This window comes from Megasphaera sp. UBA4233 (assembly GCF_002395615.1).
In the GTDB taxonomy this organism is placed as follows: Bacteria; Bacillota; Negativicutes; order Veillonellales; family Megasphaeraceae; genus Megasphaera; species Megasphaera hexanoica.
This window is the reverse complement of record NZ_DGXL01000019.1, coordinates 115,629-173,299: the sequence shown is the minus strand read 5'-3', so window position 1 is coordinate 173,299 and position 57,671 is coordinate 115,629. Positions and strand designations below refer to the sequence as shown.

Below are 57,671 nucleotides of genomic sequence, written 5' to 3'. Positions count from 1 at the left end.
GGTGGAATTGGTACCGCTGGCCGTGGTCCGTTCGCCGAAGGACAGGGCATTATCCCCGCTGGCCACATTGTCGGCCTGCTCGGCGGTGGTATCGGTCTGCTGACCGCCAAAGGCCAGGGCATAGCGGCCAGTGGCTTTGCCATACTGGCCGATGACCGTGGCGCCCTTGCCTTCCGCTTTGGCGCCATAGCCGATGGCTACGGCGTTTTCGCCACTGGCTCCAGCGCTGACTCCGGCTGCCATGGAATTCTTGGCTATAGCGCCTCCATTAGTGTAGTTGGTATCTGTTTCCGTATCGGGAGACCAGACGCTGTAGTCATGCATATTGACCTTCTGGGTAGCGGCTTTCAGCTGGGCCACGTTGACAGCATCCGTATCGAGAGTACCAGCAGCCAGATTGTTCAGCTGACGGGTAATGGCGGAGGCTGTGATGTTGTCATCGTCATCCCGTTCTTCCGCCCGACCGAAGGAAACGGCTTCGTCGGTAGAGTACCAGGCCGCTGATTTGTCTTCAGAAGCCATTCCTGTCAGCGGGTCATAGCCTTCGACGTTCTTGTCAGCACCGGATTTGGAATTTTTCCCCAATACGATGGAATTGGCCCGCCAGGCATTGGTCTCTTCCCCGATGGCAATGGCGTTTTCTCCCCAGGCCCCGCTTTTCTGGCCCAGAGCAATGGCGTGAGCATTGGTCCCGGCGCCAGATCCCAGGGCAATGCTGTAATCCCCCCAGGCTCCGCCTCCGCCCAAAGAGACTGCATTTTGTCCCGTAGCGTTGGAACTTGCTCCCACCGCAGCAGATTGATAGCCGGAAGACTGGGCCCCATAGCCTACAGCCGTGCCCGTATTGGAGGCTTTGGTCCCTTCCCCTACGCCGGTACTTGCATATGATACATTGGAATTGTGGCCCAAAGCCACGCCATATTGTCCATTCACGGTAGCATTGGAACCGATGGCTGCCGCATCGCTGGCACTGATGTGGGCGCCGCCGATGGCAGTGGAATTAGAAATATTGTCCCAGTAAGAATCACCGGCCGTAGAATTATTCCCAATAACCGTTAAATTCGTCCCATTGGCATTGGCCCCGCCAATGGCCGTAGTATTACTTCCCTGGGCAGAAGTCCCATAGCCCAGGGCCGTGGAATGGTCTCCTGAAGCCGTCGAGTTGTTGCCTACCGCCGTGGTATAGGCATAGGTAGCATTGGCCCCCTGGCCTACTGCAGTAGAATACACGTTACCAGCGTGGCCACCCACAGCCGTACTCTGGGAACCAGTAGCTGCGGAACCATTGCCTACGGCCGTTGCCTGAGAATTTGTGGCAACACCGCCTATGGAAACTGCCTGCCCGCCCGTGGCCGAACCGCCTACGGCGATGGCCTGACCGCCACTGGTCGAGGAACCGGCCCCGATGGCAATATCGTTGGTGTTGGTGGTGTGGCCTCCGATGGCAATGGAGTTATCCCCTCCAGCACTGGCAGGATTGCTAGATTTACCCTGCATCTCTGAACCGATGGCAATGGAATTCTTTCCGATGGCATGGCCGCCTATAGAAGTGGAATAAGATCCCTGGGCAGTGGATCCATACCCAACTTCTACAGAATATTCTCCTTTAGCATGACCACCAACAGCTACCGAATAATTACTTTGGGCCGTGGAATCGGTTCCTACCTGCACCGCATGAGATCCCTGGGTATGACCGCCTACAGCCACAGAGCCTTCCTGCTGGGCGCTGGTCCCGGAACCGATGGCCACACTGTTCAAACCGCTGGCCACAGCCCGGTATCCATACGCAGAAGCGTTCGTACCGGAAGCATAGGTATTTGTACCCACAGCCGTAGCCCTATCTCCTGTTGCCACAGCACTGACCCCGGCGGCCAGGGCATTGTCCCCGGTGGCGCCATCGTTCAGGTAGTTGTTGCCCCCGGCTGCATCCGTAGCTTCCGTGGTCTTGACGCTGTAGTAATGGGTCATGGCATTTTTCAGCTGGGCCAGGTTCACGGCGTCGCTGTCTTCACTGCCGGCGGCCACATTGGTAATCTGACGGCTGGCACCGCCATTGCCAATGGAAAGGGCCCCTTCCCCGGACTGCCAGGCCACGTCGCTCTTTGTGGAGGCCGTGCCGGTCTTGGGATCCCAGCCAGTGACGCCGCCGGAACGGTCTGCCTGGGACCCTTTCCCCAGGGCAATGGCTCCTTCTGCACTGGCCAGGGTTTCCTTGCCCAGAGCAATGGTATTTTCTCCGGAAGCCACAGCCGTATCCCCGATGGCCACCGCCGAATTGTTAGCCGTGGTATTATACCCCACCGCTACGGCATTGCTGCCATTGGCCGTCACTTTGGTGCCCGCAGCGATGGAATTGTCCGCCGACTGGTATAAAGTCACAGCATAAAGGGAATCCGCATTGTCTTCTTTTGTGTAGTGATAGACCGGTTTGCCCTGGGTATCTTTATCTGCCAGGGAAACATCGCTGGTGATTTCCGTCTTGGTCACTTCTTCCCCGGTATCCGGATTCTTTTCCGTATAGGTGTGGACATACTGGGGAGTACTGGTCTTATTCCCATCCCCATCCCGGAATACCTGGGGCACCGTGGTAGGTTTGCCGTCCTTATCCTTGTACCAGGCGGCCTTGCCTGCATCGGCGGTCTTGTTCCCATCTGCATCAGCATAATAGATGACGGGTTTGTCAGTAATCTTGGCTTCATTTCCGATGGCGGTGGAGCTGTCTCCTTCGGCATGGCTTTTGTAGCCGATGGCCGTGGCCCCTCCGGATTCGGTAGAAATATCCAGAGGATGGGCCTGGCCCTCTCCATCCACCAGTTTCGTATTGGCATCTGCCAGAGGCTGCCCGTTTTCCTCTTCTTTCTGATTGGGCCTCAAGGTATCCGTGTTGGTGCCGATAGTGGTATTGTTTTGACCCTTAGCATTTGCTCCTTCTGCAACGGTGTCTTTCCCAATAATGAGATTTCCCTGCGCATCATAGGTTGCGATACCGCTATTACCCAGATCTACTGGCTCCGTCGCCAGAGCATAGGACGACAGACAGAGAGTAATGGCCAATGTCAATGCACAAATCCGGCTCCCGCTGTGCATCCGCTGTGACTGTTCTTTTCCATGGCTCTTAGCCAGTTCCGATACGACGACATAACAATTTCTTACTTTGTTGTAAATGACTTTGTAAATTTTGTTCATAAAGTCCCCACCCTCATTTACAGATATTCAATTCCCTATCTTTTGTATCATATCATTTACAATATAATTACCATAATATTGTAAAAATCATTACTATTTTAAACCTTAATCTCTGATATGAGTCAAACAACATAATGTTTCCGTATTCATATATGTATTTATGCTATAAAAATAACATTATAATAATTACGCTCTATCAATAAGCTGTACCAAATGGGAATAAAGCTCTCGTTATAGTCTATTTTCTAACATCTCTATAAGAAATGACAATATATGACAATTTTACTTTTTTATCTCCACCGCTCTATATAAATCAAAAAGTTTTTGAACTCTATTCTTTATATCTACGTTTTACGTTTAACTATACCATAAAATAATGAATTGCAATAAAAATATTATATCGGTATAATAATTACTAATTGATTGTATCTGATCCACTTTGCTGCAAATAGAAAAAGGCCTGAAGACCTTCCCGCGGAAGTCTCCAAGCCTTTTCTAACTAATCATCGTACCTTTATTTCGTTGTATCTTGAACGCGTACGCGCTGTACTGTCGGTTCCCCCTGAGCATCGTGGTGGATGGTGTCGATTCGGATGAATTTCAGTTCCTGGTTAAATTCTTTTGCCAGTTTTCCTAAGGTACCATCCTGATTCAGGCTGGGATCCGATGCGGCTCCCATGGTGATAGCCCGATAGACGATAGCAGCAAATTCATAGCGTGTCATCATGCGGTCACCGGCGAAGTTCCCATCAGGATACCCCTTGAGGATTCCCGCTTTGGCCAGTTTGGACACATATTCATAAGCCCAGTGGTTTTCCGGCACATCGGGGAATAAGTCATTTCCTTTATCCTGTATCGATCCGGTATCCACGCTGGTCAGTTTTTCTATGAGCGCACTCTGGCGATTGACAATCTGATTGAGCTGGGCTACATTTTCCCGCAAATCTTTGATTTCTTTTGCCATAGCTACGCGGGATGTGGAAAGGTGATTGCCCTGTCCCAGTTTGATGCTGACGCCGGCATTGAACATGTTTTCTCCGCCGCCAAAGGATCCACCGATACTGAACATGGTGTCTTCGTTCGGCCGGTAGTACGCTCCGACAGCCGCCGCATTGGCACCACGGTAATGACCGTAGCCTGCGGCAAAGTCCCACTTGTCATCGGGGTCGAAGTCCAGCGGATGGAGAGCTGCCAAAGCCGCCGATCCGGCACCGACGCGGTCTACGCGGGTTCCCAGTTTATTCACGGCTCCGCCCAGGTTGGAAATAGCCTGGCCTGCGGCATAGAGCTGGCTGCCATTGACGGCATCGGTCGAATCCGGTGTCACCGCACCCGGTGCGACGCCTTCAATCTTGTTGCCGCCCATGTTGACGTTGCCCTGTTTGATGGTGATGTCCTGATGGCTGCTGTCGCCAGTCTTGACGGTAAGGCCACCGTTGTCAATAGTCGTGTTGCCCGTAGTCACACTGTCCAGACCTTTGAGGTCTTTAGCCAAACGGATGTTCAGCGTATCATCAGCACCTTTGACGATGCCAATATTGTTTTCTTTGCTGACATCTTCCGCTTTGACGCCACCCTGGATTTTCAGGGTATCGCCCATGCCTACTTTGACTTCTTTCCCATCATCGCCCTGGAATACGCGGCCGCTGTTCACCTTGTCGCTTACGGTCTTCAGCTGATCTTCCGTAGCGGCACGGCCACTCTGGATGTGTTCTCCATCCCATTTAGTATTGTCCAGGCCATTCAGGTAATTGCCTTCTGCCGGGTTGCTGTCGCCAGCTGTATTGGCTTGTTGGCCCAAGGTCAGGGTCTTGTCTCCGGAACCGATGGTTACCTGACCTTTAGAGCCATCTACGGTGACTTTATTGGCCCCGTCACCAGCCGTGACTTTGGCCCCGTTGCCATCGATGACAACTTGTTTGGTCTTGTCCTGATCATCACCCAGTGTGATGTGGTCATTCAGATTCACCGTATGGTCGTCCTTCACGGTGATGTTCTTGCCGCTCTTGGACTTGACCGCCTCAGCCGCCTTGCCGGCTTCATCTCCGGCAATCTGTTTCACATCGCCGATGCTGGCCGCGTTGTTGTCAACGGGATCAGCATAATGCTTTGTGCTGTCAAGACCACTGGCGATGTTGGTGATCTGCTTGGATCCGCCGTTGATACCCTGATCCGTAATGGTAATATCACCGACTTTCACCTTGTTGGTTTCTACTCCATCGTTGTTGATGGTTGTATTCCCAGCTTTAAGGCTGCCCTCTTTGCCCAGGTCCACATCTTTCTTCAGGGATACTTCCAGAGCATCGCCTTTCACCTTAGTTTCGATATTCTTGCCATCGCCCTTGACGGCAATGGTGCCGCCCAGTTCTTTCTTCACGGTGCCGCCTTTTTCATCGGCCAGGCCAAAACCACCTTTTTCTTTACCGGAAATATCCGTGATGGCCTGACTCAGCTGGCCTTCCGTTGCGGCCCGGTCTGCCACCACATGGCCAGCATCCCACTGGGTATTGTCCAGACCGGTGATGTAGTTGCCTTTGGTGGGATTGGGGTTGCCAGCCTGATTGTCCTGCTGGCCGATGGTGATCTTATGAGCAGAATCACCGCCGTCAGGACCTACGGTGATGGCTTCGAAATCCGGCCGGCTGGTCATGACGATTTCCAAACCATCTTCTGCTGTATTCTGGCGGACACCCAGGTTCCGGCGGGATACCCGGCTCTTGTCAGCCAGTACCTCCGGATCATCGATGCCACCTTTGAGGGACAGGATGTCATTGAGCTTCCGGGCAACCACTTTGCCGTCGTTCCCTACGAACTTCAGGCCGTCGTCCAGAGTAGCCACTACATGAGTAGTCGTACCGGATTCTCCGTCCTTGCTATCCTGATAGATGAGGCGTGTGATGCCGTCCTTGCCAGGCTGGCCGTCCACGCCAGGGATACCATCCTTGCCGTCGGTCCCTTTGGCTCCCACCGTCTTGATGATGGTAGTCACCTTGCCGTCAGCCCCGTCCTTGCCGGTGAGTCCAATCTGGCCGTCATTGCCATTCTTCCCGTTAGCCGTGATGGTTTGGGTCGTCAGGTCATCTGCCAGCTTGAAGGTGACTTTGCCATTGGTGGCTTCGGTAACAATCTGATTGGCCGTGCCGCTGAAGGTAACTGCTTCGCTGAGCTTGTTGCTGCCCTGGGTGTTGTTGTCGCCCTTGTATTTCAGGTCTACAGCTCCCGCCACTTTCGAAGTATCAACGGACAGGTCATAGTCATGGCTGGTAGCATTGGGGTCATCGGCATTCTTATCCACTACAGAGACACTGCCGTCGGTAGATTTTACGGTAGTCCGGCGTCCATCGGCAATCTGTTTCACATCGCCGATATTGGCGCCGTTGTTGTCACCGGCTGTAGTGTAAGTGTTGCCCAGGCCGCTGCCCATGTTGGTAATCTGATTCCCCGCAATGGAAACGGTAGTCTTGTTGATGGTAATGGTACTCTTGCCATCTTTCCCAGCATTTTCAATCTTCAGGCCGTTGCTGTCCACAGTGGTATCTCCGGCCTGTACGCTGGTAAGGCCCTTCAGTTCCTTGGCCAGGCGGATTTCCATTTTACCGTTGGATTGTTCATTCGCTGCTTTCGTGGAAACCACGCCGATATTGCCATCCGTAGTGGCCGTCAGTTTCGCCGTATCGGTCTGGCCGCCCAGTACATCCAGCTGGGTGTTCAGCTTGCGGGTCACTACATCCCCGCTGTCGCCATGGAATTTCAAGCCGTCATCGAGGGTTGCCCCCTGATGTTCCTGGCCAGCTGGATCCTTGTAGACGATGCGGGTCATGGTTTCCCCATCCTTGCCGTCGACCCCAGGTCTGCCCGGCTTCGTCCAGATATCCACCATGCCGTCTTTGCCGTTGAGGCCGATATGGCCTTCGGCGCCGTCCACGCCATCTTTGCCGTCGATGCCTTTGAGGATCACTCCATCTTTGCCATTCTGGCCTTTGATAGAGATCCCGTCTTTGCCATCGATGCCGATGCCGGACTGACCGTCTCTTCCGTCAATGCCGATATGGCCCGGTGTCCCCGGCTGGCCGCCTTTCCCATCTTTGCCGGTGACGGTGATGGTCTGGGTCATCAGATCATCTGCCAGTTTGAAGGTGACTTTACCGTTTTCCGCCGTGGTGACGATCTGGCCCTCCGTGCCGTTGAAAGCAACCGCTTCCTTCAGCGGACTGGTGCCTGTGCCCGTATCCCCGCTGTAGTGCAGGTCGGTCTCAGCTGCCAGGCGCTTCACATCCCCGATGTTTGCGGCATTGTTGTCCGCATTGTAGGTATAGGTCTTGTTGCCATTCCCATCATCAGTGATTTCCGAAGCCCCGCTGGCCATATGGCTCACCTGGGTATCCAGAGGATTCCCTGCTTCGTCCGCAGCTTCAAAGGTCACGTGGGTCTTGTCCACCTTCCCGTCTTTCATGTCGTACTTCACGGTCCGATCGTAGGCTTCGTCCACCTTCGTCTTGGATGCGATGTCCTTGATGGTGATGGTCTTGTCCGGATACTTGGGATCATTGGTATGTTCCGTATCCCGGACCGTCAGTGTCAGTTCTCCATTGGTAGCGGTATAACTGCCGTCACCCGTATTGGGATTCCGGACCAGCTGATAATCCGTACGTACGGTATTGCTGTCGGTGATGGTCTGAGAAAGCTTAGCCAGCTGGTCTTCCGTAGCCGCCCGGCCGCTCACGTATTCCGGATCCGTTACGCTCCAGTCCTTGTTGGAAAGGCCCGTTGCATAGCTGCCGGCTACAGGATGATTGCCCTTGTTGGTGGTAAGGTCCGTATTGCTGAAGGCTCCCATCTTGGCGTCTCCGGCCTTGAGCGTACCATCATCCAGATTGACATGTTTGGCCAGCTGGATGTAGAGCTTGCCGTCCTTGTTCTTCACCCCGATGTTGTTATCCGTCAGGCTGTCCAGGGAGGCTCCCCCGATGATATCCAGCTGCTCGTTGAGCTTCTTGCTGATGACTTTCGTGGTATCGTTTTGCCCGTCGTCCCCGGCGAATTTCAGGCCGTCCTCCAAGGTAGCGACCGTATGGATGTCTTTCCCATCGGTGCCGTCCTGTCCGTTCTGGTAGACGATCCGGGTGATGTCCGTGCCGGCCACCCCGGGCTTGCCGTTGGTGCCGTCTTTCCCCGGCTGGCCTTTTTCGGTGCGGATGAGGGTGGTGGTGATACCGTCCTTCCCATCCTTTCCATTGATACCGATGGTACCGGCCAAGCCATCCTTGCCGTCACGGCCCGCCTGACCGACGGTCACACCGTCAGCAGAGATGTTTTTATCCATAAGTACGTTAATAGTGGTGTTGCCCTCGTCATCCTGTTCAACAGAGGTAACCAGGTTCTTGCCGGAATACTGGTCAAGCGTCTTGGTGCCGGCACCTTTAATGTTGATGGTACTGTTCAGCGTGTTCCCTACCGGGTTGTCCCCATTCTCGGCCATCGGATGGTTAGCCCCGAATTTCAAGCCATCATCCAAGGTAGCTACCGTATGGGTCGTAGTGCCCGGTTCTCCATCTTTCCCATCCTGATAGACAATACGGGTGATACCGTCAGTGCCGTTGACACCAGGTTTTCCATCGGTGCCATCCGTGCCATTCTTACCGATAGTCCGGATGATAGTGGTCACCGTACCATCTTTACCATCCTTGCCATTCAGGCCAATCTGGCCATCTCTGCCATCTTTGCCGTTGACCATCACCGTGTCAGCCGTCAGGGCTTTATCTAGCTTGATGGTGATGTTGCCATTATCGTCCACTTCGGTGGTCACGTTGTCTGCACTGTAGTCATGGCCGGTGACGGGATCAACGCCCTGGACTTTGATGGTTCCGCCCAGTTTCACATTATGGACCTTACCATCGGATGTCTTTTTCGTATTGGCATCGAAGTTCAAGCCCTTGACTCCATCCAATCCGGAAATGGTCACCGGCGTATTATTGCCGGCCGCATCCTGTACTTGCAGGGTCACTTCACCCTGTTCATTGACTTTGTAGACTCCCTGGCTGCCATCGGCCGGATTGGCAATCAGGTGTTTTTCCTTGTTCAGGAGATTGGTCAAATCCACGTCAAATGTGACCGGGTTCCCTTCTGCATCCTTTTCGTTGCGGGCAATGGTAAGTGTCTTTCCGTCTGCAGAAACAGTACCGCTGGCAGCATAGTAATCATGGAGACCATCAATAGAAAGCGGCTCATCCTGATTTTTCAGAGTCAGTTTCAAGCTGCCCTTTCCATCGTTGACACTGGTGGTATCACTGGCGTCATGTTCCCCGTTGTACTTGATTCCGCCCCCGGTGACGAATACATCGCCGGCTACGGTGCCATTTTTGATTTCATCGGCTACGATTTTCAGCTGATCTTCTGTAGCCGCCCGGCCGCTCTGGATCTTTTCGCTGTCCCAATTGGTATTCTTGAGGCCCGTAATGTAGTAATCCACATTGGGATTGGCACTGGGTTTACCATCTGCTTTCAGGCCGCTCTGCTTGCCGATGACAATACCGCCGGTATATCCGCCTTTGCCGTCCGCATCTCCGCCTACACGGACGCTGGCAAAACGCACATCATCCTCCGTGGCCACGGTGACGTTGTCGCCGCTGCCAGAAATGGTAATGTTTTGCCCCTGCACAAAGTTGACTTTCGGACTCGTCGGCGTCACAGCTTTCTGCTTTGTGCCATTGACATCCAGTTCCCAGCCGGCATTGACCGTATCGGATACAGTCTTGAGCTGGTCTTCCGTAGCCGCCCGGCCGCTGACGATACCGTTGGTATCGGGGTTCCAGGTGGTATTGGTCAAGCCGGTTACGAAGGTACCTTCTTCCGTCTTGGCCTTGTCTCCATCTGTTTTAGTGGTAGTGACGCCGGTCTGGTTGCCGATGGTCACGCCGCCGATGGTGCCCTTGCCGGTGCTGCCATCCAGGCTGACCTTGTCGCCAGCGGTGATGGTGCCTTCCGTGCCGTCAATGGTGACTTTCTTGTCGGCATCGCTACCCAGGGTGATGCTGTCGTTGAGTTTTACCGTATTCTTGCCGTCAGCTGTCTGGTCATTATAGGTGACAGTAATATTGGAACCGCCGGTGAGTTTGGCTGCCTCCGTGGTGCTGTTGGCAATATTCTTCACATCGCCGATATTGGCCCCGTTGGTAATGATATCGTACTGGTTAGTAACCTTATTAATACCACTGTCCATATTGGTGACCTGATTGCCACCAAAGGAAATCTTATCCCCGTTGATGACCACGTTCTTGGTTTCATCATTGGCATCGTTGGTAATCGTAATGCCGCTATCATTCTGGACGGTCTTGCCCGTGGTGACAGAAGTCAGGTCTTTCAGGTCCTTGGCCAGTTTCACCGTCAGGGTGTCGGTGCCGTTGGAAACCACGCCGATGTTGTTGTCGGTGAGGTTGTCCTTATTGGTCACACCGCCGTTGATGGTAGTCTTCTGGTTCATGGTCCGGGCAAAGCCGTTTTCATCCAGTTTCCCATCGCTGGTGATATCCCCGGCATAGATCTGACCGTCATCCAGGGTGGCGATATCGTGGCGTTTATCCTGAGCATCTTTGTACCCCAGACGGGTGGACTTGGTTTCATGATCAGACGTAGTGATATTCTGACCGTCCGTCAGGGTCTTATCCCCATAATGGACGCTGGTGTCCGCCTGGGCCGCTTTGTCGTTATTATCTGTCTTATCAGGATTGCCTGTATAGATCACATCGCCGGTGGTCACGGTAGTAAAGGTGGGTTTTTCATCCATGAGGATGGAGATGTCGCCGTTTTCGGCAATGCGGGTCGTCAAGTTGGCCGTGCTGTAGTCGTGGCCGCCGGTTTCATCGCTGGCCTTGATGGCGATGGTATCTCCCAGATTGCGTTTTACTACTTTGTAGCCCTTGTAGTTTTCGCTGGTGTTAGAAGCATCCTTGGTGTTGGTGGTGAAGCTCAGGCCTTTGGCAATGGTATTGGTATTGTTGGTAATTTGGGTCGTGTTATTGGTAATCTTGGTGGTATTGCCGCTCACCGCATCGGAGACGACCTGCAGTTCATCTTCCGTAGCGGCCCGTCCGCTCACGTAGGTGGGGTCTTTAACGGTCCATTCTTTGTTGGTCAAGCCCGTTACATAGTCCCCGGCTGCTGCATGACCGCCGGTGGGCGAGCCATTCTTAACCGTAGGCAGTACGCCATCAGCGCTGTAGCCGATTTTGGCCGCACCGGCCGTGACCGTATTGAGGCCGGTGAGGTCCTTGTTCAGTTTGATTTCCAGTTTTCCATTGTCCCCATCCTGGCTGGAAACCACACCGATGTTGTTGGCCGTTGCCAGAGCCAGATTATCCGGGTTGGTTTCTCCGCCAGTAACGGTAAGCTTCTGGTTCAGCTTCACGGCTGAAGTGGTTCCCTGATCGCCGCTGAACTTCAGCCCATCATCCAGGGTAGCGATGAACTGAGTAGAGCCGTTGGTGATATCCCCGTATTCCAGCCGGTTGAATTCATTGGCTTCGTCAGCCGGATATTCCTTGCCGTCCTTCAGGTAGGTGATGCCGGAACTGATGGCATTAAAGATATAGGTAGGCGTCTTGCCCGTCTTTTCGAACAGAGCCACATAGCCGCCCACATCCTGGCCCACGCCCAGGACTACCTGGCGCTGGTCATTGGTCCCGTCGTTCTTCACCACGGAAACGGTGGTCCCGTCGATCTTGACGGCTTCTCTCACCGGATAGGTCTCTTTGGAACCCGGAGCCGTCCGGAACTGGGCCACGCTGTTTACTACCAGACTGCCGCCTTTGTGTTCTTCCTGTTCGCCCAGGACCACATCCTTGCTCAGGGCCACGTCGTAATTAGCCTGACCGTCGGTGATCTTGCGTTTCAGCTCCAGATTGCCGCCTTTCACAAGGGTATCATCAGCCGTGGCTTTCTGGCCCCCTACGGAAACGGTGGTGTGTTTTCCTGCCAGTTTACCCACTTCTTTCAGCTGTGCCAGGTTCACCGCGTCCGTATCCTGGGAACCGGCTGCCACTCCGGTGATCTGGCGGGTCAGGGTACTGCCGTTGCCCACAGCAATGGCATTAGCGTTGGCGACCCAGGTGGCAGATGTTTGAGTGGATTCTGCCCCGGTGGCTGCATCATACCCTTTGGTACCGCTCTGCCGATCAGCTACAGCTCCACTGCCCAGTGCCACACTGTCCGCCAGTTTGGCCTGGGCATCTTTGCCGATGGCAGCCGCATTCGCTGCGTTCTGGGCTGTGGTACCGCCCAAAGCTGCTACAGAATTTTCTCCTGCAGCAGTGGAGTTTTCCCCAAAGGCCAGGGCATTTTTCCCGCTGGCGGTAGAATCGCTGCCGAAAGCGGTGGCACTTTCCCCACTGGCTTCCGTCCGCTCCCCAAAGGCCGTGGCATAGGTGCCGCTGGCTACGGTACCTATTTTGGACGTAGTCCCATCCCCCTTGTCAACAACTTTGTCTCCGCCGCCCCAGGCTGTAGCATACTGCCCTGTTGCCTGGTTCTTGTTGCCAAAGGCTGTCGCCCCAATTGCGGTTGCCTGGGTCAAATTGCCGAAGGCCGTAGCGTTCTGCCCGGAAGCCAGGGTATCGATACCAAAAGCCGTGGCATTGGATTGGGTCGCCTGGGTCCGCTGGCCAAAAGCCGTGGCCCTCTTTTCCGTGGCCTGGGTTCCCTGCCCGAAGGCCGTGGAATTGCTGCCGCTGGCCTTACTCCGTTCCCCGAAGGCCACTGAATTATCTCCGATGGCTTGATTGTTGGCTGCTGGAGCCGTATTGTCCGTCTGTTGGCCTCCAAAGGCCAACGCATAGCGGCCGGAAGCTGTGCCATACTGGCCGATGACCGTAGCGCCTGCACCATCCGCTTTGGCTCCGGTACCGATGGCTACGGCATTTTCGCCCGTTGCCGAGGCATTGACTCCCGCAGCCAGGGCATTGTTCCCTGTGGCACCGGTATTGTTGTAGTTGTTATCGTTGGCTGTATCCACTGAATTCACGCTGTAATCGTGGACGCCGCTGCCACCGGTTCCGCTTCCGCCACCACTAAATTGGGCTATCGCTGCTTGTAGCTGAGCCACGTTGACAGCATCGGTCAAATCGGTACCCGCTGCCACGCCTGTAATTTGCCGAGTTAAGACACCATGCCCATTATGTCCTTCTCCTTTACCATTCGCATCGGTATCTGCATTACCAATAGCCATTGGATTGGCCGTAGCTTTCCATACTGCATTCCAGTATTCATCAGTAAGTGCTGTCGAAGGTTTACCTTTATTATTACTCAAATAGCCCTCTTTTCCAGCTCGCGTATTGCTATAAGAATATTCACCTAAAACGATTCCCGCTGGAGTGTATTTCTCATTGTCAGTATACCCTGCAGCACTACTATCTGCCATAGCACCATTACCGATGACAACAATCCCTTGGCCAGAACCATTAGCTTTTGCATCATTGCCTATGAGTACAGATTGAGAGGTATTGGCTATCGTTTCATTATTTCCGATAACAATGCTACCAACGGCATCTCCACTGGCCTTACCTCTGCCAATAACAATCTGTCCGTTCGCATTGCTCTGCGCTCCATTGCCTATGACCACACTGTTCGTATTGCCTTTATTTCCGTTACCTACTACGACAGCATTTTCCGAATTATCAACAGTATTTCCTGACCCATAGATAACACTATTTTTATTATTATTAGTAGTATTACTGCCAATCATTGTAGATGTCTTATTATTAGTAATATTTCCTTGACTATCCGCTGCCCAAACCGGCACTGCCGCTAGCGATGTCGTCAGGACAAAGGCTGCCAGAACAGTGGCTTTTCGACAACATCCTCTGCGGCTGCAACGTACATGGCCGTCGTCATGGCTTTTCGCCAGTTCTGATACGACGATATAACAATTCCGTACTTTACTCCAAATGACCTTGTAAATTTTGTTCATAAAGCCTCCCATCTTATTTATAGATTTGTGATATAAAATTCTTTATCGTTTACGCTTACAATATATTTGTCATATTATTGTAAAAAAGCATCATTATTTTAAACCTCAATCTGGGGTTAGGGTCAAACATCATTTTGTTTATTTTATTGGTAAACTAAATATAATATAAATATAAAATAATAATGATATAATAATCATAATCCATGAATAAGTAGTATTTCAGCAGGACAAATATCTAATATACCGTTGTATTTTTTCTAATAATCGTATAAATAATAAAAAAATAAGAACCATATTACTACACTATTTTGTTTTAATACTAACTAGTAGCTATTAAACTCTATCCCTTATGTTTACGTTTTACGTTTAACTTTGTCATAAAATGATATATTCTTATAAAAATATTATATATAGATAAATAATTATAATATACAATGCACATACACTGTTATGAAATCTACCGTCTCTACATCATCATCGTTATAAAAAATCAAAATTTTCTCTATTTTCGTTGCATTTACCACCTGTCAAAGGAGATAAAGTATGATATAATGAATCCAGTCCGGAGTTCTTTCAAAACGTTCGGAATAGAATTTTTAAGGAGGAATTCACATGCCAGTTATTACCAAAGACACAGGTATCATCGAAGCTGTCCAGAAATATCCGCAGATTGTGCAGATATTCCAGGCTTATGGTCTCGGATGCATCGGCTGCATGGCCGCTCACTTCGAAACAATCGGCGAAGGTGCCGGCGCACACGGCATTGACGTAGACGCTCTGATTGCAGATCTGAACGAATGCATCGCTGACAGCAATAAATAAGTAAAAAAACGCGGCATAGGATACGTCCCATGCCGCGTTTTTTCATGTAGACATACCATGCGCCGGAGCTTCCCCTCTCCGGCGCATGGTATGTTATATGGATGTAAATTGAAAGTATCGATGGAAATAAAAGAAACAAAGCCATTGCTGCTACTGCATCTAAAATCAAAAAACGGACCGTCTTTACAGACAGTCCGTTTTATTGCTTATTCAAAATAAATAACTGCAGCAGCCAGTCCGATAATAACAACCGTTGTCAGCAGTGGCACAGCTTTTTTCAGTGCGTTCATGATTACACTTCCTCTCCTTTGGTTCTCAGGATGTTTTCTGTTTGATACGTTGAAAACGGGGGGCGGAATCTAAAGAAGCTGTCTCCTGTTCTGACAATAGAAACATAGCATTTCTGGGAATCAATTCTACAGTACTAGGATACTGATTGATAAATAAGATAACTAAATATATGATTTCTTTCTTTTCATAAATTTATTATAAACCTTAGAAAAAAATTGTCAATCAGTAATGTAAAGTATGAGTAAACTATATAAAAACAAGACGAGTTATGCTATGCAAGCATGCAATAATCAATTCAGCCCAGTATGCCTGACTTTCATCTTCTCCATTACAGCATCATAGATAAAACATTTGTTCTGCTTTTATGATATACTTAATTCGTGCCAGATTTCGCGCGCAATCGTTAACAAAAAATACTTCTGAGGAGGTGAATACCCTGGGCAGAGAAATGGAAAATGGAGCACGGAAGAATGCCCGGACGGAAGATTTCATAGTTAACAGGCGCTGTCCCATGAAGACAGCGCCTGTTCGTGTACTGTGATTATTTTTTCAACGCACAAATATCCATATACGTCTCTACGACCTGACTCATCGCCGTTTCAGCAGCTTTAGTCATTTTTTCGAAGCGTGTATTGGGATCCATATGACTGGCGAGGAAATCCCGGGCGGCCTGGATACCTGTCGTCGATACTTCCGTATTCACATTGATTTTGCGGATGCCCCGTCGGATAGCTTCCTGCAACAACGGTACAGGAATTCCCGAACTGCCATGGAGAACCAGAGGCACCGCAACAGCCTTCCGGATATCATCGAGGCGGTCCAGATCCAGACTGGGCGTCCCTTTATAAATGCCATGGGCATTCCCGATGGCTATGGCCAGGGCATCGACACCACTTTCTTCCGCATACTGGCGGGCTGCAGTGACCGTCGTATATCCTGTACCAGGGACGACACTGCCTGTGCCATCTTCTTCATTCATATAGCCTAATTCGCCTTCGACACTGACATGGAGATCATGAGCCAGGCGAACAATGGCCTTCGTATCTTCAATATTCTCAGCCAGCGGTTTTGCTGACGCGTCGAACATGACAGACGTAAATCCTGCCCGTAAGGCGCGCAGGATATTCCGCTGACTCCGGCAATGGTCCAGATGAAGTACTACCGGCAGCCGGGCATCGCGGACATACGACTGTATCAGAGCGGCTGCCGACTCAATCGGCATATGACTATCATAGGATTCGCCAAACGCAATGATGACGGGAGACTCTTTTTTCTGTGCTGCCTGCCAGACAGCCTGGACGGATTCTACATTATAGACATTAAAGGAAGGGACAGCCACATTTTTTTCTGCGGCGTAACGCAGCATGTCCTGAAGATTGATAAGCATAACAGGCTCCTATCTCAGGCGTTCATCATGGCCACGACATCACGCAGGGTGGTCACAGCCCCGACATTGCCCGGAAATACGACATAGCTCATGCCAGGGAATTTGCTTTCCTGTCCTGCTTTCCATGCCGGGATACCAGGAGCTACCTGACCGAGAACCAGGGCTTTCTTGATGGACAGGCCTTTGGTTGCCACATCACTGGACGTAATGCCGCCTTTGGCAATGATGAATTTCGGCTGGACGGACAGGCGGGTCACGATGCTGACCAGAGCGTCAGAAATCTTGACCGATACGCGGAGAGATTCTTCTTTCGTGTCCATTTTCAGCAATTTTCGCCCGGTCATGACGGCTGTCGTAATACCTTTTTTCAGGTTATCTTCCGTCTTATCGATGACGCGCTGGATTTCTGCTTCCAGCTTTTCATCGCTTTCCAGAACCATGAGATGATTGAATTCGATGAAATCAATATTATCCAGCTCTTTCAATTTTTCCAGCTGCTGGGTCGTCTTTTTGACGTGGGAGCCGATGACGATGAGACCGCCATTCGTATTGCCGGCTACGACCAGTTCTTCTTTCGTCAGAAGCGGTTTATCCGACACGCCGCCCAGTACTTTTGTCAGAGCCGCCGCAGAACGGAACATGAAATGGCGTCCCGCTTTCATCGCTTTAAGCAATGCCAGGGCAAATACTTTGACATCGATATAGTCGGTGCAGTTGACGATGACTTTGTTGAAATCATGGACTGCTTCGAGCTGGGCCGCCACTTTATCTATGTTGCCGGCCCGCAGGTCTTCCAGAGCAATGCAGGTAACGCTGTCTGCCTTATACGCACCGCCCGTTTTTTCTTCGATGTATTCCGGCATGGTCGCCGCCGTATAGCCAAAGGTGCTGTCCTGGGCAAATTCCGTTTCGTTAGCCGGGACCAGATATTCCCCTTCCTGTACGTAATGAACGTTGCCAATAGTGAAGCGGCCACCTTCTTTAAAGAAGGGCATCAGGACTTCCCCATCAATAACCGGGGCGCCATTGGCTTCCAGTGTATCCTTGAGGACCTGCGTTTCCAGTGGATAATGGCCGCGCAGCGTAGAATCACTGCGGCTGATGACGATAAAATCCTTACCGGTCTTCTTGGCAATAGCCGATACCCGCTGTGCTATCGTCTGATGTACTTCTGTCGTGTGCTGGCGGGAGAAAGCCCGGGAGTTAGTCAGTACATAAAATTCCGAATTGGCTTCGTCAAACCCCTGGGTCAGGGCATCTTCCGTCCATTCCGTATATACGGAAATATCGTGCACTGTCTGTGTTCCCGTAGGATCATCATCGAGAACGACGATTTTTTTATGGAATTCCTGTAATTCTTTCAGCAGTTCTTTCGTGATTTCTTCTTCATTTACCTGTACGGCCGGAAGGGTACGGAATACTTCTTCTTTTAATACTTTTGCCATGATTGTCTCCTCTTCTGCACGCCTTATTTTTCTTCTGTTTTAACGGTAACACCGGAAATCTGTTCATAGAACTGAACGTAACCGGCATGATCGTCCATGATGTGGCCAGATTGTTTAAGGCTGAGCTGGATCTGCTGTACGATTCCGGACAGGAAGAGCGGTACCTGCAGATCGCGGGCTGTATTCATGACGTTGGTAATATCTTTCAGGTTGACTTTAATTGTACCGCCGGCTTTAAAATCGCGGTTGAACATCTTCGGCGCTTTTGTTTCCAGAACGGTACTGCCGGCCAGTCCGCAGCGGACAGCTTCGAACACTTTTTTCGGGTCAGCACCGGCTTTCTGGGCCAGTACCAGGGCTTCGGCGACGGCGCAGATATTGACATTGACCATAATCTGATTAGCCAGTTTCGTGACAGAACCGCTGCCGGTCGGACCGACGACAATCCAGCTAGAGCCCATGGCTTCGAAGGCATCTTTGATTTTTTCAGCAGCTTTTTCATCTCCGCCAATCATAAATGCCAGTGTCCCGTTGATGGCGCCTTCTTCGCCGCCACTTACGGGAGCATCGAGGAAGGGGCAGTCCTTGGCAGCTGCCAGGTCACGGCACTGTTTCGATTCGATGGGAGAAACGGAGCTGCAATCGACGACGACCGTACCTGCATCGACACCGGCCAGAATGCCGTCTTCTTTCGTAAGGACGTCCTGTACGATAGCTGCCGTCGGCAGAATGGTAAATACGGCATCTTTGCCTTTTGCCAGTTCTTTGACCGATGCGGCCGATTTGCCGCCGGCTGCGACGACTTCATCGACCAGTTCCTGTTTCAAGTCGGATACGGTAACATCAATACCGGCCTTCAACATATTCATGACCATCGGTTTCCCCATGATTCCCAGACCTACAAACCCTACTTTTAACATAATAATGACCTCCTTGACCAGCAAATATAATAACTAAAATTTTAATTGTCTGCTACTGTTTCAGCGGCATGCAGAATTTCCCTGGTAACCTGCATATGCTCTTCGAACGCTCTGACTGCACCTGGTTCATCTCCGGCATGCAGATAGGTCAGAATACGTTCATGTTCCCTGATGGCCTTCGCCATACGGTCGGCATCATGGAGCGAATGGACCGTTGCCTGTTCCTGCTTCGTATGGATCATGTCAGAAACCTGCATCAGGTACGGATTTTCTGTAAAGGCGACCAGCAGCCGGTGAAACGCTACGTCCGATTCGGAAAATTCATACTGGTGATGTGAATCCGCCGCTTCCTTCGTCTGTTCGATGCACCGTTCCAGCTGATGCAATGCTTCCTGCCCTTTTTCAGAGCGGTAATCACGCACGAGTTTTCGTATGCCGAATTCTTCAATAGCCAGGCGGGCCTCGATGATTTCTTCAATATCTGCTGAGGAAATAGCTTTGACGCCAAAGCCGCGATTGCTGTAAATTTCGACCAGATTTTCATGCTTCAGGAGTTGTATCGCTTCCCGTACGGGTGTCCGCGATACTTGCAATTCGTCGGCAATCATCTGTTCAGAATAAATTGTGTCCGGGACAAGAGTTCCCCGGACGATCGATGACTTCAGATATTCATAGACCTGTTCCTTTATGGAAATCTTAGTTATCACCATATGAATCACCTCCTCATCGTCTTTACTTGTATGTAGCATACTACTCTCTTGCATCTGTGTCAATACTCGTATCTATATATGTTATATAAAATTGTTATTCTCATTGCATAATTCTAAACTTTCAAACATGGGTATGCTAAATTGTCTCCACATAAGTACCAGCTCCGGATGGCCGTACCGTTGCAAAAAGGACTTGTCGTCAGCGACAAGTCCTTTTGTTTCCGGCATTTCCGGAGAAATATTATTCTTTTAATACAGCGGCGCAGCGGGCACATAATGTCGGGTGATCCGGATCCGAACCGACACTGGCATCATGTTTCCAGCAGCGTTCGCATTTTTCGTGAGACGACGGTTCTACGACAACCTTCGTATCTGCATGGTGTTCACCAGCCATAGCATCAGCCGGAGCATCACCTTTTACGAGGTTGACTTCACTGACGATGAGCAGCGTTGCCAGGCGTTTCTGCCACTGGCTGAGGAAGTCGTAGTCTTCGCCATCGGCATAAATCGTAACGGCTGCATCGAGAGGATGGCCGATCTTATGGTCTTTACGAGCGACTTCCAGAGCACGCATGAAGTCGCTGCGATAGGACAGAAGTGTGTTCCACCGTTTTTCCATATCTGCATCGAGATATTCCGGATGTTTTTCCGGCCAGTCCGTGAGAAGTACGCTTTCTTCTTTGCCTTCTACAGCGGGCATATTCTGCCATACTTCTTCCGTCGTAAAGGACAGGACCGGTGCCAGGATTTTAACCAGCGTATCGAGGATATGATACATAGCAGTCTGGGCACTGCGGCGGATCTTAGCATCGGCTTTTTCCGTGTAGAGACGGTCTTTGATGATATCCAGATAGATAGCACTCAGATCGACCGTGCAGAAATTATGGATGGCGTGATACATGACGTGGAACTGATAATTTTCATAGGCATCGGTTACTGTTTCCAAAACCTGTTCCATGCGCAGGAGTGCCCACTTATCCAGTTCGGACATATTTTCATAAGCAACAGCATCGGTTGCCGGATTGTAATCAGCCAGATTACCCAGGAGATAGCGGAAGGTATTGCGGATCTTACGATACACATCGGAAAGCTGCTTCAGGATTTTCGGCGAGAGGCGGATATCACCCTGATAGTCAGCTGATGCAACCCAGAGGCGCATGACATCGGCACCGTATTTTTCGATGACTTCCTGCGGAGCAACCGTATTGCCCACAGATTTACTCATCTTGCGGCCTTCGCCATCGACGGTAAAGCCATGAGTCAGGACCTGACGATAAGGAGCGATGCCATTGATGGCAACGGAAGTCAGCAAGGAGCTGTTGAACCAGCCGCGATGCTGGTCAGACCCTTCAAGGTACATATCGACAGGATAACCGGAATCGGGGTCATTTTTCATGACGCCCTGATGCGTGCAGCCCGAATCGAACCAGACATCCATCGTGTCTTCTTCCTTGCGGAATTCTGTACCGCCGCAGTGCGGGCACTTATAGCCTTCGGGAAGAAGTTCTTTGACATCATGCATCCACCATGTGTTGGAGCCTTCTTCAGCAAACATTTTCTGCAGGTGAGTGATGGTTTCATCGTTGATGATGTGTTCGCCACAGTCCTTGCAATAGAAGATAGGGATAGGCACGCCCCAGACACGCTGACGGGAAATGCACCAGTCACCGCGGTCGCGGATCATATTATAGATGCGGTCGTGGCCCCAGGACGGAATCCAGCGGACTTTGTCGATAGCATCGAGTGCTTCCTGACGGAATCCATCAACAGAAGCAAACCACTGTTCTGTTGCACGATAAATAATCGGTTGTTTGCAGCGCCAGCAGTGCGGATACTGGTGACGGAACGTGCTCTTGGCAAAGAGGGCATTGATTTCCGCCAGTTTTTTGATGACCGGCACATTGGAATCAAATACGAACTGGCCTTCAAAACCGGGAACCTTATCGGTGTAACGACCGGTCCCATCAACCGTGCCCAGCGGCTTCAGGCCCCAGGCTGCATATTTCATGCAGACATTGAAGTCGTCTTCGCCATGGTCCGGAGCCGTATGGACGAGGCCGGTGCCGGCTTCCAGCGTAACATGATCACCCAGGATAATCGGCACTTTGCGATCTGCATAGAGCGGATGCTGGAATACGAGGCCTTCCAGTTGTTTTCCTTTCATAGCATCCGGCAGCACTTCGTAGTCTTCTACTTTCCCGGCCTTCATGGTCGGTTCTACCAGATCCTTGGCCATAAGCAGATATTCATCGCCAATCCGGACCCAGACGTAGTCGAATTCTTCGTTGGCGCTGATAGCAACGTTACAGGGAATAGTCCAGGGCGTTGTCGTCCAGATAAGGGCAAATACCTTTTCCGGATCGGCACCTTTCGGCATATGGCAGTTGAGATCTACCGACTTGAATTTTACATAAATGGAGAAGGATTTATCGTCTTTATATTCGATTTCCGCTTCAGCCAATGCCGTTTCACAATGAGGGCACCAGTATACGGTCTTCAGGCCTTTGTAGATATAGCCTTTCTTGGCCATTTCTCCAAATACACCGATCTGGGCGACTTCGACCGGCTTCTGCAATGTCAGGTACGGATGTTCCCAGTCACCGAGGACGCCAAAACGGATGAAATCTTTACGCTGCATATCGACATTCTGAAGAGCGTATTCACGGCATTTGGCACGCAGGTCGAGCGGTGCGATTTCATGACGATTGAGTCCTGTATCCTTGATGACGGCATGTTCGATAGGCAGGCCGTGTGTATCCCAGCCGGGAATATATTTCGTATAATGACCAGTCTGGGTCTTGTATTTCAGGATGAAATCTTTCAGGCATTTATTTAACGCATGGCCGATGTGGAGTTTGCCATTGGCATAGGGAGGGCCATCGTGCAGGATGAACTTCTTGCAGCCCTGTCTCTTCTTCAAGCGTTTTTCATAGATTTTGTTTTCCTGCCAGAATTTGATCATATCTGGTTCGCGCTTCGGCAGATTGCCGCGCATAGGAAAATCGGTTTCTGGTAAATGAAGCGTTTTACCGTAATCCATTATATATCCTCCTTCAAAAGTAAAAAAATAACGTCTCCATCCCAAAGGGACGAAGACGTAATCACCGTGGTACCACCCTATTGACTGCTGTGCAGCCACTCTCATAGCACGATAACGGCGCTACCCGTCAGCCGGAACGCGGCTGCAGCTCCCAAGTGATCCGCCTGCAGACTCTCTTTCCCGGGCTCACACTATCCCCGGTTCGCTGCCAAGAAGTATCTGCAGACCGTCTTGTTCATTGCTTTTCCATATATCCGACATTTTAATAGGTTGTACCCCGTTTGTCAAGAGGTGAATGTATCATTCCTCTTTACTTCAGTACGAGCGATCCCGGTTCGAGAAGTGCCTGGAGTTCCTGATGCAGCGTTTCGTCAGGGGTAATCCAGTATTGTTCGTTGGTCAGTATGGTCTTGCGGCTTCCCATGAGATGGAAATAGACCTTGACCGGTCCCGGATATTTTTTCAGGACGGCGGCAATGGTCGAGCTCAGGTCGGTCCGTTCCATATGGGCCGGGATTTTAATGAACAATTTCGTCCCTCCCCCAAGCTGCCACATGGCACCGGCATGAACGGCTGCACGGGGACTGGCCACGGGGGCACCTTCCTTCGCTTCTCCTAGTGGCGCAATACTTTCGGCAATGACCTGAGTACTTTCATCGTTAATATCCGCCCGCCCGGTGATGCGCACAGCCAGATCGGCCGCCGTCAGACTGCCATAACGCCCGTACGTCTTGGGAAATACGACGACGCTGACCGTATGGGTATAATCTTCCAGGGTCAGGATGGCCATCGTGTCTTTCCGCTTGGTCAGGACCTGCCGCCGGGCCGTAATCAGACCGCCAATTTCCATGACCCGTCCGTCGTACTGCTCCTTATGTTCCCCGTACAGGGCCGATAAGGGCGTCAGTTTATCCATGACATCGTGAAAGGCATCGAGGGGATGGCCGGAAAAGTAAAAGCCATCATACTCTTTTTCCATAGCCAGCCGCATTTCGATGGGATATTCCGGTACATCCGGATAAGTCAGTGACGATACCTGTTTTTCTTCTTCCATATCAAACAGACCCATCTGCCCTGAATCGCGTTCTTTCTGATAGAGCGAACCAAGGGCCATGGCCTGGTCGAGGACGGCCATGAGCTGGGACCGGCGCTTGCCAAACGAATCCATTGCCCCGCATTTGATGAGACTTTCCATGGCCCGTTTATTGACCACGTGGAAATCAACACGGCTGCAAAAATCTTCCAGTGACTGATAAGGACCGTCCTGCTCCCGCTTATTCACGATTTCCGTGATGGCGTTCTGGCCTACGCTCTTGACGCCGGAAAGGCCAAAACGGATGCTGTCTCCCTGTACGGAAAACATATAGACGCTGGCATTGACATCGGGGGACAGGACCGGCACACCATGGCGTTTGCATTCCTGGATATAATAACTGATTTTGCTGATATCATTGATGACACTGGTCATGGTGGCCGCCATGAATTCCGGGCGGTAATGAACTTTCAAATAGGCCGTCTGCCAGGCAATATAGGCATAGGCAGCCGAATGAGATTTGTTGAAGCCATAGCCGGCAAAATAGACCATGAGGTCGAATACTTTATTGGCAATATCATCAGGGATATGATTTTTCTGTGTGCCTGCCAGGAAATTTTTTCGCTGTGCCACCAGTATTTTTTCTTTTTTCTTGCCCATGGCACGGCGCAGGAGGTCGGCCTGTCCCAGGGTGAATCCGCCCATAGCGGAAGCAATCTGCATGACCTGTTCCTGATACAGGATGACACCGTACGTATCTTTCAGGATGGGTTCCAGCAGTGGATGGAGATAGGTCACCTTCGTTTCACCGTGACTTCGTTTGATGAAATCCGTTACCATGCCGCTTCCCAGAGGTCCCGGCCGGTACAGGGCCACGGTGGGGATCATGTCTTCAAAATGCGTCGGCGCAAGTTCCTTTACCAGGTTGGTTATGCCTTCTGATTCCATCTGGAATACGCCGGCCGTATCTCCTTCGGTGAGCAGTTTCCCTGTTTCCGGGTCGTCGAGGGGAATGGCATTGATATCGAGATCGATACCGCGGTTAGCCTTGATGAGCTTGATCGTATCGCCGATAACGGTCAGCGTACGCAGGCCGAGAAAGTCCATTTTCAGTAGTCCCAGTTCTTCGACGAGGTCTTTATCATACTGGGTTGTCAGATAGTGTTCTTTTGAGAACTGGACCGGTACATAGTCATCGACAGGAGCAGCGGAAATGACGACCCCGGCTGCATGGGTAGACGAATGACGGGGCAGCCCTTCGAGGATCTTCCCATACGTTACGAGCTGATGCACCTGTTCGTCCGTTTCGTATTCACTGCGGAATTCCTTGCTTTCATCGAGTGCTTTATCGAGGGTAATGCCCAGTTCGGCCGGCACCATTTTGACGATGCGGTTTACCTCACTGAGAGGCATATCCATGACCCGACCTACATCGCGCAGGACGGCACGGGCTGCCAGTGTACCAAAGGTGATGATCTGGGCAACATGGTCCTGACCGTATTTCTGCGTAACGTAATCGATGACCTTGCTGCGGTTTTCATAGCAGAAATCCATATCGATATCGGGCATGGTGACCCGTTCCGGATTAAGGAATCGTTCAAAAAGGAGGTGATATTTGAGCGGATCCAGCCCGGTAATTCCCAGAAGATAGGCTACGACAGAACCGGCAGCTGAACCACGGCCGGGACCGACGGGAATGTTATGATCCCTGGCGAACTTGACATAGTCCCAGACGATTAGAAAATACGAGGGAAACCCCATGGTTTCAATGACGCCCAGTTCGTAATCGAGCCGTTTCCGCACTTCATCTGTCACGGGATGGTAGCGACCGGGCAATGCCTCTTCACAAAGTTTGCGCAAATAGGACGTATCGGTTTCGCCTTCCGGTACGGGAAATTTGGGCAGGTGCCGTTCATCGAAAGAAATCGTCACATTACATTTATCGGCAATTTCCAGGGTCGTATCGAGTGCTTCCGGCATATCGGCAAACAAAGCCGCCATTTCGTCGCCGTCTTTCATGTAAAATTCATCGTTGGAAAAACGGAAATGGCTGGGATCATCCAGCGTAGATCCGGTCGAAATGCAGAGTTTGACTTCCTGTGCCGGAGCATCGGTTTTGTAAATATAATGATAGTCGTTCGTCGCCACCAGTTTCAAACCGTACTCCCGGGCCCAGTCTTTGAAAACATGGCGCACCAGCTTTTCTTCCGGCAGTCCGTGATTCTGCACTTCCAGATAGAAGTCCTCTTTCCCGAATATGGACACCAGTTCTTCCAGCGCACGCCGCGCCCCCGCTTCGTTGCGATTGATGAGATCCTGCTGGATCTGGCCTTCAATGCATGCGCTGAGAGCGATGAGTCCCCTATGATAGGTTTTCAGCAAGTCATAGTCCACGCGGGGACGGTGATAATTATTTTCCCCGTCGATAAACCCTTTAGATACAATTTTTATTAAATTATGATAGCCTTCATTATTTTTAGCCAGCAGGATCAGGTGGCAAAGCCGTTCCTTTGCAGGATGGTCCATGCGGCTGCCCCGTGTCATGTAGACTTCACACCCCAGGATAGGTTTGATTCCCTGGGTCAGCGCTTCTTTATACAGGTGGATGACGCCGTACATATTGCCATGGTCGGTAATTGCCACGGCCGGCATATCCAGTTCTTTAGCCCGGGAAACCATGTCAGGGATGCGGCACATGCCATCAAATAGGCTGTACTGTGTATGTACATGGAGATGTACAAAAGGTCTCATATCATAAAATCTCCTTTTATCAGAAAAAACGCCCGGCCGGGCGTTTTACTCTTTAACGAATGTTTTTAAAATCCGTGGCAGGTATTTTCCACACAGCCAGATATCTTTATGATGATGCCGTGTCTGAGACCATTCATAAATCAGGGTGCGGATAATCATAAACAGATACTCCGTCGCTTCTTCTGCCGAAATCGTATCGTCGAATGTGCCAATGCTCTGGGCCACTTTAATGAAATTGAGCATATTATTGTAAAAATCGATGGATAAATAGCTGTGTTCCGTATCGTAGATATATTCAAAGGTCCGGTATACATTATAAGCGAAAGCTTCACCGGCATTGGCCCACAGATCCCCATACATGTCGATTTCCTTGAACAGATGCTGATAGGGTTTCCTGGCCTTCTGCACCACATCCTGCGACAGATTCGGCATGGGTGTCCGGGCAATGGAAATACATATCTGCAGCAGCAGGTCTTCTTTATTTTTAAAATGATAATATAAAGACCCGATGGGGAGCTTGGCTGCTGTACTGATTTCTTTCATAGAGGTCTTTTCATAGCCGTTATGAGAAAACAGGTTCTGGGCTACGTTCATAATATACTGGCGATTCGCTTCCGTCTGCAATTGTCGTTTTGTAATGTGTTTAACTGTCATAGATATCCTTTCCCGCTCTCCTGATATTTATTTATTATATTCTAGAATCAAATTTCGTGAATTGTCAAGAACTTTTTAAGAATATGACTCTATGATCTGATTGCAAAAAAACATGCAGCCCTGACGTATCAGGGCTGCATGCCGGGAGCGTATATGCTGCTGCGTATTACTTTCTGTCTGCCAATTCCTTGTAGGAATCGAGCCGGTCTTTCATATCTTTTTCCGTACGTTCGTAGAACTGTTCCGCCTGTTCCGGGAAGACTTTCTGCAGCGATGCATACCGTACTTCGCCCAGGAGGAAGTCCTTCAGATCGCCCTTGGGATCCTTCGAATCCAGGCTGAATCCATTCTTGCCGGTTGCTTCTACATCCGGGTTATACCGGTAGAGATGCCAGTATCCGTTCTGTACGGCTTTCTTTGCTTCTATCTGGCTGAAGCCCATGCCCTTCTTGATGCCGTGGTTGATACACGGTGCATAGGCGATAATCAGGCTCGGTCCTTTATAGGCTTCGGCTTCCTTGATGGCCTTGATGCACTGGTTCATGTCAGCACCGAGGGCTACCTGGGCTACATAGACATAGCCATAGGTCATAGCCATGCGGCCTAAGTCCTTCTTCTTCGTCCGTTTGCCGCCAGCTGCGAATTTCGCAATGGCACTGGTCGGCGTCGCTTTCGACGACTGGCCGCCTGTATTGGAGTAGACTTCTGTATCCATGACCAGGACATTGACATCTTCATCCTGGGCCAGGACGTGATCCAGGCCGCCGTAGCCGATATCATAGGCCCAGCCGTCGCCGCCGAAGATCCACTGACTGCGTTTTACCAGATAGTCGCGGCGGTCATAAATCCGTCTGCATACCGGGCAGCTGTCCTTTACGCCTTCCAGTACGGCTGTAACCTTGTCGGCCCGTTCCCGTGTGCCTTCTGTGTCATCGCGGTGATCATACCAGTCCTGCAGGACCGCTTTCACATCAGCCGGTGTCTGGTCGTTGGTCAGTACTTCCGCTACGTCCATGGCTACCTTTTCCCGTACCTGGCGGACGCCGAGGTACATGCCCAGTCCGTATTCGGCATTATCTTCAAAGAGGCTGTTGCCCCATGCCGGGCCGTGGCCGTCGGCATTGGTCGTGTACGGTGTAGACGGTACGCTGTCTGCCCATACGCAGGAGCAGCCTGTCGCATTGGCAATCATCATGCGGTCGCCGAAGAGCTGGGTGACCAGTTTGGCATACGGCGTTTCCCCGCAGCCGGCACAGGCACCGGAGAATTCCAGCAGCGGCTGTTCGAACTGGCTGCCTTTGACGGTAAACTTGTTCATCGGGTTGGCTTTCCGGCTGACACTCATGGCATAATCCCACAGGGGAGCTTTCTGTTCCTGTGTGCTGAACGGTTTCATGACCAGGGCCTTTTCTTTTGCCGGGCATACCTGGGCACAGCTGCCGCAGCCGAGGCAGTCCATGACGGATACCTGCATGGTGAAATTCATGTTTTTCATGCCTACAGCTGGTTTAGCCTGGAATCCTTCCGGTGCGGCTGCCAGTTCTTCGTCCGTTGTCAGGACCGGACGGATAGCGGCATGAGGACATACCATGGCGCACTGGTTGCACTGCAGGCAGTTTTCTACCTGCCATTCCGGTACATTGATAGCTACGCCGCGTTTTTCATAGGCTGCCGTTCCCTGCGGGAAGGCACCGTCTTCCAGTCCGAGGAAGGCGCTGACCGGCAGGCTGTCCCCTTCCTGGGCATTGATCGGCTTCTGCAGTTTCGTGATGAATTCCGGTACGTCTTTCTGCGCTTCCGGTGCATCGGTCGCATCGGCCCAGGCTGCAGGGATATCGATTTTCACGATCTGCGATACGCCCTGGTCGATAGCGGCATTGTTCATATCGACGACTTTCTGGCCTTTCTTGCCATAGTTGGTGACGACAGCGTCTTTCAGATATTTCACGGCATCTTCAACGGGGATGATATCGGCCAGTTTGAAGAATGCCGACTGCATGATCATGTTGAACCGGCCGCCCAATCCGATGTCCTGGGCAATCTTGACAGCATTGATCGTGTAGAACTGGATATGTTTCTGTGCCAGGGTCCGTTTCATCGATGCCGGCAGGTTCTGTTCCAGTTCGGCTGCATCCCAGATGGTGTTCAGCAGGAACGTGCCGCCGTCTTTGATACCGGCCAGTACATCGTATTTGTGTACATACGTCTGCTGCGAGCACGATACGAAGTTGGCTTTATTGATCAGATAGGAAGACGTAATCGGTGTCTTGCCAAAGCGCAGGTGGGATACGGTGATACCGCCGGATTTCTTGGAGTCGTAGGCAAAGTATGCCTGGGCATACATGTTGGTGTGGTTGCCGATGATCTTGACAGCCGACTTGTTGGCGCCGACCGTACCATCACTGCCGAGGCCCCAGAACTTGCAGGCCGTCGTGCCAGCCGGTGTCGTATCGATATCCTTGGTGACCGGCAGGGACGTATTGGTCACGTCATCTGTAATAGCAACGGTGAAATGGTCTTTCGGCGTATCCTGTTTCAGGTTTTCGAAAACGCTGAGGATATGGGTCGGTGTCGTATCCTTGCCGCCGAGGCCGGCACGGCCGCCTACGATGAGCGGTGCGTTTTCTACGCCGCTGTAGGCCTGGGTAACATCGAGATAGAGCGGTTCTGCCAAGGAGCCCTGTTCCTTCGTGCGGTCCAGGACGGCGATCTTCCGGACCGTTTCCGGGATATATTTGAAGAAGTATTTGAGCGAGAACGGACGATAGAGATGGACCGAAAGGAGGCCTGTCTTTTCTCCGTGAGTGTTGAGATAATCCACTGTTTCCTTCGTCGCATCGCACAGGGAGCCCATGGCGATGATCATGCGGTCGGCATCAGGCGCACCATAGTAGGTGAATGGGTGATATTCCCGGCCGGTCAGTTCCGATACTTTTTCCATGTATTCTTCTACGATGTCCGGCAGGGCCTGGTAGTAGCGGTTCTGTACTTCCTGCTGCTGGAAATAGATATCGCTGTTTTCCAAGGAACCTTTCAGTGTCGGATGGTCCGGGGACGAGCCGCGGTCGCGGAATTTCTTCAGGGCATCCTGGTCTACGAGTTTTGCCAGGTCGTCGTAATCCCAGGCTTCAATCTTCTGGATTTCATGGGATGTGCGGAAGCCGTCGAAGAAGTTGAGGAACGGCACGCTGCCTTTGATAGCCGAAAGATGAGCAACAGCAGCCAGGTCCATGACTTCCTGTACGCTGGCTTCGGCGAGCATGGCAAAACCGGTCTGACGGCAGGCCATGACGTCGCGCTGGTCACCGAAGATAGACATGGTATTGGTGGCCAGAGCACGTGCTGCGACGTGGAAGACGCCCGGCAGGAGTTCGCCGGCAATCTTGTACATATTGGGAATCATAAGCAGCAGGCCCTGGGAAGCCGTATAAGTCGTGGTCAGGGCACCGGACACGAGAGACCCGTGTACAGCACCGGCAGCGCCGCCTTCGGCCTGCATTTCCTGGATTTTAACAACCTGGCCGAACATGTTCTTGACGCCCTGGGTTGCCCATTCATCCATTTTTTCTGCCATAGTCGAGCTCGGCGTAATCGGATAAATAGCTGCTACATCGGTAAATACATAGGACACATAGGCGGCAGCCGTGTTGCCGTCCATGGTCATCATTTTCTTACCCATCATAAAAACCCCCATTCTCAAATTACTAATAAATGTAGAACTTGGTTCAAGTATAGTATATCCACTGGGAAAGTTCAATATAAAGGTTTGTACCTTGCACAATAGATATCGCATTGTAACGTCTATGCATACTGGTTATATATGCATATAGCTAATTTATATAGTTAAACGTTTAAAATACCGGTATACCGGTATTTCTCGTGTAGGGATACATAAAAAACATACAAGCTCTTAAAAGCCAAAAAACGGTCACATTAAGCCAAACGTGCTTAATGTGACCGCTCATGTGTCGAGTTGGAGGTTTGTGTTTTCTATAGGATTTAAAATGTAAGCTCATCACCCATGCAGGTCTTCTGCGACATCGACAGACCCTGTCACTTTTTCTGGAAGGATAAACGATAAGGCAATGGCGACGCCAACCGGCACGATCCATCCCAGTCCACTCGTACCCAGGGGCAGATACGAAAGCATCTGGCCGGCCATTTCCAGATGGGCAAACTGATGGAGAATGTCAATGACGGCACAGACAGCCGCCGCTGCGACAGCCAGACGCATGCCAATACGGGAAAGGCTGACAAATTTATTGACGATAATCAGAAGGACGACCGTAATCGCCATAGGATACACAAACAGCAGGAGCGGCAATGTCACCTGAATAATCTGGTTCAGCCCCAGATTGGCTGCTGCAAAGCTGAATAGTGTAATAATCGTGACATACGCCTTATAAGATAACCGGGGAAACTCGCTGGCAAAAAATTCTGACACAGCGGCAATGAGGCCGACCGACGTAGTAAAACAAGTAATGGCGACCATGACCGCCAGGAACCAGACGCCTACAGGGCCGAACACGCTGTAGGAAGCCTGGGTCAGCACATACGCCCCAAGGTTGACTGCCGGATTCTGATACACCGATTCCGGAATAGGAAAATGATTTCCAAGAAGCCCCAGCCCCAGATAAAGGGCCGCCATAAGGATAGCAACCGAAGCTCCTGCCGCCCACACACTGATATAATATTCACGCTGGGAGGAAAATCCCATCTGACGCAGTGTCTGCAGGGCAATGATACAAAAAGCAAAAGCAGCAATCGTATCGACTGTATTATACCCTTCTATAAAACCACTGCCAAAAGCAGAAATGGCATAATTTCCGGCCGGTGCGGTCAGTTCTGTCGTCGTAAAAGCAGAAAGGCCCAGCACAAAGAGCGCAACAATCATAACGGCAAAGAGAGGCGTCAGTATCTTGCCAATGCGGGAGAGAAGTTTTGATGGCGTAATAGAAAGCCACCAGGCCAGAGCAAAATACAATGCCGTATATACCGCCAGCTGCAGCGTGCCATCACCGGCCAGAGGCAGAATGCCCACAGAAAAAGAGGTAGCTGCCGTACGGGGAATAGCCATCAGTGGTCCGATAGCCAGATAAATGAGAGTCAGCAACACCAGGGAAAACAATGGAGATATCTTTTTATTCATTTCCGCACGGAAACCGCCGGGGTTGAACGTCCCCATGATGAGGGACACGACGGGCATGCCGACACCAGAAATAATAAATCCGATAATTGCCGGCCAGAATAAAGGCCCGGCCTGAAATCCAAGGGACGGGGGGAATATCAGATTACCTGCCCCAAAGGTCATGCCAAAAATCAGCAGCCCAATCTGCATACCTTTTTTTACCATTTTATAATAGCTCCTTCATGAATTACCGAAAAACGTTACAAATTACGACACACTCAGTATATACCGTAAATTGTAAACAGGAAAATAGTCGATTTTTATCATAATCTATTTATAATTTCTATACTTTAAAATAAACCGGCTATTATTTGGCACATCAATAATGCCACGATGAAAAAAGGAGAAAACGGAAAAAATCAAAGAATTAAGACAATCGGTTATTTCCATTTTTCTCATGGTATTTTCTATATGTATTTTCTATATGTATTTTTTATATCCAATATGCGTTTTTATAATACATATTAGTATCCTGACACGAGGCAATTCGCCTGTACGGGCAAATTTCCGATGCCGATTCTCTCTTCTGGCTCAGCCTCTCTTCCATAGCATCGACTGTTTGTCCGGAAAAATTCACATGCAGTCTGCAGAATCAGCAGGGCAAAACAGATGCTTTATGATATAATGGTTTGAAAAGACATGAGAAAGAAGTTGAATAGGATGAAAATAATTGACGCCCATTTCCATTTTGCTGATTTTCCCGGTTTTAATGAACTGGCCATCGCCGCCGGTCATGAAAACACGGCAGAACATCTGGAAAAAGAATACAAACGCCTGGGCATCATCTGCGGTATCGTCATGGGTAATAAAACGTTGTCATTAGAGGGACATCACTATCCGTCCTTTATGCGTTATTGCATCGGTCTGGACCGCTTTGCCATTGAAGAAGATCACGAAAGACAGTTATCGCTCGTTGAAGCACACCTAAAACGCCCCGACTGTGTCGGCCTTAAACTGTATCCGGGATATAACCACTTTTATGTCTATGATAAAAAAATGGACCCGTTTTTTGCACTGGCTGCCAAATACCATAAACCCGTCGCAATCCACACGGGCCTCACGGCGACAAATGACGCTCTTTTAAAATACAGCCATCCCTTTACACTGGACGAGGCGGCTGTCCGTCATCCCGATGTACAGCTCGTCATGTGCCACATCGGCAATCCGCTGTTGGAAAGTGCCATTGCCGTATTGGAAAAGAACCAGAACGTCGCCGTCGATCTTTCCGGCCTTCTGGAAGGACGAATCGGCGATATGGACCGTTTCCTGAAGGAAAATCACTGGTACATCGATACGCTCAAAGGCTGGCTCGTCTATCTTCATGCCTGGGACCGCGTACTTTTCGGTACAGACTGGCCCCTGCCCAACCTGGATGAATACATCACCCTTACCAAAGCCATCGTACCGGAACCGTACTGGGAAAACGTATTCTGGAAAAATGCCGCCCGTATCTATCATCTCGAACAATCCATCGACTGAGAACCACCTGTTGTACTCACCCCATAAAAAAGGGCATAGCATGACGGTTTCTACCATCACGCTATGTCCTTTCGTATATCTATCTGTGTATCTGTTCGTTCTTATAAGCTCTTTGCAGCCTTTACGATATCGTCAGCGGTAAGACCATATTTCTTGAGCAGGTCTGCGGGAGATCCCGATTCGCCAAACGTATCCTGGATGCCGACAAAGGCTTGTTTTGTCGGGCAGTTTCTGGCCAGAGTTTCTGCAACGGCCGAACCGAGACCACCCATGACGGTCGCTTCTTCTGCCGTAACGACTTTGCCTGTCTTCCTGGCTACATCAATGATAAGCTGTTCATCGAGCGGTTTAATCGTATGGATATTGACAACTGTCGCCTGGATGCCTTCCTTAGCCAATGTTTCTGCCGCTTCCAGCGCCTTACCAACCATGATGCCCGTTGCAATGATGGCTACATCGCTGCCATCGCGCAGGACTTCACCTTTTCCCCACTGGAATTTGTAATCATCACCGTGGATGTCATCGACGGCAGCACGGCCGAGGCGGATATATACAGGGCCGACGTATTCTACAGCGGCTTTGACTGCTTCTTCCGCTTCTTTGGCATCGGCCGGATTGATGACCGTCATGTTCGGCAGCGTCCGCATGAGGGAAATATCCTCTATAGCCTGATGGGTACCGCCATCTTCCCCGACAGTAAGACCGGCATGGGTAGCACAGATTTTAACGTTCAGATTCGGGTAGCAGATGGAATTGCGGATGATTTCAAATGCCCGGCCCGTAGCAAATACTGCAAAGGTACTGGCAATAGGAATCCGGCCGGCGGCAGCAAATCCAGCAGCCGTCCCCATCAGATCCTGTTCGGAAATCCCCATATCAAAATACCGTTCCGGAGCAACGATCTTAAAATTATTCGATTTTGTCGCAGCGCCCAAATCGGCTTCCAGGACGACGACTTTCGGGTTTTTGTAGATTTCAGTCTTGAGAATATTGCCATATGCGGCACGAGTAGCTGTCCCCATTATGCTTCGCCTCCCAGTTCGTTTAATGCCTGCGCACACTGTTCCTGATTCGGAGCCTTACCGTGCCAGCCAACCTGATTTTCCATGAACGATACGCCTTTGCCCTTAATGGTTTCGGCAATGATTGCCGTCGGACGGCCTTTCGTTTCTTTTGCCAGGGTAATAGCAGCCCGGATGGAATCATAGTCATGGCCGTCAATAGCGATGACATTCCAGCCGAATGCACGGAATTTGGCATCAATCGGATTGACATTCATGACTTCATCGTTGCTGCCATCGATCTGCAGCCCGTTGTGGTTGACGAAGAGTGTCAGATTGTCCAGCTTATACTGGGCCGAAGACATGGCGGCTTCCCAGATCATACCTTCCTGGATTTCCCCGTCGCCACACATGACATAGACGCGCCAGTCCGCCTGGTCCAGTTTGGCTGTCAGAGCCATGCCATTAGCTGCAGAAAGGCCCTGTCCCAAAGAACCGGTAGACATATCTACGCCGGGAGTATGTTTCATATCAGGATGCCCCTGGAGCATGGCGCCGCACTTGCGCAGATGCCACAGTTCTTCTTCCGGGAAATATCCCCGTTCTACCAGTGTCCCATATAAGGCAGGTGCACAATGGCCTTCTGAAAGGACAAACCGGTCCCGGTCTGCCATTTTCGGATTTTTAGGATCGATGTGCATGACTTCGAAATAGAGGACCTGCAACATATCTGTAATAGAAAGAGATCCGCCGGGATGACCCGAGCCGGCTTCTGTCAGCATCTTGACGATGTTTTTGCGCACATGGCACGCATGCTGCGCCAGTTCTTCATTTTTCATATGAATTACTCTCCTATCGTAAATATAATAGTAGCTGTATATATTATTCTATCATCAAACGGCTATCAGGGCTAGTATAAATCATTGTTTTATCTATACTGTCCATCAATGGATTTCCAATATGACGCCGTCCTGGAAATCATCGGCTTCGGGAGCTTCATCTCCCCCAAGCATGATACAGCCCGGCCGGTCAGGCACATCCGAAGCTTTGAAACAAAGCGTGCAGTGTCCCAGTTCTTCCATAGTCTGATTGACGCTGTCCCCTACGGCGGTCACATCATATACTTTTTCTCCCAAAAGGATCGTATCGCCCGGCCCGATAGGTGCCAGCAGTTTTTGTGACTGGTGCAGGACGGCTATTTCTGCCAGTTCTGCCGGTACGGTTTCATCGAAAAGAATGATGAATGGCACATCTTCTTTTAAAAAGTGAAGCGCATCACTGCCGACACGCGTTATAACGCTGTGGTATTTCAAGTAAGTTCCTCCCTGGTATGAATATCTTAGTCCTGTAAAACAGACATTTCATTATAGCCCACTTCAGAATCTAATACAAGCCGATACTGGCTGCATAAGCAATCAGGACGGAAAGCGGGCCCGTAATGACCCGTGAATAAAGAACAGCCGGCACCCCCAGTTCAATCGTGTCGGGATCGGCTTCTCCCAGACTGAGGCCGACGGGCACAAAATCTGCCCCTACCTGGGCATCAATGGCAAACAATGCTGGCAGTGCATATTGCACGGGGATGTTGCCCAGTGCGATCTGAGCCCCGACGAGTGTCCCCACCACCTGGGCAATGACGGCACCGGGTCCAAGAATCGGGGAAATAAAAGGGATGGCACAGATAAAGGAAATGACCAGCATCCCCGGCAGGGTACCGGCAACGGGGGAAATCGTATTGGCAATGACCGTTCCGATTCCGCTGGCATTGATGATGCCCAGGATCATGCTGACAAAGGCCATGAACGGCAGGATATTTTTGATGACCACATCGATGGTTTCCCTGCCGGCAGCGTAAAATTTATTGACAATCTGACCGATGCTGATTCCGATACGGGTGATGATATTCCGCTTCTGACCTGCCCGGGCCGCATCAATTTTCCGCTTCAGATCTTCTCTCTTGTGGACGGCATCGACATCTTCCGTACGGAGCAGGGCCGCCTGAACCGACGATTCATCGGCATAATCCAGATTTGTTTCCTTGACATCCGATACATACAGTTCCGGTGTCATGAATCGTGCCAATGCTCCTGATTTTCCGACAGGAAGGATATTGATAGTCAGGATATTTTTGCGGGGATAGACACCGCATCTCGCCGTGCCACCGCAGTCGATGACGACGGCCAGTATTTCACTTTCCGGTATGGCATGGGAAAATCCATCTACGGCTTCACCACCACACATATCGGCAATTTTGACAGCCAGAGGATGAATCCCTCCCCCGGTAATGCTGACGATTTTATGCTTTTCTTCTGTCGGTACCAGCGTCAGCGGGCCTCCCCAGCCGCCACTGCCACGGCGTACAATGACTGGTTTATACATGATCTGCCTCCTGTGTTTTCCGTCGTCCATCGCGTGCTTTCAAATACAGGTATATCTTTTCCGTAATCAGGCCGCGCAAAAAGATGATGATAATCCCGACCAGAAAATAGCGCACGGCCAGTTCGCCCAATTCATAGCCCAGGGCCTGTACACCGGCGGCAATCCCCATATAGACAAACAGTTCGCTGCCATTTGCGTGAGGAAACAGTCCTGTCACCGGATGAACAAAACTGACAGCCGCATCATAAAAGGCCGGTTTATACTTTTCTTCAACAAATTGCCCGAAGGTAAAACACATAGGACTGCCCATAAAGATAATAGCCAGGACCGGGACGACGGTATAACGGGTCAGCGTATATTTTGTCGCCTTTTTGGCCACGTGATAAAACCGTTCCTCCCCGATAATCTTGATTAATGAATTAACGGCCGTCATGAGGACGATGATCAACGGAATAATACCTGTGACAAAAGCCGTAAACGTGTCTCCGCCCGCCTTAAAAAGAGCCATAAATCCATTAGCTATAGCTGCTATCGTTTCCACTCACTGTTCCTCCTCTTCATGTATGAATGCTGCTATTCCTCTGGCGCAGGATTCATCGGTAATCAGTACATTTATAAATCCGCCACGCAACGCTCCCAGTACGGCTTTTATCTTGCTCCTGCCGCCGGCAATGGCAATGCGCCGTGGTACGTGCTTCAAATCCTGCAGCTGCAGTCCGGCCACTCGCTCATTATATGATTCATACGGTGCCGTCTGTCCATCCTGGTCGAAATACTGCAGAGAAATATCCCCTACGGCACCAGCAGCAGAAAACGCTTCCAGTGTATGGATATCTACATAATTCAGGCGTACTGCCGTAGACCGGCTGCTATCCAGAGTGCCGATACCAAAAACGGCGGCTTCCAGGCGGTCGTATAAATCAAATACGGGACACACGGCCCTTTCTTTGCGGAACCCGGCCAGAACTGCCGGATCAGTAAAGATAGCCGGCGAATAGAGCTGCAGCCGCTCCCCGCCAAAACGCCGTGCAAATTCACCCGTGAGAAAATTGGCATGGGTTTCACTCCCTTCGCCGATACCTCCCACCAGGGGAACAAAGGTACAATGGACCGGTTCCAAATTCCCGCACTCTGCTTTTATCGTCTGCAGCAGTGTCCATCCCATAGAAATCCCAACGTAATCGCCGTTATGCAGCACCCGTGCCAGATAGGATAAAGCCGCACTTCCCAGGGCGCTGCAGCCAACTTCCGCTCCGCTCTGTGCTGGACTGTCACAAACCACGATGGCTTCTTTCAGGGAAAAAGCCTCTTCGAGCTGCCGTTCCAGTTGTCCATAGGCCGTAGCATCGGGATTGACTATTTCAATGCGTACAATGCCCAGTTCCCGTCCTGATTTCAGCATCCGCGATACCGATGGCCGGGATACGCCGAAGATGTCACAAATTTCCTGCTGACTCTTTTCCTGACGGTAATACAAATCACAACATTTATATATCAGACGTGGATCATCTACTAACTTTTTCATTTGTTCAATACCTTTCCAAATGTAAACGAAACAACTATATTATACGGATAAACGCCCGGTCTGTCCAGTCTTTTTTCTTCCCCTCTTGTCAGCGGCCGTCATGAAAGGTATAGTAAGTAAGGAACAGGAATACTAATTTTTTTGTGAAAGGACACACCATGTTATCTTATACTCTCATGACCTGTGATATGGATGGCACTCTTCTCAGTGACGATGCCACCATCTGTACGCGCAATATCCAGACAATACGCCAGGCTATCGGAGCAGGGCTTCATTTCGTTCCCTGCACGGGCCGGGGCTTTGAATCGTTGAATCATATCCAGGAAACACTGGGCATTTACCAAAAACCGGGAGAATATGTCATTTCCTATAACGGGGCCCTCATTACGGAAAACAGTCATAATGACATTCTCTATGAAGACGGGCTTCCCTGGGATATTGCCAGCGCTCTTTACGACTTTGGCGTAGCTCACCATATCACCATGCATATCTACCCCTATGGCAAGGTATATTTGTATAATTACGTTCCCTTTGAACGGGCATTCCTCGAAGGGCGCATGCCCAACATAGAAACATTTGAACCATCCCTCGATTTTCTCAAAGGGCAGACAGTCTATAAAATCGTCTATATGGATCCGGATCTTCCGACACTCAACCGATACCGACAGCAGCTCGGCTCTCTCCTCGACGACGTGACAGTCAGCTACTCCAGTGACCGGTACATCGAATTCAACCATAAAAACGTCACGAAAGGAACGGCCCTGCGGAAACTGGCAGGACTGCTTCATATTCCCATCAGCCAGACGCTGGCTATTGGCGATAATATCAACGACACGGAAATGCTGAAAGCCGCGTCTTTCAGCGTCGGCGTCCACAATCTGAACGAAGCCATCCGGCCGTACTGCAACGTCGTCACAGAAGCTACCAATAACGAAGGTGCCGTCGCAGAAGCCATCGAACGATTTATTTTGAAATAATAGCAAAAACGGAGCTTACCATGAAAAAAGTACCATCATGGCAAGCTCCGTTTTTTGTTTGGATTTTCTATATACATTATCATTGCAGGTCAAGGATCATTTCCACTGTTTCCAGCTCCACAGAGGCTGAAGATACAGATAGACCGCAGCAGCCAGACTGGATACGGGAGCCGATACAGCTGCCAGTGGTACCGCTGCGGCTATGCACCAGGGAATGAGGGCTGCACTGACAATGACCGTATCTTCCAAAGCCAGCATCATGTCTTCCTTATCCTGTACCAGGTCCTGACAGATTTGCTCAGTCAGGATGACGGCCAGCGTCTGGGCGCAGGAAACCATACTGATAAAAAAGGACACAATCCAGATGCATCCAAAGGGATTGAGCCATTTTTTCAGCACCATCACACCGTGCCGGATTCCCAGGAGCAGTCCCGTACGTTCAAACAAACCGGCGTAGGTTGCCGACAGGCCAATAATGGCAATGGAAGGAAGCATCGACAATACGCCACCACCGTCGAGAAGCGCCGCCAGTGCCGGTTCGGGACAACGATATCCCGTAAGGAGCATAGGGAGGAGATCAGCCACCGCCATATGCTGGAGCGTCACGGTCAGGACAAAGGCGACGAAAATACTTAGTCCCATCGTTTTGCGCACATCCATCTGCAACAGGGAACACACAATAATCAGTATCGCCGGTATGAGCGTCAGCCAGTGCAGCTGGAACGATGAAGAAAATAAATGCCATACGTCCAGCCCCATCCCTGCACTGCTTCCGGAATGCCATCCTGCCAGTCCATAGATGACGCAGGACAGGACAAACGGTATTATAGCACGGCGTGCCATGAGCACGAGATTATGAAAGAAGTCCGTATTCGTCACGGCAGCTACCAAAAGGGCACTCGTCGAAAGGGGCGAACAGCGGTCGCCAAAAAAAGCCCCGCTCATGATGGCGCCCCCGGTCCATACCGGACTGGCTCCCAGGAAATTGGCTACAGACATACAGATGACCCCCATGGTAGCGGCCGTGCCAAATGCCGTCCCGGTGAGACAGGAAATACAGCAGTTCAGCACAAAGGTCATGACGAAGAACACTTCCGGCCGGATCATATTTCCTGCCAGCGATACAATCATGGGAATCGTGCCACCGGCCCGCCAGACCGTCGTCAGCATGCCAATCAGTACCATAACCATCAGAATGGTACTGACCGTTTTCAAGCCGCGTAAGGAATTTTGCCACAACTCTCCGGCAGGGATATGACGCCATAGGCCATAGGAAAAAAAGAATATATATCCTGCCGCCAGTGCCCAGACAACAGAAAAATGAAATATTACACAAAAAATCAGGGATACTACAAATAGTCCCAGTACCAGCCACGCCACGTAAAACACCTTCTTCAGTAAAATCCCCCACGCCTCATGAACCTGATTTTTCTGAATCGCGTCGCAGCTTATCCAGGACCTGGGCTTTTAAATCCTGCACAGCTTCTTTCAGCCACGTCTCACGCTGTGTTTCATCACCCAGACATTCCAGCGCTTTTGGAATGGCCTTGCCAAAAAGGATCTGTTCCGTCTGATAACTGCGGTACACGCCGAGCTTGCAGGCATTGGCAAAATGTTCGCAATTATGAAACAGCAGGTCATATTTTTTATTGCCAATACAGGCCCTGGCAAAGGCAATGGTTTCAGGGACCGGGCAAAGTTGTTCCTGTTCTTTCTCCGTATACTGCCGCACTTCAATGATGCCACCCTGACGAAACTCTTCCAGAGAAGTCGCCCTGATTTCCGTGTCCCACCAGTCAATGGGATTATAGTCATCATCTCCGGCAAAAGCGATGACTTCCTCATCGCTGACATAAATCCCGTGATGATAATACAATCCGCCCAGCCGGCGTACGCGTATATGATCTCCCTGCCGGGGAATCTGTATTTCCCAATGCTCCGGTGATCCATCATCGGTGAGCAGTGATACAATCGAATTCAAATCAATAGCCATAATGCCGTCTCCCTGCGTTTATGTTTTCTGGCATTATTCTACTATGATTTGTCCATTTTTCCAACTGTCTTTTTCACAGCTTCTGCCGGATTGGTAAGCCCGGGAACGGCCCCGGCAGAAACGGCCCAGATATATATACTGGCCACCGTACCATAAGGGGAATACCGTTTCTGATACCGGCAGAACAGGTCTTTGGTGATGTTCCGGTGCCGGTATATCATGCGCAGGCCCCGTAATATGGCAAGGTCCCCATAGTTCAGCACATCGGTCCGCTCCAGGCAATGGATGAGCAGCATTTCCGCCGTCCACTGGCCGATACCCGGCAGCTGGCAAAGAGTCTGGCAAAACAGGTTATCCGGCATAGCTGATACGGTCTCTGCCTGGATCCGCCCTGACACGAATTCACGGGATATTCAGAGATAAGCAATTTCCCTTTCTCCATAGGGAAAGTACCTGTCAGCCATGTCTATTCTCCTTCTCCAGCTGCAGCAGATATTTTTTTGTTTCCAGCCCTGCCGCATAACCGGTCAGACTGCCATCAGCTCCGATGATACGGTGACACGGAATGAGAATCAGAATGGGATTACGGTGATTGGCCATTCCTACGGCCCGGCTTGCTTTGGGATTCCCTGCCATTTTGGCAATTTCGCCATAGGTCCGGGTCTGGCCATACGGAATCTGGCATAAGGCATTCCATACGCGCTGCTGGAAGGGAGTACCTGACGGCGCCAGCGGCACATCAAAAGACCGCTGGCGGCCAGCAAAATATTCCTGTAATTCTTCACGGCATTGACGGATGAACCGATTCTCTACCGTCTTATCTTCCATTCCTGCCGGCCTTTCTTCTGCAGAAATCCGTTCTACAGCCGTAACAGCCGTATCCGAAGCGGTGATTTTCAGAATGCCTATGGGGGATGTCATATAACCATATATCTTATTTCCCTTGTTTTCCTGTATCATAGATGTATTCATAATTCCACCTCATTTCACATAAAATAGAATACACTTTATTTTATCGAAAAACGAATCTGCTATCTTCTCAAAAATGGATTTCTAATTTACAATGACAATGTAAAAAACAGGTTGGCAAGGCCTGGCTATTTTATATAATAGAACCAGGAGGTGGATAAAACCATGAACGCAGAAGAAAAGTGGCAGGCGGTCTGCCGCTGTGATGTAAACTACGATGGAATATTCTGGTACGGTGTGAAAAGTACAGGTATTTTCTGTAACCCGTCCTGTAAATCCCGCCGCCCCAAAAAAGATAATATCGTTTATTTTGATTCTCCCCGGGAAGCCATAGATGCGGGCTACCGGGTCTGCAAACGGTGCCGTCCCGACCTGCAGTCCTATGACCCAAACCGGCTTCTGATCCGCCACATAAAAGAAATATTAGATCATAACGCCTGCAACCCGCAGAAACTGCAGGAAGTACTGAGACAGATTCCTATGACGTCCCATCATTTCAATCAGCTGTTCAAGGACCATTATGGTCAGACTCCCCATGCATACATCTTGAACAGGCGTCTAGAAAAAGCAGCCTCTATGCTGAAAACCAGCAGTCAATCGGTGTTGGATATCGCCATGGCTGCTGGTTTTGGTAGTATATCTTCGTTTTATGCGTCATTCCGACGGGTTTACGGCGTGTCACCGGCCCGGTACAGGGAACTAAATCTATAACGGATCGGTTAGCCGCTGTTGGCACAGTTTTTTATTTATGAAGACGATGATAAGAAGCATCAAAGTATTTCCCGGCCCGGATGTCATCGGTCATTCCCGGATAGGGAGCTTCTGAAATGACATCTTCATTATCCTGACCGGCTTTACCGATATAAGTAATTTTGGCAAATTCCGGGACCAGATACTTAGGATACGTTTCATACTTTTCCCGTGATTCTTCCATCAGGGGAATATGTTCATTCTGGAAGCAGACCGTGATATCCGGATGTTCCTGAACCCATTTCGGGAAAAAGATAGTGCCATGCATACGATATTCATCAGGCATGAAGTCAAGGGCTACGTCAGTACCTGTCGGTTCCGTCCAGGTTACTTTAAAGACTCCATCCGTCAGTTTTACAATGTTTGCTTCCTGATTTTTGACCCAGCGCCCAGCAACCATGCCTCCATGGATACGGTAATCGACCGTATGGTCATTTTTGGCATACCATTCGTATTCCCAGCCATTATCGTATGTATAGATAAAATGCGTTCCCAAGAAGTCTTCTAATTCTTTGAATTTCATAATCGCCCCTCCAAATCATGTAAATAATGACATATTTTTGACACGTTTTATTGTACATCTCTTCTCTATTTATGTCAATTATTACATGTTTTAAATTTCATGATTTTTGTCAGAAAATATGCTATACTGAGACAAAACACATAGGGAAGGAAGAGTTTTATGGCCCAAAAAAATATCTTAAAATACATCATCCTCGGCCTGCTGAATCACAAAGAACTGGCCGGTTACGATCTGAAAAAGCTTTTCGAAGGTGAAGTGGGCGACTTTTGGTCTTCCAATCACAGCCAGATTTACCCGGAACTGCGGCGCATGGAAGAAACCGGACTCATTACCAGCCACAGCGAAACGGTCGGCACGAAACTGGAAAAAAAATACTACCGCATCACCCCGGCCGGGCAGGAAATCCTTTCCGCCTGGATGCATGAACCCCTGAGCAGCCTTGTCCCCAGCCGCGATGAATTCACGATGAAACTCTACCTCATCGATGATCCCCGGGACCCGCTTCTCGCCCAGCTTTTCCGGGAAGAAATTGCCCGTCATCAGAAAAAGTACGACTATCTGCGTTCCCGCTGGGAAGCCCTGTTCCGCACACAGGAAGACCGGCTAAAGCATTTCGGCCATTTCCTCATCCTGGAACAGGCTATCGAACGGGAAAGGCAGCGGCTGCAATGGCTTGTTGATACAAAAAGAAATATGATACAATAAAGTTAATATATTTAATATCTTATATTGTTTATAGACTCTTCTTGATCAATTATGTTGAAAGGTGGTTTGTTAGTGAAATTTCCAAAAAACAACTTGCAGGCAAGTATTGTCCTGCCCAGTATCTTATTCATTGGGATCGTCATCATAAGCTGTATCTTCTTTCCCGACCGGACAGATACAATTTTAAGTATTGTAAAAGAATATATATTCAGTTCATTCAGCTGGGTATACATTCTTTGTGTCGCCTTCTTTTTCCTCTTCCTGGTCATCTTATGCCTGGGAAAGCTCGGTGACATCCGCTTGGGAAACGAAGATGAAAAACCAGAATTTTCCTTTTTTTCCTGGCTGTGCATGCTGTTTTCAGCCGGTATGGGCATTGGCCTGATGTTCTTTGGTGTAGCCGAACCGATTTCCCACTTATCGGCCCCCTTGCACGGGTCGGCTTCATCACTGGTCCAAACGAAGGAAGCCATGCTGAACACCCTGTTCCATTGGGGAATCCATGCCTGGGCGATTTACGGTATCATCGGCCTGGCCCTGGCCTATTTCGGATTCCGCTATCAGCTTCCCGTAACCCTGCGTTCCGGTTTTTATCCCATCCTGAAGCATAGACTGAACGGTTTCTGGGGCAACCTGATCGATATCGTCGCCCTCTGTGCGACGATTTTCGGTCTGACGACGACGCTGGGCTTCGGAGCCATGCAGCTCAACGCCGGCCTGAGTGCTGTCGGCATTTTTTCGACAGCCTCTTTTTCCCACATCGTCCTCTTGATTGTCATCGCCGTCGGCCTGGCCATCTTGTCGGCCATTTCCGGCGTAAGCAAGGGAATCCGTTACATGAGCCAGGGGAATCTGATCCTGGCCATCGCCCTGCTCCTGTTCATCCTCTTCGCCGGCCCGACGGTATATCTCTTGTCGGCCTTCACAGAAAACGTAGGCTACTATCTGACACACATCATCGAACTGTCTTTCCGCACTTTCGCCTACGAAAGCACCAAAGAAGAATGGTTCACGAACTGGACCATCACCTATTGGGCCTGGTGGATTTCCTGGGCGCCCTTCGTCGGTCTCTTCATCGCTAAGATTTCCAAAGGCCGCACGATACGCGAATTTGTCGTCTGCGTCCTCCTGGTCCCTACCCTGTTCAATATCTTCTGGATGACCGTGTTCGGCAACGGGGCCATCTGGGTCGACGGCCAGACCGGTGGCATCCTGACCCAGGCCGCCGCGGAAACGGAAAAGCTCTTATTCCTGTTCCTGGACCAATTCCCCCTGGCCCTGATCACCTCACTGATTGCCCTGCTGGTCATCGTCATTTTCTTTATCACTTCGGCTGACTCGGGGATTTTCGTCATCAACAGCATCGCCTCGCAAGGGAAGAATACGTTTCCCAAGTGGCAGACTGTCTTATGGGGAACCCTGCTTGCCCTGCTGTCCATCGCCCTGCTCTATTCCGGCGGCCTCCAAGCCCTGCAGACGATGACCGTCATCATCGCCCTGCCCTTTGCCGTCATCATGATCCTGATGGTGTTCTGCCTGCTCCGGGGCTTGACGATCGATAACGCCTATTTCAGCAGAAAATTGTCAGAAAGTACCGTCTACTGGGATGGCTCCCATTGGCAGGACCGGCTGAAAAAAATCGTATCCGTCGGGACCTTGGACGATTTCCAGCAGTTCCTCAAACAGACCGTCGACCCGGCTTTCCAGGAACTGCGCCAGGAATTTCTGCGGAATGGAATTTCCGTCCACATCCAGGGCAGTGATGATAGTCAGACGGCCTGCCGGGAATTGATTGTCGAAAGCGGGAGCCTCCGCAATTTCATTTATGGCATCCGCTACCGGGCCAATGACGTATCCGATACTGTCGTCGGCTCCCTGTCCTTTCCGACCATTACGGAAGAGGAAAATTATGAACCCATTTGTTATTTTGCCGACGGCCGACGCGGATACAGCATCAAATATATGCAGAAAGATGAATTGATCACCGACGTCCTCCGTCAATATGAACGATATGTCAAGATGCTGGCAGCCGGCAAACACGACTTATACCTGACAGATAAAGTACATCCCGGACAAGGAGGAAAATCATGAACCGCTGGAATAACTTAATCGATTTGAAAGGCGACTCGGCCCCGATGGAAGTCATCAATCAGCGCATCTTATCCGACGCCACCATCGAAGGCACGAACTTGATTGTCTTAGTCATGGCCATCATGATTGCCTGTATCGGGCTGAACATGAATAGCGTTGCCGTCATCATCGGGGCCATGCTCATTTCCCCCCTGATGGGCGGTATCGTAGCAACAGGCTATGGCATGGCAACATACGATGTCCCCTTTATCCGCAAGTCCCTGATTAAATTATCTTTCCAGGTAGGCCTTGCCGTATTAACAGCCTCAATTTATTTTCTCATTTCACCTTTGACCACTCCTACAGATGAAATGCTGGCACGAACCACTCCCACTATTTGGGATGTTCTCGTAGCCTTATGCGGTGGAATTGCTGGTGCCGTCGGAAATACACGGAAAGAAAAAAGCAATGTCATCCCCGGCGTCGCCATTGCTACGGCACTGATGCCGCCTCTCTGCACGGCTGGATATGGTTTTGCTTCAGGAAACTATACATTTTTTCTAGGAGCCTTGTATCTATTTTTCATCAATGCCTTTTTCATTGCCTTGTCTTCGTTCTTGGTATTTAAGATTCTGAAAGTCCCGCCTCACGGCAATGTCGCTGAAGCTCATTTTCGCAAACAGCGTCTCATTTTAGTTATCCTCGGCCTATTAATTACGATTCCAAGCATCTATATGGCTCATCTAACGGTAAAAGATGCGCTCCAGGAAGTCCAGGTCAAATCTTTTATAGAAACAAACATGAATTTTGAAAAAACTAGTGTCGTTTCTTACACACTAAAAGATAAGACCTTGACAATTGATCTTGTCGGGGCTGTCCTGACGGAAGAACAAATAGACCAGCTTAAATCGAACATAAATAACTATCCACGTCTTCAAGGCATATCTCTTTCTATTATCCAGGGAAACAGGAATCTGAACACTGAGGAAGTACAGCGATTGATCAATTCACGTATAGAAAAACAAGGCAAAGCCGAAAAAGAAGCTTCGTACAAGATGCTGACCAGTAAATATTACCCAGCTTACGAACGTGCTGCAGCAGACCAGCAGGTCATCCAGATTCTAAACAGCCAGGCTCCTTTATTATTCCCGGAAATCCAGTCTGTCCGGGGTGGCACGCTAACAGCCTTGCATCGAGATAACGATACGAAAGACGGTACATTTGGCTACGACCGTTTCATGGCCGAAGTTACCGTCAGAACTCCCCTTAGTGCCGATGACGCGCTGCGTCTGCATGATTGGATCAAAGGTCAGGTAAACATGCCTGTCATTCTGAATGTCCAGACCAGCAATGCTCCCAGCGAATACTATGGCAACGGGATTCAATGGTAAAATCAAAACTGCTTTAAGCAGCTGAAAAGTATACTGACCCCCAATTGTTAGACCAAAACTCTAACGATTAGGGGGTCGTTTTGTTATTTATTTAATTTACTCTGGCTTGATAGCAGATGAATCTATCTTTAACTTTTCTGTAATCGCTTGAAAAAAATCAGTACTCCAAAGAGCCTGCTCTGAGATGTTCGCCAAAAAAGTAAGGTCAAATATCGAGTCCCGAACATACTTCCTGATCCAGTACCTGTAACAGGCCGATGTAATCTTTTTTGATGTGGCGGTAGATATCCTGAGCCGTTTCTTCATTACGTTGGATTATCGCCTCAATCGTGCGACAAGCCCCTACGTTTGACACTTTGGGCAGTAGTGGGTACCGCGGCCGTTCAGTTTCGTGTATTCGATAGTCGTGCCGCAGACCGTACACGGCGTGCCTTCCCGGCCGTAGACGCGGAGGTTGTCCTGGTTCTGTCCTTCTTTGCCATTGCCACTGATAAAGTTGCGGATTGTCGTGCCACCGTGTTCCAGGCCTTCCCGGAGGACGGCGACGATGGCTTCATGAAGACGGACTGCTTCTTTTTTCGTGACTTTATCGCTATGACGCATGGGCCGGATGCCCGCCCGGAACAGTGCTTCATCTACGTAAATATTACCAAGTCCGGCTATCTTCGATTGATCCATGAGGACCGTTTTGACAGGCCGGCTAGTCTGTTTCAACAGGCCGTACAGGTATGCTTCTGTAAATTCGGTACTAATTGCGTCCGGCCCCAGGCTGTCATAGCCTTTGATACCCGTCGGCCCCTGGGAGGGAACGAGCCAGAGACAGCCGAGCGTACGGATATCCCGGTATAACAGCCATCCCTGGCTGAGAGTAAACGTGATATGGACAGCCCGGCCGGCATACTTACCGGGATGGTCTTCATAGAGCAGACTACCCGTCATGCGCATATGGGCCAGAAACGACCAGGGGCCGCTGCAGTGGATAAACAGATACTTTCCCTTACGACTCACACCTTCAATGGTCTGTCCTGTTAAAGCAGTGGCAAAGCGGTCCGCCGTCGTGTTCCGGATGAGACGTGGCAAATCCGTCTCTACCTGAGTAATCATCTGCCCTCTGATATGGTCATCGATGAAACCTCGTATCGTTTCTACTTCCGGCAATTCAGGCATATAGGTTCACCTACTTTGCTTCTTCCCAGTTAGAACCACTGTGGATATCGACTACGAGGGGAACAGACAGTTCGACGATGTTTTCCATCGTGTCTTTCAGCAGTCGTTCTACTTCTGCTTTTTCCGCCTCCGGCACTTCCAGAACCAGTTCGTCGTGAACCTGTACGAGGATCCGGCTTCTGAGGCCGCGCTGTTCCAATTCATCCTGTACGGCATTCATAGCCAGCTTGATAATGTCGGCGGCACTTCCCTGGATAGGCGTATTCATGGCCGTTCGTTCGGCAAAGGAACGGCGGGTGAAATTCTTGCTGTTGATTTCCGGCAATGCCCGGATGCGTCCAAACATGGTATGAGTCATACCGCTTTCCCGGGCTTCGGAGACCAGTTTTTCCATATATCCATGGACACAGTTGTAGCGGGCAAAATAGGATTCAATATATTCTTTGGCCTGCTTGCGGGAGATGGAAATATTGCGGGCCAGGCCAAAGTCGCTGATTCCATAGATGATACCGAAGTTGACGGCTTTGGCATGGGACCGCTGTTCCGATGTCACGTCGTCGAGAGGAATGCCAAAGACTTCCGATGCCGTCCGCCGGTGGATATCCTGTCCCTTTTTAAAACCGTCTATCATCGTCGGATCCTGTGACAAATGAGCCAGCAGGCGCAGTTCAATCTGCGAATAATCGCCAGAGACGATGTAGTCATATCCTTCTCCCGGTATGAACAGGGACCGTATTTTCCGCCCCTGTTCCGTGCGGATGGGAATATTCTGGAGATTGGGATCGGAACTGCTAAGGCGTCCCGTCGCCGTGACCATCTGGTTAAAGGACGTATAAATCCGGCCTGTTTCCCGGGAAATAAGAGGTTCCAATCCTTCGAGATACGTGGAAATCAGCTTCTTTAACGCCCGGAATTGTAAAATCTTATCAATCATGGGATGCTTGTCCCGGAGTTCTTCCAGTACGGAAGAATCGGTTGAATATCCCGTCTTCGTCTTTTTAATGACCGGAAGCTGCAGCTTTTCGAACAGAATCTGCCCCAGTTGCTTGGGGGAATTGATATTAAACACTTCGCCCGCATCGTCATAAATAGACTGTTCCAGTTCATCAGCTTTCAGTGACAGTTCCCGTTCCATTTCCTGCAGGCGCGTTTCATCGACAGTAAAGCCATTCATTTCCATGACAGCCAGCGTATGGATGAGCGGTTCTTCAATGGATCGATATAACTCATCCAGCTTAAATTCTTCCAGGGACTGTTTTTCTTTTGGCCAGAGTGCATACACAAATGCAGCTCCTTCATCACAGCGCACCGTATCTGGTGCTTCCGGATTTTCGGCCAGCGGCACGGCAAACTTTTCCGATAAATAGGTCAGGCCATACGCAGTCCGCATCGGATCAAGCAGATATGCCGCCAGAGTGACATCGGCCAGGGGAAGTTTTTTCCCCGTGGCAGCCCATACGGCTTTCGAAAGCCTCTTGCCATCCGATGTAATGACCAGGCCGGCTTTTGAAAGAGCAGCCAGCCATTTAGCAGCGTCTTCACCGGGAATCTGCAGAATGCCATCAGTTGTTGCCAGAGCCAGGTAGGTCACATGAGGCACGGGAAGTGCCGCATCATACAGGGCTTCCACGGCTACAGTCATGCCGGAAAGCTTTTCCGTCTGCCATTGGGAACGATCGAGATATGACAGCGTCACCGCGTCCGCCTTAGGAGCAATATGGGAAAACCGGTCAAACGAAGCAAACCGTTCCAGAAGATTCTTGAATCCGAGCTGACGGAACAGACTAGCCACATCTTCTTCCCTCGGCTGTGGTACAAAATCATCCAGGGAATAGGTCAATGGCACATCACAGCGGATGGTAGCCAACTGTTTGGAAAGAAACGCCGAGTCCTTATTCATGCTCAGCTTTTCTTTCAGCTTTTTGCCGCTTACATCGTCGATATGATCATAGACGCCTTCTACACTGTGAAACTGGGAAATCAGCTTTAATGCCGTTTTTTCTCCTACGCCGGGCACGCCGGGGATATTATCTGCCGTATCTCCCATAAGTGCCTTCATATCGATGACCTGGGCCGGCGTATAGCCATATTCTTCTTCCATGACCTGCGGCGTCACGGCCAGCATATTGGTGATTCCCTTTTTCGTCAGATGAACGGTCACACTGTCATCGACGAGCTGCAATGCGTCACGGTCTCCTGTGACGACGGCAATATCGAGATTCTCTTTTTCCAGTCCCCGTGCCAGTGTGCCGATGATGTCGTCCCCTTCATATCCTTCCTGCTCCAGAATACATATTCCAAGGCACTGGAGCACTTCGCGGATCAGGGCAAACTGTGGGCGCAGTTCATCGGGAGCCGGTTTCCGCGTCCCTTTATATTCGCTGTACAATTCATTACGGAAAGTATGTTTATCCTTATCGAATGCTACGGCTACATATTTCGGGTCCAGTTGTTCATACAGCTTCAAAAGCATGTTCAAAAAGCCATAGACGGCATTTGTATAGTTCCCCTGACTGTCTGTCAGTACGGGAATCGCATAAAATGCACGGTATAGCAGGCTGTTTCCATCGATGATGGCAATTTTATCTTTCATACTAACCTCTATCCTCTGCGTAAGCGTCCCCTAACGGTGGCGCAGCAGCGTTTTTACAATTTGATACACTAAGATGATGACCGCACCTCCCAGCAGATACGGCAATGCCAGTATCAAGAAGCCCAGTGCGCTGATGATAATAGCCAGGACACAGAAAATGATAAAGCCGATGGCCAGCTTGATGCGCAGGGGCAGGCCGTGAGTCATATAAATATGGACATTGGACTGACTTTCTTCCTGTTCCTTTTTTTCTTCATAGACAGTGCCGTCTTCGTTAATGGTCTGTCCTTTGAAATTATCACGTTCGTCATCAGACAAGACAGAAGCTCCGCGGTTTTCTAACTCTGCCTGGTGGCAGCGTTCGCAAAGTCCGTCCGGATAGACTGCTTCATTATCACAATAGCGGCATTTCATGGTATTCCTCCTCATCAGCGCCGTTCTTTCATGCGCCGTTCTATATCGCGTTTTGCTTCTTTTTCGGCCAGGGCCTGACGCTTATCATACAGTTTTTTACCACTGACCAGGGCCACTGTTACCTTTACCTTTCCCTTTTTGAAATACAGATTCAGCGGAATCAGAGTATATCCCTTTTCTTTTGTCTTGCCAAACAATTTCAGTATTTCATACTTATGCATGAGAAGACGCCGTGTCCGCAGGGGATCATGATTAAACCGGTTCCCCTGTTCATACGGACTGATATGCATTCCCAGCAGGAGTAATTCCCCATGCTCAATGCGGCAGAAACTATCCTTCAGGTTTGCCTTTCCCTGACGCAGGGACTTAACTTCCGTCCCTGTCAGGGCAATACCGGCTTCGTACGTTTCATGTATAAAATAATCATGACGGGCCTTGCGGTTTTCCGCAATATATTTTACCCCGCTCGTTCCTTTTGCCAACGCGTGGTTCCTCTACTTTCTGCCCGTCTTGCGGCCTTTGCGGGCTTTCTTCTTCTTTATCTTGCGGCCGCTCTTCTTTACTCTGCTGTTTTTCTTGTTTTTCTTTCCCTTTTTATCTTTCTTGCCCGGTTTATGACCGGCATCATTCATCCAGTCCCGTTTCGTCGTTTCCTTACTGCGATGATGTCTCTTTTCCATACTGGCCGCCATGCGCTGCTGCAAATCTTCCAGTGAATCGACCCGGCCCGGTACAAAATCGATTTCACACCGGTCGGTATTCACTTTTGCCAGAGTAACTTCTATGGAATCGCCCAGACGGTACACATGACCTCCGAGACGGCCGCGCATCGTATAGGATGCTTCATCGAATTCATAATCGTCATCAGTCAGCAGCGATATATGAATCAATCCTTCAATACCATTTTCCAGACCGACAAACAACCCGAATGACGTAATACCCGTTATGTGGGCATCGAAGGCTTCACCGACAAAAGGCACCATGTATTCTGCCTTTTTGAGGTCATCCGTCTCCCGTTCCGCTTCCACAGCGACCCGTTCCCGCGTACTGGCCTGGTCAGCGGCCTGTGTATGGAAAGACAAGGATAGACTGGCTTCTTTTTCTGTCAGCTTCCCTTCGCTCTGGAACTGGCGGATGAGGCGGTGCACCATCAGGTCCGGGTACCGCCGGATAGGTGACGTGAAATGAGTGTAACATTTCGAGGCCAGGCCGAAATGACCGGCATTGACCGTCGAATAACGCGCCTGCTGCATGGAGCGCAGGGCAATCGTCTGCACGACCGCTTCAGCATCGGTACCCTTCGATTTTTCGATGAGCTGCTGGAAATCGGCCGGTTTCACCTCATCGGCATCGGGTACAGGCAGGTCAAAACTGGAAAGGACGGTCCGCATCATTTCCAGCCGTTCCGGTTCCGGTATTTCATGGATACGGTACACACTGGGATTGCCACTGTCACGAAGATAGGACGCAACGGTTTCATTGGCAATCAGCATACTTTCTTCGACAATCTGTTCGGCAATGGAACGGTCCCGGCGTTCCAACCGCAGTGGTTTGCCATCGGGATCGAGTATGACTTTGTATTCCGGGAAATCAAAATCAATAGCCCCGCGGCGCAGGCGCATGGCTTTTAAAATATCTGATAATTCCCGAAGCTCCCGGAGCATCGGCATAAAAGGCCGCAGATCATCGGGAACGATGCCTTCAAGGAGTGCTTTTTTTACTTCGTGATAATTGCAGCGCCGTTTAACCTGGATGACAGCCGGACCGATGTCGGCATGGACGACCTGTCCCTGGGAATCAATTTCCATGACGCAGGTCATGGAATAGCGGTCCTGGCCGGCATTGAGACTGCAGATGCCATTGGAAAGTACGGTCGGCAGCATGGGAATGACCCGGTCTACGAGATAGACACTAGTACCGCGGTTGTACGCTTCCTGGTCTATCGCCGACTGGGGCCGGACATACCAGCTGACATCAGCAATATAGACGCCCAGACGGTAATTCCCGTTGGGAAGGCGGACGACATCGATGGCATCGTCGAGGTCCTTGGCATCTTCGCTATCTATGGTAATCAGATTCCGGTCCCGGTAATCCCGTCTATCCGCTGTCGGTACGACCGTCTGATTGATGGCTTCGGCTTCTTTCTTGACGGCTTCCGGAAAATCAAAAGGCAGTCCGTGCCGGGCCATAATGACCTTGATATCCAGGTCTTTATCTCCGTCATATCCCAGGACTTCCGCAATTTCACCTTCCGCTTTCCGGTTTTCTTCGGGCCAGCGGGTAATCCTGACCAGCACTCTGGCGCTGCTTCTCGCATTCAGAGTCTTATCCAGAGGAACATAAATGTCTTCCCGCAGCCGTTCATCGTCGGGGATGACAAACCCACAGTTCTGCTGCCGGTCATAGGTCCCGACGACGGTCGTATTGGCCCGTTCGATAATGCGGATGATTTCCCCTTCCTGCCTGTGTCCGCGGTTGCTCTGCAACAGCCGGACCTGCACTTTATCATTATTCATGGCCGTATGACGGTTCGATTCGGTGATGTAAACATCTTCTTTCAGGTCATTAGTGATGACGAACCCGAAATTTTTCGTATATCCTTTATAAATACCTGTAATTTCCGCACTTTTTTGTGCTGCCAGGTACCGCTCGCCAGCGATTCTCATAAGCACACCACTCCTTGCCAGTTCATCAAAAGCCGTAAACAGCTGTGCCAGTTGTCCGCCTTTCAAATCCAGTTGCTCGGCACAATCTTCAACAGTGGCACCTTCTTCAGTCTTACTACATATATTTATTATATCATGAGCGAGTTGTTTATCCATTATCTTCTCCAGTAAAAAGGGAATGATGATACAAAATTTCCGTATTGCGTCATCGTGAAGGATCATCGTGTGTAGAAAAAAGAGGCTGCCCGGTAAGACAGCCTCTGTTACGTTTGAAGTTTAAAGCAAAGGAAAACCTGCGTGAGACACATCCGTCATCACGCCGCTTCTCCTGTATCCGGCTCAATATGTGTTCAGCAGTCTTCCCAGAACAAGGGTAAAAATCGTAAAGGCAACTGACAAGATAATCGTAAGCTTGGACAATAACGCATCCATACCACGGGCTCTGCTGCCAAATAAGTCTTCAGCACCACCGCCAAAGCCGGCACCCATCCCCTGTGTCTTACTTTTCTGAGCGACAACGACACCGATAATCAGCAATGCCAAAATGACTACTATAATTTCTAATGCGGTAATCACAATAATCCTCCTCACATAACACACTTAACGGTACTATTGTACACTCATTTCTCTTTTCTATCAATAGGTTCTTTCCCATTATTTTCCTTATCCCGCATTTCCAGATACCGTTCCAGTTTCCGTTTGACCCGTTGCAACGCATTATCAATGGATTTGACATGGCGGTGAAGCTCCTGGGACATTTCATTATACGACTTGCCTTCCAGATAGGCAATCAGCACCTGCCATTCCAGATCACTCAGGACTTCGTTCATTTTCAGTTCAATATCTGCAAAATTTTCCCGGCTGATAATGAGTTCTTCCGGATCTGAAACGGGAGCTGCCGAAACGACATCCATCAGTGTCCGTTCCGACTCATCTGTGTAAATCGGTTTATTCAGGGATACATACGAATTGAGGGGAATATGTTTCTGCCGCGTCGCCGTCTTGATAGCTGTTATAATCTGCCTTGTCACGCAGAGGTCGGCAAAGGCCCGGAACGACGCCTGTTTATCGCCGCGGAAATCGCGGGTTGCCTTATACAGGCCAATCATGCCTTCCTGAATAATATCTTCTTTATCTGCTCCGATGAGGAAATACGAGCGTGCCTTGGCTTTTACAAAATTTCTGTACTTGTGGACAATATAATCGGTCGCTCCGGCATCATGCTCTTCCTGTGCCATGCGGACAATTTCTTCATCAGTCAGATCTTTGAATCTGTCCATTTTTTTCATCATCGCTTGTTTCATTGACCGCATGTACCTGCTTTCTTATTTTGATCTGCGGATTTTCTCCAGTTTTTCGAGGACATCACCGTTCTTTACATGATATACGACTTCGTTGCGGCTGCTGCCCTCTGTGAGAACATTCGTATGCTCATATTGCTTCATTTCCTGCCGGCTGCGCTGTACATCTTCTGCCAGTTCCCGCGCAGTCACGCGGTAAGCACCAGTGCCAAGGATCTGGTTCTGTTCCGGACCATCGGACGTCGCAACGTAAATACTGCGTCGTTCATTCCGGTGTTCATAGACCAGTTTTTCAATGCGGCTGTCTGCCGTTTCTTCCTTGTCCGTAAAGATGATTTCGCAATCGCGGCCCAGTTTCATGCTCTTTTCTGTCTCTTCCGTATACATGGCATCAAAGACAAGTACCAGCATATATCCCTTGGATTTGCCATAACTGGCCAGTATGTCAATCAGTTTTTCCCTGGCATGTTCCAGCGATTCCCGGGCCAGGGGCTGTAAAGACGGCCAGGCAAAAATAATGTTATATCCATCTACTACCAATAAATCTTTCACGGCTGCGTCACCACCTGCCGCTGCCGCACGGCTTCATATATGAGCAAAGCCGCCGCCACAGACGCGTTAAGAGAGTTGACATGACCGAACATGGGAATCTGTACCAGCACATCACATGTTTCTTTGACCAGCCGCGACATGCCTCTGCCTTCACTGCCGATGACCAGTACAATGGGCTCCGTCAATGAGCTGTGGAAATAATCCACCGTGCCATCCATATCGGCACCGATAATCCAGAAGCCCCGCTTTTTCAGCTTCTTCAGGAGCTGCGTGCTGTTTCCAACTGGTACGATAGGCATGTATTCGATAGCACCGGCACTCGTTTTTCCCACCGTTTCATTCAGGGGAGCACTGCGCCGTTTCGGTACCAGGACGGCATGGACACCAGCACATTCAGCAGTCCGGATGATAGCCCCCAGATTATGGACATCTTCGATGCCATCGAGTAGCACCAGAAAGGGAACTTCTCCTTTTGCTTCAACATCGGCCAGTACATCGGTCAGATCAGCAAAGTCAATGGCCGCTGCCATAGCTACGACGCCCTGATGGCGTTTATCCGGAGCCAGGCGGTGCAATACTTTCGGAGGAACGTTTTCGATGAGAATCCCCCGTTCACCAGCCAGCTCCCGGATGCGTTCCAGAGCCGGCGCCTGATTGCCTGCCGCCAGATAGATTTTTGAAATAGACCGGCCTGCTCGCAGCGCCTCTGTCACGCTGTTGCGGCCGATAATCATACTTTCCTTACTCATAGTATCTCCTCATCAGGGATGTGCCATGCGGCAATACTCCTGTGTATGTGTATAGATCTGTTCCATGACGGCCTGCAGCC

39 protein-coding genes (2 of these 39 cut by a window edge) are annotated in these 57,671 nt (G+C 50.2%); 7 read left to right on the top strand and 32 right to left on the bottom strand.

Annotation, left to right across the window (positions count from 1 at the left end; genetic code table 11):
* Both B2U90_RS05670 and B2U90_RS05665 read right to left on the bottom strand, forming a co-directional pair.
* Positions 1-3,186: the 5' portion of an ESPR-type extended signal peptide-containing protein gene (locus B2U90_RS05670; RefSeq protein ID WP_292017323.1), read on the bottom strand. It extends 2,796 nt beyond the left edge of the window; 3,186 of the gene's 5,982 nt are visible here — the first part of the coding sequence; its start codon is at positions 3,184-3,186; the stop codon falls past the left edge of the window.
* A 514-nt stretch (positions 3,187-3,700) separates the two neighbouring features.
* A complete protein-coding gene (locus B2U90_RS05665; protein ID WP_292017322.1) occupies positions 3,701-14,146 on the bottom strand; it encodes an ESPR-type extended signal peptide-containing protein in 10,446 nt (3,481 codons plus the stop codon).
* Positions 14,147-14,758: 612 nt separating this feature from the next.
* On the opposite strand from B2U90_RS05665, the gene B2U90_RS05660 reads away from it, so the two are divergent.
* On the top strand, positions 14,759-14,968 hold the full coding sequence (locus B2U90_RS05660; RefSeq protein WP_059075327.1) for a DUF1858 domain-containing protein: 210 nt from the start codon (positions 14,759-14,761) through the stop codon (positions 14,966-14,968).
* 832 nt (positions 14,969-15,800) lie between these two features.
* Here the strand turns inward: B2U90_RS05660 and B2U90_RS05655 are convergent.
* The 9 genes from B2U90_RS05655 to brnQ form a co-directional block, all read right to left on the bottom strand.
* The gene (locus tag B2U90_RS05655) at positions 15,801-16,646 is read right to left on the bottom strand and encodes a class II fructose-bisphosphate aldolase (protein ID WP_059075328.1); all 846 of its coding nucleotides are present in this window, start codon (positions 16,644-16,646) and stop codon (positions 15,801-15,803) included.
* A gap of 14 nt (positions 16,647-16,660) precedes the next feature.
* The gene (locus B2U90_RS05650; RefSeq protein WP_113855658.1) at positions 16,661-18,091 is read right to left on the bottom strand and encodes a four-carbon acid sugar kinase family protein; all 1,431 of its coding nucleotides are present in this window, start codon (positions 18,089-18,091) and stop codon (positions 16,661-16,663) included.
* 23 nt (positions 18,092-18,114) lie between these two features.
* Positions 18,115-19,011 (bottom strand): NAD(P)-binding domain-containing protein, encoded by an 897-nt coding sequence (locus B2U90_RS05645; RefSeq protein ID WP_075581271.1) that lies wholly within the window; start codon positions 19,009-19,011, stop codon positions 18,115-18,117.
* A gap of 41 nt (positions 19,012-19,052) precedes the next feature.
* Positions 19,053-19,721: a GntR family transcriptional regulator gene (locus tag B2U90_RS05640; RefSeq protein WP_159897780.1), complete on the bottom strand. Its 669-nt coding sequence runs from the start codon at positions 19,719-19,721 to the stop codon at positions 19,053-19,055.
* Positions 19,722-19,962: 241 nt separating this feature from the next.
* Positions 19,963-22,761: an isoleucine--tRNA ligase gene (gene ileS, locus B2U90_RS05635; RefSeq protein ID WP_292017321.1), complete on the bottom strand. Its 2,799-nt coding sequence runs from the start codon at positions 22,759-22,761 to the stop codon at positions 19,963-19,965.
* A gap of 310 nt (positions 22,762-23,071) precedes the next feature.
* Positions 23,072-26,545, bottom strand: coding sequence for a DNA polymerase III subunit alpha (locus B2U90_RS05630; protein WP_292017320.1), 3,474 nt, complete (start codon positions 26,543-26,545; stop codon positions 23,072-23,074).
* 45 nt (positions 26,546-26,590) lie between these two features.
* Entirely contained in the window at positions 26,591-27,199 is a 609-nt protein-coding gene (locus B2U90_RS05625; protein WP_292017319.1) for a TetR/AcrR family transcriptional regulator, read from the bottom strand.
* A gap of 166 nt (positions 27,200-27,365) precedes the next feature.
* A complete protein-coding gene (gene nifJ, locus B2U90_RS05620; protein ID WP_292017350.1) occupies positions 27,366-30,878 on the bottom strand; it encodes a pyruvate:ferredoxin (flavodoxin) oxidoreductase in 3,513 nt (1,170 codons plus the stop codon).
* Positions 30,879-31,214: 336 nt separating this feature from the next.
* On the bottom strand, positions 31,215-32,552 hold the full coding sequence (brnQ, locus tag B2U90_RS05615; protein ID WP_113855654.1) for a branched-chain amino acid transport system II carrier protein: 1,338 nt from the start codon (positions 32,550-32,552) through the stop codon (positions 31,215-31,217).
* 495 nt (positions 32,553-33,047) lie between these two features.
* Between brnQ and B2U90_RS05610 the strand changes: the two genes are divergently transcribed.
* Positions 33,048-33,866, top strand: a complete 819-nt coding sequence (locus tag B2U90_RS05610; RefSeq protein ID WP_292017318.1) for an amidohydrolase family protein — start codon at positions 33,048-33,050, stop codon at positions 33,864-33,866.
* A gap of 101 nt (positions 33,867-33,967) precedes the next feature.
* Here B2U90_RS05610 and B2U90_RS05605 read toward each other — a convergent pair whose 3' ends face one another.
* The 6 genes from B2U90_RS05605 to B2U90_RS05580 form a co-directional block, all read right to left on the bottom strand.
* Positions 33,968-34,888, bottom strand: coding sequence for a transketolase family protein (locus tag B2U90_RS05605; protein WP_292017317.1), 921 nt, complete (start codon positions 34,886-34,888; stop codon positions 33,968-33,970).
* The gene (locus tag B2U90_RS05600; RefSeq protein WP_059075342.1) at positions 34,888-35,706 is read right to left on the bottom strand and encodes a transketolase; all 819 of its coding nucleotides are present in this window, start codon (positions 35,704-35,706) and stop codon (positions 34,888-34,890) included. The genes B2U90_RS05605 and B2U90_RS05600 overlap by 1 nt, the downstream gene beginning before the upstream one ends.
* A 105-nt stretch (positions 35,707-35,811) precedes the next feature.
* Positions 35,812-36,180, bottom strand: a complete 369-nt coding sequence (locus B2U90_RS05595; RefSeq protein WP_170088109.1) for a PTS glucitol/sorbitol transporter subunit IIA — start codon at positions 36,178-36,180, stop codon at positions 35,812-35,814.
* A gap of 70 nt (positions 36,181-36,250) precedes the next feature.
* The gene (gene srlE, locus B2U90_RS05590) at positions 36,251-37,246 is read right to left on the bottom strand and encodes a PTS glucitol/sorbitol transporter subunit IIB (protein WP_292017316.1); all 996 of its coding nucleotides are present in this window, start codon (positions 37,244-37,246) and stop codon (positions 36,251-36,253) included.
* Positions 37,239-37,787 carry a PTS glucitol/sorbitol transporter subunit IIC gene (gene srlA / locus B2U90_RS05585; RefSeq protein ID WP_059075345.1) on the bottom strand — a complete coding sequence of 183 codons (549 nt, stop codon included), beginning with the start codon at positions 37,785-37,787 and terminating at the stop codon, positions 37,239-37,241. The genes srlE and srlA overlap by 8 nt, the downstream gene beginning before the upstream one ends.
* Complete coding sequence (locus tag B2U90_RS05580; RefSeq protein WP_292017315.1) at positions 37,788-38,771, bottom strand: sugar-binding transcriptional regulator; 984 nt, start codon at positions 38,769-38,771, stop codon at positions 37,788-37,790.
* Positions 38,772-38,929: 158 nt separating this feature from the next.
* Between B2U90_RS05580 and B2U90_RS05575 the strand changes: the two genes are divergently transcribed.
* Positions 38,930-39,748 carry a Cof-type HAD-IIB family hydrolase gene (locus B2U90_RS05575; protein ID WP_292017314.1) on the top strand — a complete coding sequence of 273 codons (819 nt, stop codon included), beginning with the start codon at positions 38,930-38,932 and terminating at the stop codon, positions 39,746-39,748.
* A gap of 96 nt (positions 39,749-39,844) precedes the next feature.
* On the opposite strand, the gene B2U90_RS05570 is transcribed toward B2U90_RS05575, so the two are convergent.
* The 4 genes from B2U90_RS05570 to B2U90_RS05555 form a co-directional block, all read right to left on the bottom strand.
* Positions 39,845-41,137 carry a Na+/H+ antiporter NhaC family protein gene (locus tag B2U90_RS05570; RefSeq protein WP_292017313.1) on the bottom strand — a complete coding sequence of 431 codons (1,293 nt, stop codon included), beginning with the start codon at positions 41,135-41,137 and terminating at the stop codon, positions 39,845-39,847.
* A 25-nt stretch (positions 41,138-41,162) separates the two neighbouring features.
* A complete protein-coding gene (locus B2U90_RS05565) occupies positions 41,163-41,741 on the bottom strand; it encodes a lecithin retinol acyltransferase family protein (protein ID WP_075581280.1) in 579 nt (192 codons plus the stop codon).
* 41 nt (positions 41,742-41,782) lie between these two features.
* On the bottom strand, positions 41,783-42,103 hold the full coding sequence (locus tag B2U90_RS05560; RefSeq protein WP_075581281.1) for a hypothetical protein: 321 nt from the start codon (positions 42,101-42,103) through the stop codon (positions 41,783-41,785).
* Between the two features lie 94 nt (positions 42,104-42,197).
* The gene (locus B2U90_RS05555) at positions 42,198-42,713 is read right to left on the bottom strand and encodes a methylated-DNA--[protein]-cysteine S-methyltransferase (RefSeq protein ID WP_292017312.1); all 516 of its coding nucleotides are present in this window, start codon (positions 42,711-42,713) and stop codon (positions 42,198-42,200) included.
* Between the two features lie 162 nt (positions 42,714-42,875).
* Between B2U90_RS05555 and B2U90_RS05550 the strand changes: the two genes are divergently transcribed.
* Positions 42,876-43,421, top strand: a complete 546-nt coding sequence (locus tag B2U90_RS05550; RefSeq protein WP_292017311.1) for a bifunctional transcriptional activator/DNA repair enzyme AdaA — start codon at positions 42,876-42,878, stop codon at positions 43,419-43,421.
* A 31-nt stretch (positions 43,422-43,452) separates the two neighbouring features.
* Here B2U90_RS05550 and B2U90_RS05545 read toward each other — a convergent pair whose 3' ends face one another.
* Positions 43,453-43,983 carry a phenolic acid decarboxylase gene (locus B2U90_RS05545; RefSeq protein ID WP_292017310.1) on the bottom strand — a complete coding sequence of 177 codons (531 nt, stop codon included), beginning with the start codon at positions 43,981-43,983 and terminating at the stop codon, positions 43,453-43,455.
* 159 nt (positions 43,984-44,142) lie between these two features.
* Here B2U90_RS05545 and B2U90_RS05540 point away from each other — a divergent pair, with 159 nt between their 5' ends.
* The 3 genes from B2U90_RS05540 (at position 44,143) to B2U90_RS05530 (ending at position 48,149) form a co-directional block, all read left to right on the top strand.
* Positions 44,143-44,688: a PadR family transcriptional regulator gene (locus B2U90_RS05540; protein ID WP_292017309.1), complete on the top strand. Its 546-nt coding sequence runs from the start codon at positions 44,143-44,145 to the stop codon at positions 44,686-44,688.
* Positions 44,689-44,760: 72 nt separating this feature from the next.
* A complete protein-coding gene (locus tag B2U90_RS05535) occupies positions 44,761-46,779 on the top strand; it encodes a BCCT family transporter (protein ID WP_292017308.1) in 2,019 nt (672 codons plus the stop codon).
* Positions 46,776-48,149 carry a DUF389 domain-containing protein gene (locus B2U90_RS05530; protein ID WP_292017307.1) on the top strand — a complete coding sequence of 458 codons (1,374 nt, stop codon included), beginning with the start codon at positions 46,776-46,778 and terminating at the stop codon, positions 48,147-48,149. The genes B2U90_RS05535 and B2U90_RS05530 overlap by 4 nt, the downstream gene beginning before the upstream one ends.
* A 342-nt stretch (positions 48,150-48,491) precedes the next feature.
* On the opposite strand, the gene mutM is transcribed toward B2U90_RS05530, so the two are convergent.
* The 10 genes from mutM to B2U90_RS05480 all read right to left on the bottom strand — a co-directional run.
* A complete protein-coding gene (gene mutM / locus B2U90_RS05525; protein ID WP_292017306.1) occupies positions 48,492-49,316 on the bottom strand; it encodes a bifunctional DNA-formamidopyrimidine glycosylase/DNA-(apurinic or apyrimidinic site) lyase in 825 nt (274 codons plus the stop codon).
* Positions 49,317-49,326: 10 nt separating this feature from the next.
* Positions 49,327-51,909, bottom strand: a complete 2,583-nt coding sequence (gene polA, locus B2U90_RS05520; protein WP_292017305.1) for a DNA polymerase I — start codon at positions 51,907-51,909, stop codon at positions 49,327-49,329.
* 30 nt (positions 51,910-51,939) lie between these two features.
* Entirely contained in the window at positions 51,940-52,323 is a 384-nt protein-coding gene (locus B2U90_RS05515) for a hypothetical protein (protein ID WP_070807705.1), read from the bottom strand.
* Between the two features lie 14 nt (positions 52,324-52,337).
* Positions 52,338-52,805, bottom strand: coding sequence for an SsrA-binding protein SmpB (smpB, locus tag B2U90_RS05510; RefSeq protein WP_059075364.1), 468 nt, complete (start codon positions 52,803-52,805; stop codon positions 52,338-52,340).
* A gap of 12 nt (positions 52,806-52,817) precedes the next feature.
* Positions 52,818-55,145: a ribonuclease R gene (gene rnr / locus B2U90_RS05505; protein WP_292017304.1), complete on the bottom strand. Its 2,328-nt coding sequence runs from the start codon at positions 55,143-55,145 to the stop codon at positions 52,818-52,820.
* Positions 55,146-55,328: 183 nt separating this feature from the next.
* A complete protein-coding gene (gene secG, locus B2U90_RS05500; RefSeq protein WP_059075366.1) occupies positions 55,329-55,565 on the bottom strand; it encodes a preprotein translocase subunit SecG in 237 nt (78 codons plus the stop codon).
* Between the two features lie 44 nt (positions 55,566-55,609).
* Positions 55,610-56,302 carry an RNA polymerase sporulation sigma factor SigH gene (gene sigH / locus B2U90_RS05495; RefSeq protein ID WP_059075367.1) on the bottom strand — a complete coding sequence of 231 codons (693 nt, stop codon included), beginning with the start codon at positions 56,300-56,302 and terminating at the stop codon, positions 55,610-55,612.
* 12 nt (positions 56,303-56,314) lie between these two features.
* Positions 56,315-56,842 carry an NYN domain-containing protein gene (locus B2U90_RS05490; RefSeq protein WP_113855643.1) on the bottom strand — a complete coding sequence of 176 codons (528 nt, stop codon included), beginning with the start codon at positions 56,840-56,842 and terminating at the stop codon, positions 56,315-56,317.
* Complete coding sequence (rlmB, locus tag B2U90_RS05485; protein WP_292017303.1) at positions 56,839-57,591, bottom strand: 23S rRNA (guanosine(2251)-2'-O)-methyltransferase RlmB; 753 nt, start codon at positions 57,589-57,591, stop codon at positions 56,839-56,841. The genes B2U90_RS05490 and rlmB overlap by 4 nt, the downstream gene beginning before the upstream one ends.
* Positions 57,592-57,603: 12 nt before the next feature.
* Positions 57,604-57,671: the 3' portion of a Mini-ribonuclease 3 gene (locus B2U90_RS05480; protein WP_059075370.1), read on the bottom strand. It continues 409 nt past the right edge of the window; 68 of the gene's 477 nt are visible here — the last part of the coding sequence; the start codon falls outside the window, past its right edge; it ends in the stop codon at positions 57,604-57,606.

What these genes read in the sequence shown, in the direction of transcription:
- B2U90_RS05665 (WP_292017322.1), bottom strand. Translation starts at nt 14,146, where the DNA reads ATGAACAAAATTTACAAGGTCATTTGGAGTAAAGTACGGAATTGTTAT.
- B2U90_RS05660 (WP_059075327.1), top strand. Translation starts at nt 14,759, where the DNA reads ATGCCAGTTATTACCAAAGACACAGGTATCATCGAAGCTGTCCAGAAA.
- B2U90_RS05655 (WP_059075328.1), bottom strand. Translation starts at nt 16,646, where the DNA reads ATGCTTATCAATCTTCAGGACATGCTGCGTTACGCCGCAGAAAAAAAT.
- B2U90_RS05650 (WP_113855658.1), bottom strand. Translation starts at nt 18,091, where the DNA reads ATGGCAAAAGTATTAAAAGAAGAAGTATTCCGTACCCTTCCGGCCGTA.
- B2U90_RS05645 (WP_075581271.1), bottom strand. Translation starts at nt 19,011, where the DNA reads ATGTTAAAAGTAGGGTTTGTAGGTCTGGGAATCATGGGGAAACCGATG.
- B2U90_RS05640 (WP_159897780.1), bottom strand. Translation starts at nt 19,721, where the DNA reads ATGGTGATAACTAAGATTTCCATAAAGGAACAGGTCTATGAATATCTG.
- ileS (WP_292017321.1), bottom strand. Translation starts at nt 22,761, where the DNA reads ATGGATTACGGTAAAACGCTTCATTTACCAGAAACCGATTTTCCTATG.
- B2U90_RS05630 (WP_292017320.1), bottom strand. Translation starts at nt 26,545, where the DNA reads ATGAGACCTTTTGTACATCTCCATGTACATACACAGTACAGCCTATTT.
- B2U90_RS05625 (WP_292017319.1), bottom strand. Translation starts at nt 27,199, where the DNA reads ATGACAGTTAAACACATTACAAAACGACAATTGCAGACGGAAGCGAAT.
- nifJ (WP_292017350.1), bottom strand. Translation starts at nt 30,878, where the DNA reads ATGGGTAAGAAAATGATGACCATGGACGGCAACACGGCTGCCGCCTAT.
- brnQ (WP_113855654.1), bottom strand. Translation starts at nt 32,552, where the DNA reads ATGGTAAAAAAAGGTATGCAGATTGGGCTGCTGATTTTTGGCATGACC.
- B2U90_RS05610 (WP_292017318.1), top strand. Translation starts at nt 33,048, where the DNA reads ATGAAAATAATTGACGCCCATTTCCATTTTGCTGATTTTCCCGGTTTT.
- B2U90_RS05605 (WP_292017317.1), bottom strand. Translation starts at nt 34,888, where the DNA reads ATGGGGACAGCTACTCGTGCCGCATATGGCAATATTCTCAAGACTGAA.
- B2U90_RS05600 (WP_059075342.1), bottom strand. Translation starts at nt 35,706, where the DNA reads ATGAAAAATGAAGAACTGGCGCAGCATGCGTGCCATGTGCGCAAAAAC.
- srlE (WP_292017316.1), bottom strand. Translation starts at nt 37,246, where the DNA reads ATGTATAAACCAGTCATTGTACGCCGTGGCAGTGGCGGCTGGGGAGGC.
- B2U90_RS05580 (WP_292017315.1), bottom strand. Translation starts at nt 38,771, where the DNA reads ATGAAAAAGTTAGTAGATGATCCACGTCTGATATATAAATGTTGTGAT.
- B2U90_RS05575 (WP_292017314.1), top strand. Translation starts at nt 38,930, where the DNA reads ATGTTATCTTATACTCTCATGACCTGTGATATGGATGGCACTCTTCTC.
- B2U90_RS05565 (WP_075581280.1), bottom strand. Translation starts at nt 41,741, where the DNA reads ATGGCTATTGATTTGAATTCGATTGTATCACTGCTCACCGATGATGGA.
- B2U90_RS05560 (WP_075581281.1), bottom strand. Translation starts at nt 42,103, where the DNA reads ATGCCGGATAACCTGTTTTGCCAGACTCTTTGCCAGCTGCCGGGTATC.
- B2U90_RS05555 (WP_292017312.1), bottom strand. Translation starts at nt 42,713, where the DNA reads ATGAATACATCTATGATACAGGAAAACAAGGGAAATAAGATATATGGT.
- B2U90_RS05550 (WP_292017311.1), top strand. Translation starts at nt 42,876, where the DNA reads ATGAACGCAGAAGAAAAGTGGCAGGCGGTCTGCCGCTGTGATGTAAAC.
- B2U90_RS05545 (WP_292017310.1), bottom strand. Translation starts at nt 43,983, where the DNA reads ATGAAATTCAAAGAATTAGAAGACTTCTTGGGAACGCATTTTATCTAT.
- B2U90_RS05540 (WP_292017309.1), top strand. Translation starts at nt 44,143, where the DNA reads ATGGCCCAAAAAAATATCTTAAAATACATCATCCTCGGCCTGCTGAAT.
- B2U90_RS05530 (WP_292017307.1), top strand. Translation starts at nt 46,776, where the DNA reads ATGAACCGCTGGAATAACTTAATCGATTTGAAAGGCGACTCGGCCCCG.
- mutM (WP_292017306.1), bottom strand. Translation starts at nt 49,316, where the DNA reads ATGCCTGAATTGCCGGAAGTAGAAACGATACGAGGTTTCATCGATGAC.
- polA (WP_292017305.1), bottom strand. Translation starts at nt 51,909, where the DNA reads ATGAAAGATAAAATTGCCATCATCGATGGAAACAGCCTGCTATACCGT.
- B2U90_RS05515 (WP_070807705.1), bottom strand. Translation starts at nt 52,323, where the DNA reads ATGAAATGCCGCTATTGTGATAATGAAGCAGTCTATCCGGACGGACTT.
- rnr (WP_292017304.1), bottom strand. Translation starts at nt 55,145, where the DNA reads ATGGATAAACAACTCGCTCATGATATAATAAATATATGTAGTAAGACT.
- sigH (WP_059075367.1), bottom strand. Translation starts at nt 56,302, where the DNA reads ATGCGGTCAATGAAACAAGCGATGATGAAAAAAATGGACAGATTCAAA.
- rlmB (WP_292017303.1), bottom strand. Translation starts at nt 57,591, where the DNA reads ATGAGTAAGGAAAGTATGATTATCGGCCGCAACAGCGTGACAGAGGCG.